Source organism: Pantoea conspicua (assembly GCF_002095315.1).
GTDB lineage: Bacteria > Pseudomonadota > Gammaproteobacteria > Enterobacterales > Enterobacteriaceae > Pantoea > Pantoea conspicua.
This window is the reverse complement of sequence record NZ_MLFN01000037.1, coordinates 1-42,027: the sequence shown is the minus strand read 5'-3', so window position 1 is coordinate 42,027 and position 42,027 is coordinate 1. Positions and strand designations below refer to the sequence as shown.

Annotated in this window: 40 protein-coding genes; 19 read left to right on the top strand and 21 right to left on the bottom strand. The window is 56.2% G+C overall.

All coding sequences use genetic code 11. The features are described 5' to 3' along the window. The first annotated feature begins 426 nt into the window (after nucleotides 1-426). Entirely contained in the window at nucleotides 427-771 is a 345-nt protein-coding gene (locus tag HA41_RS13350) for a FlxA-like family protein (protein ID WP_094121198.1), read from the top strand. Here the strand turns inward: HA41_RS13350 and HA41_RS13345 are convergent. Next, complete coding sequence (locus HA41_RS13345; protein ID WP_094121197.1) at nucleotides 768-1,688, bottom strand: LysR family transcriptional regulator; 921 nt, start codon at nucleotides 1,686-1,688, stop codon at nucleotides 768-770. The genes HA41_RS13350 and HA41_RS13345 overlap by 4 nt on opposite strands. Nucleotides 1,689-1,783: 95 nt before the next feature. Between HA41_RS13345 and HA41_RS13340 the strand changes: the two genes are divergently transcribed. Next, nucleotides 1,784-2,794 (top strand): bile acid:sodium symporter family protein, encoded by a 1,011-nt coding sequence (locus tag HA41_RS13340; protein ID WP_094121196.1) that lies wholly within the window; start codon nucleotides 1,784-1,786, stop codon nucleotides 2,792-2,794. Between the two features lie 26 nt (nucleotides 2,795-2,820). Here the strand turns inward: HA41_RS13340 and HA41_RS13335 are convergent, their stop codons facing one another. From HA41_RS13335 to zipA, 3 genes are all read right to left on the bottom strand, one after another. After that, on the bottom strand, nucleotides 2,821-3,039 hold the full coding sequence (locus HA41_RS13335) for a DUF3820 family protein (RefSeq protein ID WP_094121195.1): 219 nt from the start codon (nucleotides 3,037-3,039) through the stop codon (nucleotides 2,821-2,823). Between the two features lies 1 nt (nucleotide 3,040). Beyond that, complete coding sequence (ligA, locus tag HA41_RS13330; RefSeq protein ID WP_094121194.1) at nucleotides 3,041-5,059, bottom strand: NAD-dependent DNA ligase LigA; 2,019 nt, start codon at nucleotides 5,057-5,059, stop codon at nucleotides 3,041-3,043. Between the two features lie 75 nt (nucleotides 5,060-5,134). Further along, the gene (gene zipA, locus HA41_RS13325) at nucleotides 5,135-6,115 is read right to left on the bottom strand and encodes a cell division protein ZipA (protein ID WP_094121193.1); all 981 of its coding nucleotides are present in this window, start codon (nucleotides 6,113-6,115) and stop codon (nucleotides 5,135-5,137) included. A gap of 219 nt (nucleotides 6,116-6,334) precedes the next feature. Between zipA and cysZ the strand changes: the two genes are divergently transcribed. The 6 genes from cysZ to crr all read left to right on the top strand — a co-directional run bounded on the left by cysZ (nucleotide 6,335) and on the right by crr (nucleotide 11,289). After that, nucleotides 6,335-7,102: a sulfate transporter CysZ gene (gene cysZ / locus HA41_RS13320; protein ID WP_094121192.1), complete on the top strand. Its 768-nt coding sequence runs from the start codon at nucleotides 6,335-6,337 to the stop codon at nucleotides 7,100-7,102. A 140-nt stretch (nucleotides 7,103-7,242) separates the two neighbouring features. After that, nucleotides 7,243-8,214, top strand: a complete 972-nt coding sequence (cysK, locus tag HA41_RS13315; protein ID WP_094121191.1) for a cysteine synthase A — start codon at nucleotides 7,243-7,245, stop codon at nucleotides 8,212-8,214. 17 nt (nucleotides 8,215-8,231) lie between these two features. Beyond that, nucleotides 8,232-8,426, top strand: coding sequence for a hypothetical protein (locus HA41_RS13310; protein WP_094121190.1), 195 nt, complete (start codon nucleotides 8,232-8,234; stop codon nucleotides 8,424-8,426). Nucleotides 8,427-8,599: 173 nt separating this feature from the next. Beyond that, a complete protein-coding gene (ptsH, locus tag HA41_RS13305; protein WP_003848868.1) occupies nucleotides 8,600-8,857 on the top strand; it encodes a phosphocarrier protein Hpr in 258 nt (85 codons plus the stop codon). Between the two features lie 161 nt (nucleotides 8,858-9,018). Further along, the gene (gene ptsI, locus HA41_RS13300; RefSeq protein ID WP_094121189.1) at nucleotides 9,019-10,746 is read left to right on the top strand and encodes a phosphoenolpyruvate-protein phosphotransferase PtsI; all 1,728 of its coding nucleotides are present in this window, start codon (nucleotides 9,019-9,021) and stop codon (nucleotides 10,744-10,746) included. Between the two features lie 42 nt (nucleotides 10,747-10,788). Next, the gene (crr, locus tag HA41_RS13295) at nucleotides 10,789-11,289 is read left to right on the top strand and encodes a PTS glucose transporter subunit IIA (RefSeq protein ID WP_069728735.1); all 501 of its coding nucleotides are present in this window, start codon (nucleotides 10,789-10,791) and stop codon (nucleotides 11,287-11,289) included. 64 nt (nucleotides 11,290-11,353) lie between these two features. On the opposite strand, the gene HA41_RS13290 is transcribed toward crr, so the two are convergent. From HA41_RS13290 to HA41_RS13245, 10 genes are all read right to left on the bottom strand, one after another. Further along, nucleotides 11,354-12,703, bottom strand: coding sequence for an ATP-binding protein (locus HA41_RS13290; protein WP_094121188.1), 1,350 nt, complete (start codon nucleotides 12,701-12,703; stop codon nucleotides 11,354-11,356). Next, a complete protein-coding gene (locus tag HA41_RS13285; protein WP_094121187.1) occupies nucleotides 12,700-13,380 on the bottom strand; it encodes a response regulator transcription factor in 681 nt (226 codons plus the stop codon). The genes HA41_RS13290 and HA41_RS13285 overlap by 4 nt, the downstream gene beginning before the upstream one ends. Before the next feature lie 169 nt (nucleotides 13,381-13,549). Further along, the gene (gene cysM / locus HA41_RS13280) at nucleotides 13,550-14,431 is read right to left on the bottom strand and encodes a cysteine synthase CysM (protein WP_094121186.1); all 882 of its coding nucleotides are present in this window, start codon (nucleotides 14,429-14,431) and stop codon (nucleotides 13,550-13,552) included. An 81-nt stretch (nucleotides 14,432-14,512) separates the two neighbouring features. Then, on the bottom strand, nucleotides 14,513-15,601 hold the full coding sequence (gene cysA, locus HA41_RS13275; protein ID WP_094121185.1) for a sulfate/thiosulfate ABC transporter ATP-binding protein CysA: 1,089 nt from the start codon (nucleotides 15,599-15,601) through the stop codon (nucleotides 14,513-14,515). Further along, on the bottom strand, nucleotides 15,591-16,466 hold the full coding sequence (cysW, locus tag HA41_RS13270; protein WP_094121184.1) for a sulfate/thiosulfate ABC transporter permease CysW: 876 nt from the start codon (nucleotides 16,464-16,466) through the stop codon (nucleotides 15,591-15,593). The genes cysA and cysW overlap by 11 nt, the downstream gene beginning before the upstream one ends. Continuing rightward, complete coding sequence (gene cysT / locus HA41_RS13265) at nucleotides 16,466-17,299, bottom strand: sulfate/thiosulfate ABC transporter permease CysT (protein WP_094121183.1); 834 nt, start codon at nucleotides 17,297-17,299, stop codon at nucleotides 16,466-16,468. The genes cysW and cysT overlap by 1 nt, the downstream gene beginning before the upstream one ends. Next, nucleotides 17,299-18,288 (bottom strand): sulfate ABC transporter substrate-binding protein, encoded by a 990-nt coding sequence (locus tag HA41_RS13260; protein ID WP_425270647.1) that lies wholly within the window; start codon nucleotides 18,286-18,288, stop codon nucleotides 17,299-17,301. The genes cysT and HA41_RS13260 overlap by 1 nt, the downstream gene beginning before the upstream one ends. Before the next feature lie 276 nt (nucleotides 18,289-18,564). After that, on the bottom strand, nucleotides 18,565-19,182 hold the full coding sequence (locus tag HA41_RS13255; RefSeq protein WP_094121182.1) for an RpoE-regulated lipoprotein: 618 nt from the start codon (nucleotides 19,180-19,182) through the stop codon (nucleotides 18,565-18,567). A 65-nt stretch (nucleotides 19,183-19,247) separates the two neighbouring features. After that, a complete protein-coding gene (locus HA41_RS13250; protein WP_094121200.1) occupies nucleotides 19,248-19,715 on the bottom strand; it encodes a DUF2919 family protein in 468 nt (155 codons plus the stop codon). Continuing rightward, on the bottom strand, nucleotides 19,705-20,130 hold the full coding sequence (locus tag HA41_RS13245; protein WP_031375849.1) for a GNAT family acetyltransferase: 426 nt from the start codon (nucleotides 20,128-20,130) through the stop codon (nucleotides 19,705-19,707). The genes HA41_RS13250 and HA41_RS13245 overlap by 11 nt, the downstream gene beginning before the upstream one ends. A gap of 208 nt (nucleotides 20,131-20,338) precedes the next feature. Between HA41_RS13245 and amiA the strand changes: the two genes are divergently transcribed. The 5 genes from amiA (at nucleotide 20,339) to ampH (ending at nucleotide 26,973) form a co-directional block, all read left to right on the top strand. Then, nucleotides 20,339-21,190, top strand: coding sequence for an N-acetylmuramoyl-L-alanine amidase AmiA (gene amiA, locus HA41_RS13240; RefSeq protein ID WP_094121181.1), 852 nt, complete (start codon nucleotides 20,339-20,341; stop codon nucleotides 21,188-21,190). Nucleotides 21,191-21,290: 100 nt separating this feature from the next. Further along, nucleotides 21,291-22,202 carry an oxygen-dependent coproporphyrinogen oxidase gene (hemF, locus tag HA41_RS13235; protein ID WP_094121180.1) on the top strand — a complete coding sequence of 304 codons (912 nt, stop codon included), beginning with the start codon at nucleotides 21,291-21,293 and terminating at the stop codon, nucleotides 22,200-22,202. A 348-nt stretch (nucleotides 22,203-22,550) separates the two neighbouring features. Next, a complete protein-coding gene (tal, locus tag HA41_RS13230; RefSeq protein ID WP_094121179.1) occupies nucleotides 22,551-23,501 on the top strand; it encodes a transaldolase in 951 nt (316 codons plus the stop codon). Nucleotides 23,502-23,559: 58 nt separating this feature from the next. Next, nucleotides 23,560-25,560 (top strand): transketolase, encoded by a 2,001-nt coding sequence (gene tkt, locus HA41_RS13225; RefSeq protein ID WP_094121178.1) that lies wholly within the window; start codon nucleotides 23,560-23,562, stop codon nucleotides 25,558-25,560. 249 nt (nucleotides 25,561-25,809) lie between these two features. Continuing rightward, nucleotides 25,810-26,973, top strand: coding sequence for a D-alanyl-D-alanine-carboxypeptidase/endopeptidase AmpH (gene ampH, locus HA41_RS13220; RefSeq protein WP_094121177.1), 1,164 nt, complete (start codon nucleotides 25,810-25,812; stop codon nucleotides 26,971-26,973). Here ampH and HA41_RS13215 read toward each other — a convergent pair. From HA41_RS13215 to HA41_RS13200, 4 genes are all read right to left on the bottom strand, one after another. Continuing rightward, nucleotides 26,970-28,043, bottom strand: coding sequence for a DUF1176 domain-containing protein (locus tag HA41_RS13215; RefSeq protein ID WP_094121176.1), 1,074 nt, complete (start codon nucleotides 28,041-28,043; stop codon nucleotides 26,970-26,972). The genes ampH and HA41_RS13215 overlap by 4 nt on opposite strands. Before the next feature lie 188 nt (nucleotides 28,044-28,231). Further along, nucleotides 28,232-28,810: a GDP-mannose pyrophosphatase NudK gene (gene nudK / locus HA41_RS13210; RefSeq protein ID WP_094121175.1), complete on the bottom strand. Its 579-nt coding sequence runs from the start codon at nucleotides 28,808-28,810 to the stop codon at nucleotides 28,232-28,234. 144 nt (nucleotides 28,811-28,954) lie between these two features. Then, the gene (gene ansP / locus HA41_RS13205; protein ID WP_094121174.1) at nucleotides 28,955-30,451 is read right to left on the bottom strand and encodes an L-asparagine permease; all 1,497 of its coding nucleotides are present in this window, start codon (nucleotides 30,449-30,451) and stop codon (nucleotides 28,955-28,957) included. A 280-nt stretch (nucleotides 30,452-30,731) separates the two neighbouring features. Next, a complete protein-coding gene (locus HA41_RS13200) occupies nucleotides 30,732-31,004 on the bottom strand; it encodes a YdgH/BhsA/McbA-like domain containing protein (protein WP_094121173.1) in 273 nt (90 codons plus the stop codon). Between the two features lie 253 nt (nucleotides 31,005-31,257). On the opposite strand from HA41_RS13200, the gene narQ reads away from it, so the two are divergent. The 3 genes from narQ (at nucleotide 31,258) to acrD (ending at nucleotide 37,011) form a co-directional block, all read left to right on the top strand. Then, nucleotides 31,258-33,066 carry a nitrate/nitrite two-component system sensor histidine kinase NarQ gene (gene narQ, locus HA41_RS13195; protein WP_094121172.1) on the top strand — a complete coding sequence of 603 codons (1,809 nt, stop codon included), beginning with the start codon at nucleotides 31,258-31,260 and terminating at the stop codon, nucleotides 33,064-33,066. A gap of 24 nt (nucleotides 33,067-33,090) precedes the next feature. After that, nucleotides 33,091-33,723 carry a response regulator gene (locus HA41_RS13190; protein WP_094121171.1) on the top strand — a complete coding sequence of 211 codons (633 nt, stop codon included), beginning with the start codon at nucleotides 33,091-33,093 and terminating at the stop codon, nucleotides 33,721-33,723. Nucleotides 33,724-33,894: 171 nt separating this feature from the next. Then, nucleotides 33,895-37,011, top strand: coding sequence for a multidrug efflux RND transporter permease AcrD (gene acrD / locus HA41_RS13185; RefSeq protein WP_094121170.1), 3,117 nt, complete (start codon nucleotides 33,895-33,897; stop codon nucleotides 37,009-37,011). A 132-nt stretch (nucleotides 37,012-37,143) separates the two neighbouring features. On the opposite strand, the gene ypfM is transcribed toward acrD, so the two are convergent. Continuing rightward, the gene (gene ypfM, locus HA41_RS21705; protein WP_139015967.1) at nucleotides 37,144-37,206 is read right to left on the bottom strand and encodes a protein YpfM; all 63 of its coding nucleotides are present in this window, start codon (nucleotides 37,204-37,206) and stop codon (nucleotides 37,144-37,146) included. Nucleotides 37,207-37,618: 412 nt separating this feature from the next. Between ypfM and HA41_RS13180 the strand changes: the two genes are divergently transcribed. From HA41_RS13180 to HA41_RS13170, 3 genes are read left to right on the top strand one after another with little or no spacing between them, the layout of a single operon-like run. Next, nucleotides 37,619-37,984 (top strand): ArsC family reductase, encoded by a 366-nt coding sequence (locus tag HA41_RS13180; RefSeq protein ID WP_094121199.1) that lies wholly within the window; start codon nucleotides 37,619-37,621, stop codon nucleotides 37,982-37,984. A 1-nt stretch (nucleotide 37,985) separates the two neighbouring features. Continuing rightward, nucleotides 37,986-39,113, top strand: a complete 1,128-nt coding sequence (gene dapE / locus HA41_RS13175) for a succinyl-diaminopimelate desuccinylase (protein ID WP_094121169.1) — start codon at nucleotides 37,986-37,988, stop codon at nucleotides 39,111-39,113. Nucleotides 39,114-39,135: 22 nt separating this feature from the next. Beyond that, complete coding sequence (locus HA41_RS13170; protein WP_031375834.1) at nucleotides 39,136-39,324, top strand: YpfN family protein; 189 nt, start codon at nucleotides 39,136-39,138, stop codon at nucleotides 39,322-39,324. 31 nt (nucleotides 39,325-39,355) lie between these two features. Here the strand turns inward: HA41_RS13170 and ypfH are convergent, their stop codons facing one another. Further along, nucleotides 39,356-40,036 (bottom strand): esterase, encoded by a 681-nt coding sequence (gene ypfH, locus HA41_RS13165; protein WP_094121168.1) that lies wholly within the window; start codon nucleotides 40,034-40,036, stop codon nucleotides 39,356-39,358. A 73-nt stretch (nucleotides 40,037-40,109) separates the two neighbouring features. Next, the gene (locus HA41_RS13160) at nucleotides 40,110-42,026 is read right to left on the bottom strand and encodes a tRNA(Met) cytidine acetyltransferase TmcA (protein WP_094121167.1); all 1,917 of its coding nucleotides are present in this window, start codon (nucleotides 42,024-42,026) and stop codon (nucleotides 40,110-40,112) included. Between the last annotated feature and the right edge of the window lies 1 nt (nucleotide 42,027).

Here is a 42,027-nt window from a genome sequence, read left to right as displayed (position 1 = left end):
ATTCAGAATAAAGCGCCTTTCAGGCGCTTTTTTCGTTTCTGCTGTACGTACATTTCCAGGCTTCAGCACGACTCGCTCTCTTTCAGGGCGACGTCAGGCGTTAGCAGAGCGCAGGCTCAGAGAGCACTGGCCTGTCGCAAAGACGCAAAAGCGCCATCCATGGCCGGCTCAGCGCGGGCCATCCCTGCCCCGCGATGCTTTGCGACAGGCCTGTGCTCCCATCGCTTTGAACCTATTTGCTGTCTGTTAGCCCTTTGGGGGCCTGGTTCGTTTCTGCTGTACGGGATTAAGCGGGTCAAGAAGGAAACTGCCTTTTGCTAACGTAGCGGATAAGATCCCGCTCTTTTCCCCCACCCTAACACTTTTCTCCTCAAGCCATTTTCCTGCACGCCGATAACGTTATTGACTAATTACAGGGAGAAAATGATGTCATCAATATCCGGGATTTTAAGCAGTGCAATCAGTAGCGGTGACAGCGGCGGCGGCAGTGTAGCCTCGCAGGTGGCCGCACTGAGTAAGCAGATTCAGAACATCACCAAACAACTCAAAGAGCTATCCGGTAATGCAGATCTCACTGACGACCAGAAAGCTGAAATGCAGCAGATGTATGAATCACAAATCACCATGCTGGAGGCGCAGATTGCGCAGTTGCAACAGAAGCAAGCCGAACAGGCTGAGCAGAAAAGTGACAGCAGCAGTCAGCCAGGTGAAATCAAGGCGGACGGGGTCAATCGTCCCACTGACGCTAACCAGCTGGACGTCTATATCTAAAACGCCGGTCTGACCGCGCGTTGTTGCGCCAGCAGCGTTGCCTGCTGGCGCACCTCTTGCCAGATCGCTTCGGCGGCAGGTGTCAGCGAGCGATTTTTGCGTTTAATCAGCATCAGGCTGCGATTGATTTCCGGATACAAGCGCCTTACCGTCAGCGCCCGGCCAGCCGGCAGCGGCAACGCCAGCGCCGGTAAAATGCTGATGCCGATCCCCGCCTCAACCATCGGAAATAGCGTGGCGGGATGTCCAATATCCTGCACCACTTCAACCTGAATCTGCTGTTGCTGCATCGCCGCATCAATCAATACCCGGCTGCCTGACGCGTAATCCTGTAGCACCATAGTGCGGCCATCCAGCATCAACCACTTCGCCTGCTCAACGTGCGCCAGCGGATCGTCATCGCGGCAGAGCAGCAAAAAAGGCTCGTCGAGAATGGCGAGACAATCGAAATCGGTATCGCTGAGCGGGCCAATGATGATGCCAAAATCGACCTCGGCGTTGCGCACGCTCTGCAATACCCACTGCTGGGCGCGATCGTGGAGTATCACTTTGATATCGGGATAATGTTGCTGACTGGCCGCCAGACATTGCGGCATCAGATGGGCCGAAATGGTCTGACTGGCCGCCAGCCGCACGGTCCCGCTGCGTTGTTCGCCGTAACTGCGGATATCCAGCAACGTGGTATTGATCTCCTCCAGCAACCGCTCCATACGTGATGCCAGCTGCTGTCCGGCTTCCGTTAGCATCACTTCCCGCGTGGTGCGGTCCAGCAGGCGAACCCCGGTTTCAGCTTCCAGCTCTTTAATGCTGTGGCTGACCGCTGACTGACTCAGACCAATCGCCTGCCCTGCCTGACTAAAGCTGCCATAGTGCGCAACGGCAATAAAAGTGCGTAACTGACGCAGAGTGTAATTCATCGAAAACGCTCATAGATTGATGCAATAAATCGATTTTATTTCTAAACACGATTCACGCACAATCGCGCTATTGAAAAATTTACCGGACTTTAACAATGGGATTTTTAAAGCTCGATCCGATGATGGTGAAACTCATCATCACCGTATTGCTGGCCACGTTCCTGCCCGCGAAAGGCATCTACGTCGATATTTTCGACTATCTCGCCACGGCCGCTATTGCGCTGCTGTTCTTTATGCACGGCGCCAAACTTTCGCGGGAAAAAATCATCGCAGGCAGCAGCCACTGGCAGCTGCATCTGTGGATTATGTTCAGCACCTTTGTGCTGTTCCCGGTGCTGGGCTTGCTGCTGGTCTGGTGGCATCCGGTTAACGTCAGCACGGAAATCTACACTGGCTTTCTTTATCTCTGCATTTTGCCTGCTACCGTGCAGTCAGCAATCGCCTTTACCTCTATCGCTGGCGGTAACGTGGCGGCGGCAGTGTGCAGCGCTTCCGCCTCCAGTCTGTTAGGCGTCTTCATCTCTCCGCTGCTGGTTAATCTGGTGATGGATGTGCATAGCAGCGCCCCGACCGATGGTCTTGAGCAGATCGGGAAGATCATGCTGCAATTAATGGTACCTTTTATCCTCGGACACCTCTCCCGCCGCTGGATTGGCGGCTGGATTGAGAAACACCGCAGCCTGATTGGTAAAACTGATCAGACGTCGATTCTGCTGGTGGTCTACTCCGCCTTCAGTGAAGCGGTCGTGAATGGCATCTGGCATCGCGTGGGGATTATTACCCTGCTGTGGATTCTGGCGGGATCGGTGCTGTTGCTGGTCTCGGTGCTGCTGATCAACCTGCTGGCGTCTCGCCTGTTTCGCTTCAGGCGCGCTGATGAAATTGTGGTGCTGTTCTGTGGCTCGAAGAAGAGTCTGGCGAATGGCGTACCGATGGCCAATATCCTGTTTTCAGCCAGTACTGTGGGGATGATTGTGCTGCCACTGATGATTTTCCATCAGGTGCAGTTGATGGTCTGCTCGTTTATTGCCGGACGCTATAAGAAGAGTGGTGAAAAGCAGCAGGCTTCAGCAATTAAAGCCCCGGCAGTGGAATCACAGAAATAAAAAACAGCCCGCGGAGGCGGGCTGGTTCAATCAGCGGCCTTGAGCAGTTTGACTAACCCTTCAAGGCCTTCAATTTTAATCGCCAGCGTCAATTGCATCAGTTCACCCAACTGGCCTGCCGGAAAATCCCCACTACGGGCAAACCACAGCAGATAAGGTTCAGGCAGATCGATCAGCATCCGCCCTTTATATTTACCAAACGGCATCGCGGTATTAGCGATCGCCACCAGCTGATGTTTATCCATCTCAGGCACCCAGCAGGCGGATCATTTCCGCTTCGTCAATCACCTCAATCCCCAGCTCCTGCGCTTTTGTCAGCTTAGAACCGGCCGCTTCACCGGCAATCAGCAAATCGGTTTTCTTCGATACGCTGCCGCTCACCTTCGCACCCAGCGCCGTTAACTGCGCCTTAGCATCGTCACGGTTCATCTGCGACAGCGAACCGGTCAGCACCACAGTTTTACCGGCAAACGGACTGTCGATCTCTTCCGCTTTCACCACCACCACCTGCGGCCAGTGAATGCCAATTTCGTCGACCAGCTGGCGAATAACCTCGCGGTTACTCTCCTCTTCCATGAAGTTACGCACGTGAGACGCCACCACCTTGCCGACATCCTGCACCGCTATCAGGGCATCCAGATCGGCATCCATCACTTTTTCCAGTTCACCAAAATGGTTCGCCAGATTAGCGGCGGTGGCTTCACCCACTTCGCGAATACCCAGCGCATAGAGGAACCGTGCCAGCGTGGTCGACTTCGCTTTCTCCAGCGCATCCACCACGTTTTGTGCCGACTTCGGTCCCATCCGATCGAGCCCCGTCAGCAGACCTGCCGTCAGACGGAACAGATCGGCCGGCGTTTTCACATACTCTTTTTCCACCAGCTGGTCGATAATCTTATCGCCCATCCCGTCAACGTCCATCGCCCGGCGCGAAACGAAGTGCTTCAGCGCCTCTTTACGCTGTGCGCCGCAGATCAGCCCACCGGTGCAGCGCGTCACAGATTCGCCTTCTACCCGCTCAACATCCGAACCACAGACCGGGCAATGGGCCGGGAATACCACTTCGCGCGCATCGTCGGGACGTTCCGTTACCACCACATTGACCACCTGCGGGATGACATCGCCCGCCCGGCGAATCACCACCCGGTCGCCAATCCGTAATCCCAGTCGTTCGATTTCATCGGCGTTGTGCAGCGTGGCATTACTGACGATAACGCCAGCCACCTGAACCGGCTCCAGCCGCGCCACCGGGGTGATCGCGCCGGTGCGCCCGACCTGAAACTCAACGTCACGCACCCAGGTCATCTGCTCCTGAGCCGGAAACTTAAAGGCGATCGCCCAGCGTGGCGCGCGCGCGACAAAGCCCAGCTGCTCCTGCAGCGCCTGAGAATCGACTTTGATTACCACACCGTCGATATCAAAACCCAGCGCGGGACGCTGTTGCTCAATCTCACGGTAGAAAGCCAGTGCCTCTTCTGCGTTGTGCGCCAGACGAATCCGGTCGCTGACCGGCAGTCCCCAGGCTTTAAACTGTTGCAGCCGCGCCATGTGGCTATGCGGGATCTCGCCGCCTTCCAGCAGACCGAAACCGTAGCAAAAGAAGGTCAGCGGCCGCTTAGCGGTGATGCGGGGATCAAGCTGACGCAATGAACCTGCCGCTGCGTTGCGCGGATTGGCAAACACTTTGCCATCGGTACGACGCGCTTCTTCATTCAGTTTTTCGAAGCCGCGCTGGTTCATAAACACTTCGCCACGCACTTCCAGCCGGGCCGGAATGTTGTCGCCCTTCAGACGCAGCGGGATGGCGCGAATGGTACGCACGTTGGCAGTGATATTTTCGCCGGTCGTGCCGTCACCGCGCGTTGCTGCCCGTACCAGCAAACCGTTTTCATACAGCAGACTCACCGCCAGACCATCCAGCTTCAGTTCGCAGCAGTAAGTAATGTCATCACTGTTTTTCAGTCGATCCTGCACCCGTTTGTTGAAAGCCAGAAAGGTCGCTTCATCAAAGGCGTTATCCAGCGACAGCATCGGGACTTCGTGACGCACCTGCTCGAAGACCGTCAGCGGCGCGGCACCGACCCGCTGAGTGGGTGAGTCAGGGGTAATCAGATCAGGGTGCGCCTCTTCCATCTGGCGCAGTTCGCGCATCAGGCGATCGTATTCGGCATCCGGGATTTCCGGGGCATCCATAACGTGATAGAGATATTCATGATGGCGCAACGTGGTGCGCAGTTCGGTGATTTGATCCTGGACGGATTTCATAAAGCCCCATCAGATAAAAAACCCCCGACAGGCGGGGGTTTGTTTTAACAATTCAGATAACCGTTAGCACAGGTCTCAGACGCCGACCACATCGCGAATGCGCGCTTTGTAGGTTTCCAGCTTCTGTGGTGTCATCATGCGGCGCTCATCATCCAGCACCACACCGCCGACATCATCTGCGATACGCTGCGCCGACTGTAACATCAGCTTGAAGTTCTGGTTCGCATCACCGTACGAAGGCACCATCATAAAGATTGAGATGCCAGGCGTGCTGAAGTCGGTCATCAGGTCAGGGTTGAACGAACCCGGCTTAACCATGTTGGCCAGGCTAAACAGTACCGGGCCACTGCCTGCCGGGCTGAGATGACGATGGAAAATGTTCATTTCGCCAAACTGGAAACCCGCCTGCAGAATCCCCTGCAGCAGCGCCTCACCGTTCAGTTCGCCACCAGAGTGCGCGGCCACATGCAATACCAGCACCGCTTCTTTAGGCTTCTCTGCGGGCGCTTTGGTTTCAGGCGCTGGCGTCGCAATCACCTCAGACTGCGGTTCAGGTTCAGCCTGATATTGCGGTTCAGGCTGTACCGACTCCAGCGGATCTAAATCGAGCAGCGGGTCAGCCTGTACCGGCGGTGCGACAAAGGTGGTCGCAGGCTGCGGCTGACGAACCGGCTCAGGACGCGGCTGAGGTTCAGGCTGCGGTGCAGTATCGAACAGCGGATCGCTGTCAGCTGCAGGTCGCGGCGCAGATTGACGCACAGGCTCGGCGGGCGCGGCTTTACGCGGCGCTTGTGGCTGTGAATCACGAATTTCATCGAAACGCGGTTCCTGATGAGTCGGGCGCTCAGGGCGTACACGGACCTCACCAACGCCGTCGTCCTCGTCGTCAATCAGGTCCTGCTCATCATTTTCATCACGTTGTTTAAGACGTTTGTGCGGGCGATCGCGGAACACTGACGAGCGCTCTTTTCGGCTGGTCCACAGCCCGTGAAGAAGGAGCGCTATAATGGCGATCGCACCAACAACGATTAATATCAGACGCAAATCCTGCATCATTGTATTCTCTGTTGTTCCAATACCTTGCCACCGCGGCAAACTTTATCCTCTAACTGTATTTGCCCTGCCAGACAAGTGCAAGTCTGTACAGGATTTTTCTGACAAATAAGATAGCCTGTCGACGCTTTCCCGCTGCTTTTTTACCCAAACGGCAGATGGTCAGCAGAAAAAGCCAGGTTATAGTAGTCGCGCCTCAACATCTTCAGGAGATTTGGCTTTATGGCGCTTGAGAATTCCGTCTCAGATTTTAACGGTGTGCACTATTTCAGCCAGGGATGGAAACTGGTGCGTTTGCCTGTCATCCGGCGTTTTGTGGTGATGCCGTTGCTGATTAACATTGTAATGCTGGGTGGTGCCTTTACCTGGCTATTTTATCGCCTGGGCGACTGGATCCCACGATTGATGGCCCATATTCCCGACTGGCTACAGTGGCTGAGCTATCTGTTGTGGCCGCTGTCGGTGATTGCCATTGTGCTGGTGTTTAGCTACTTCTTCTCAACGCTGGCGAACCTGATCGCCGCGCCCTTCTGTGGCCTGCTGGCCGAGCAGCTTGAGGGACGTCTGACCGGTAAGCCGCTCCCCGATAGCGGCTGGGTCGGACTGGTTAAAGATGTGCCGCGAATTATGAAGCGTGAGCTGCAAAAGCTGGGCTACTACCTGCCGCGCGCTATCGGCCTGCTGCTACTCTACTTTATTCCCGGCTTTGGTCAGACCGTGGCGCCCGTGCTCTGGTTCCTGTTCAGCGCCTGGATGCTGTCAGTGCAATATTGCGATTACCCGTTCGATAACCATAAAGTCCCTTTCCAGCAGATGCGCAACGCCTTGCGACAGCACAAAACCGCTAACATGCAGTTTGGCGCACTGATTAGTCTGTTCACCATGATTCCGATTCTTAACCTCGCCATCATGCCGGTTGCTGTTTGCGGGGCCACGGCAATGTGGGTTGATCGCTATCGGCCACAGCTGGCTCGCACCGGGGTGCGTTAATTCTGTTAGCCAGCCTTATGCTCTTTTTGCAGGGCTTATTGCCGGCTGAAATATAGATATGCGATTTCTTTCCTTCCGCACCCAGGCAGAACAGGTATGCTCAGAGGGTTCCCAATAATTCATACAGTTAAGGGCAGGCTATGAGTAAGATCTATGAAGACAACTCTTTGACAATTGGTCATACGCCGCTGGTTCGACTGAACCGCATCGGTAACGGCCGCATCCTTGCGAAAGTTGAATCCCGTAACCCGAGCTTCAGCGTGAAATGCCGTATCGGTGCCAATATGATTTGGGACGCAGAGAAACGTGGCATTCTGAAACCGGGTGTTGAGCTGGTTGAACCGACCAGCGGTAATACCGGTATCGCGCTGGCTTATGTAGCCGCGGCGCGCGGTTACAAACTGACGCTGACCATGCCGGAAACCATGTCGGTTGAGCGTCGTAAGCTGCTGAAAGCGCTGGGCGCTCAGCTGGTGCTGACCGAAGGTGCCAAAGGCATGAAAGGCGCTATCGGCAAAGCCGAAGAGATTGTCGCCAGTAATCCGGATAAATATGTGCTGCTGCAGCAGTTCAGCAATCCGGCGAACCCGGAAATCCATGAAAAAACCACCGGCCCCGAAATCTGGGAAGACACCGATGGCGAAGTCGATGTGTTTATTGCTGGCGTCGGCACCGGCGGTACGCTGACCGGCGTGAGCCGCTACATCAAGAATACCAAAGGCAAAAAGGATTTGATTTCAGTGGCGGTTGAACCCACCGACTCCCCTGTGATTGCCCAGGCGCTGGCCGGTGAGGAGATCAAACCCGGTCCGCATAAAATTCAGGGCATCGGTGCCGGTTTCATTCCGGGTAACCTTGACCTGAACCTGATTGATCGGGTGATTGCTATCAGCAACGAAGAGGCTATCAGTACTGCCCGCCAGCTTATGGAAGAAGAAGGTATCCTGGCCGGTATCTCATCCGGTGCTGCGGTGGCTGCGGCGCTGAAACTGCAGGAAGACGAAGCCTTCGCCAATAAGAACATCGTGGTGATTCTCCCCTCTTCCGGAGAACGCTACCTGAGCACCGCTCTGTTTGCCGATCTCTTCACCGAAAAAGAGCTGCAGCAGTAACGGTCGGAAGTCTGAAAATGACCAAAAAAGCACCCGAATGGGTGCTTTTTTGTGGTGCAGATCTCACTTTCACCACCAGGCAGATTGATTTCAGTGACGTGGCTCTGGTATTTAGACTGCCAATTATTTCGATGCCTGAAATTAATCCCTCTTTGAAGTGGATCAAGCTGAATCGATTTACAGATTTGGCGAAACGGCGATTAACGGCATAATTACCCGGTGACGTGTAGAATCGTTTTTGACACGCAACGGAATTGAAAAATTCATTCATGCGCGTCGTTGGTCAGCATGACGCTATACCCGCGCACCTACACAGGCTAAAGTGACGGCTCCAGGCTAGACTTTAGATCCAAAACACTCATCCTGATAACGTTGGGGAAATAGAATGTTCCAGCAAGAAGTTACCATTACCGCACCAAACGGTCTGCATACTCGCCCAGCTGCGCAATTCGTAAAAGAAGCCAAAGCTTTCCAGTCAGAAATTACCGTGACCTCTAACGGTAAATCAGCGAGCGCAAAAAGCCTGTTTAAACTGCAGACGCTGGGTTTAACTCAGGGGACTGTCGTGACCCTTTCCGCGGAAGGTGAAGACGAGCAAAAAGCAGTTGAGCATCTGGTCAAACTGATGGCTGAACTGGAATAATTTCCGCTCAGCTTTCCAGCAAATCGACTCCTCTGCGCCATTGAGTGCAAACATCTTGATCGCGGACAATCTGTCCGCGTAATTGCTTCCGTAGAGTACGTGTCCCGCGACAATGGCACCGCAAAGAGTCCAATCAGCCATCGTGATTAAAAGGTAAGGTTATGATTTCAGGCATTTTAGCATCACCAGGTATCGCTTTCGGCAAAGCACTGCTGCTGAAAGAAGACGAGATCGTCATCAACCGCAAGAAGATTTCTGATGACCAGGTTGAGCAGGAAGTTCAGCGCTTCCTCGATGGCCGCAGCAAGGCGGCAGTACAACTGGAAGCGATTCGCGTCAAAGCGGGTGAAACCCTCGGTGAAGAGAAAGCCGCCATCTTCGAAGGCCACATCATGTTGCTGGAAGATGAAGAGCTGGAGCAGGAAATCATCGACCTGATCAAAAAAGATCACGCCTCTGCTGACGCCGCTGCCTACTCTGTGATTGATGGCCAGGCGAAAGCGCTGGAAGAGTTAGACGATGAATACCTGAAAGAGCGTGCGGCTGACGTCCGTGACATCGGTAAACGTCTGCTGCAGAACATCCTGGGTCTGCATATCGTTGACCTGAGCGCCATTCAGGACGAATCCATTCTGGTGGCCAAAGATTTAACGCCGTCAGAAACCGCACAGCTGAACCTGAAAAAGGTGCTGGGCTTTATTACTGATTTAGGTGGCCGCACCTCGCACACCTCGATCATGGCGCGTTCGCTGGAGATTCCGGCCATTGTGGGTACCGGTAACGTCACCGCCAACATCAAAAACGGCGACTTCCTGATTCTGGATGGCGTTAACAATGCCATTCACGTCAATCCTTCTGAAGCCCTTCAGGAAGAGCTGAAAGCAGTACAGACGCAGTATCTGACTGAAAAACATGAGTTAGCCAAACTGAAAGATCTGCCCGCGGTCACGCTGGACGGTCATCAGGTAGAAGTGTGCGCTAACATCGGTACCGTCCGCGATATCGCCGGTGCTGAGCGTAACGGTGCCGAAGGTGTGGGCCTCTACCGCACCGAGTTCCTGTTCATGGACCGTGACTCGCTGCCAGGCGAAGAAGAGCAGTTCCAGGCATACAAAGCCGTGGCTGAAGCAATGGGCTCGCAGGCAGTGATCGTGCGTACCATGGACATCGGCGGCGACAAAGATCTGCCGTACATGAACCTGCCAAAAGAAGAGAACCCGTTCCTCGGCTGGCGCGCGATTCGTATCGCCATGGACCGCAAAGAGATTCTGCATGCTCAGCTGCGTGCAATCCTGCGTGCCTCGTCATTCGGCAAACTGCGCATCATGTTCCCGATGATTATTTCGGTTGAAGAAGTGCGCAGCCTGAAAGCGGAACTGGAGTTGCTGAAAGCCCAGCTGCGTGAAGAAGGCAAAGCGTTTGATGAGAGCATTGAGGTCGGCATCATGGTGGAAACACCGGCTTCTGCCGTGATTGCTCACCATCTGGCGAAAGAAGTCGACTTCTTCAGTATCGGGACCAACGACCTGACCCAGTATACTCTGGCGGTCGATCGTGGTAATGATTTGATCTCGCACCTGTACAATCCAATGACGCCGTCAGTGCTTAACTTAATCAAGCAAGTCATTGATGCATCTCACGCTGAAGGCAAATGGACTGGCATGTGTGGTGAGCTGGCAGGTGATGAACGTGCTACACTACTGTTACTGGGAATGGGGCTGGACGAGTTCAGCATGAGTGCCATTTCTATCCCTGGCATCAAGAAAATCATTCGTAATACTAATTTCGAAGATGCGAAGGCATTGGCGGAGCAGGCACTGGCTCAACCGACAGCGGATGATTTGATGAACCTGGTTAACAAGTTCATCAAAGAAAAAACGCTCTGCTAATCTGCGAGATGCTGGCCCCAAATTACTGCTTAGGAGAAGATCATGGGTTTGTTTTCTAAACTTTTTGGCGAAAAAACAGATAGCGCTGGGACAATTGATATCGTAGCGCCTCTGTCAGGCGAAATCGTGAATATTGAAGACGTACCAGATGTGGTGTTTGCAGAAAAAATCGTGGGCGACGGTATTGCGATCAAACCGAGCGGCAACAAGATGGTCGCGCCTGTTGATGGTACTATCGGCAAGATTTTTGAAACTAATCACGCTTTTTCGATCGAGTCAGACAACGGCATTGAGCTGTTTGTCCACTTCGGTATCGATACGGTTGAACTGAAAGGTGAAGGCTTCAAACGTATCGCTGAAGAAGGCCAGAAGGTCAAAAAAGGCGATGTGGTTATCGAGTTCGATTTACCGCTGCTGGAAGAGAAAGCAAAATCAACCCTGACACCGGTTGTCATCTCCAACATGGATGAAATCAAGGAATTGATTAAGCTGTCTGGCCAGGTCACCGTCGGCGAAACCCCGGTTATCCGCATCAAAAAGTAAGCGTCAATGATTAACCATAACGGCACCTCAGGGTGCCGTTATGGTTTCTGGTAAACGGAAACGCTCAGGGCTGCCAGCGTGGCAGACGCAGCGTCAGTTCCAGACCACCTTCAGGTCGGTTAACCGCTTTCACTTCACCATGATGTGCCAGCACGACTTTGCGCACGATAGCCAGCCCCAGACCATAGCCTTTGCCCATCAGTGGGGAGTTGACCCGGACAAACGGGTCGAAGATGCTGGATAACTTCTCTTCATCCACGCCCGGTCCCTGATCCCGTACCCGAATCGCCAGCCACTGCTGTTCCGCGCTCAATTGAACCTCAATTTGCTGGCCAGGCAGTGAAAAGCGCAGCGCATTTCGCAGCACATTTTCAACACCGCGCCGTATCAACTCCGCGTTACCACGAACGGTGTAATCGGCGGCCTTATCCACCAGAAACTCAACCCTGACCCCAGGAATTTGTGCTTCATAGCGGACATCGGTCACTACCGCATCGAGTAAACCGGTCAGGTCAAAGTATTGCTCATCCGGGATGCTTTCATGTTCAGCGCGCGACAGGGTTAACAACTCGCCGATCATCTTATCCAGCCGACGCGCCTCCTCATCAATCCGATCGAGCGAACTGCCGACGCTTTCCGGCGTCTGACGCGCCAGTCCGGTGGCCAGCTGCAGCCGCGCCAGCGGTGAGCGTAGCTCATGGGAGATATCGTGCAGCAGTTCTTCGCGCGCCCGCACCAGCGTCTCCAGCCGTTCCACCATCGCATCGAAGGCTTCTGCCACGTTGGAAATCTCGTCGTGCCGTTTACGCATCATGGGAAACAGCCGCACGCTTAAATCGCCCTCTGCAACCCGGGAAAAACCTTCACACAGTTGACGCATCGGCCGCGTCAGGTTCCAGGCCAGCAGCAGGCTGAACAGCAGTCCGACCGAACCGGCAAAGACAAACATCGGCTCGGGGATATTAAGGAACTTGCGCGGCATCATATTCAGGTTGCTGTCTTCGCGCATGCCCTTGATGTTGTAACGCAACTCATACTCTTTGCCGTCCGCACCCTGTACCCAGCGTACGACCTGATCAGGTATCGGTCCTTCGAACGGTAAATTCAGCCGCTCGGGCAGGTTTGACTGAAGTCCGGTTCGGGAATGCTGGGTAACGGTAAAAAACTGGCGATCGTTAGGCTCCCAGCCCGCCATCATATCTTCCAGTGCGTCAGGCCCGCCGCGCTCCAGCACCGAAACCGCCGAGGCCATTTGCAGATCGACGGTGCGACGAATAGCGACAATCTCAGGCGGCTCATGCCGTTTACCGGAGAGGGAAAAGCCCAGCCAGATTAGCTGGCTCATGATAACGAACACCACCCAGAAGCCGATCAGGATCTTCCAGAACATCCGTCCACGGTAGCTTTGCTTCATCGAATACGGTAACCAATACTGCGTACGGTCTCGATATTGATGCTGTCAGCGGTTAAGGCGCTTAACTTCTGGCGGATGTTGCTGATGTGAACATCGACGCTGCGGTCATAGGCTTCACGCGGACGGCCCAGGCCCTTTTCTGATAGTTCATCTTTCGATACCACCCGATCCGGCGCACGTAGCAGCAGATCCAGCAGGTTAAATTCTGACGCTGTCAGATCAAACGCTTTGCCCTGCCATTCGGTGATGCGGGTGGCGGGATTCAGCGTCAGTTCGCGCCAGCGCAGCGGCTCTTTGGTGTCAGGCTGCGGCGCCTGCTCTTCGAAACGACGCAGCACCGCACGCAGACGGGCCACCAGTTCACGCGGATAGCAGGGTTTCGGCATGTAATCATCCGCGCCCATCTCCAGCCCAATCACCCGATCGATGTTATCGCCTTTGGCGGTCAGCATAATCACCGGCAAACGGCTGTTCTGCCGCACCTGACGCAGCACATCGATACCGCTCATGTCCGGCAGCATAATATCCAGAATCATCGCGGTATATTCTCCGGACAGCGCGCCCTGCACTCCGGCGCTGCCGGTTAATACCAGCTGCGCATCGAACCCTTCAGCGATCAGGTACTGGCTTAACATAGTGCCTAATTCAACGTCATCATCTACAAGCAGGATTTTCATTTTTATCTCTCGTACAAAATTGCCGCTATTTTGTCCTGTGCCGGGAAAAGGCGCAGCCTGATTTACGCGATCCTTACAGATTTAGCACTGCAGCAGGGAGTGGACCATGTAAAAAAAAGCCTGCGGGCAGCGATGACGCGCGCGCAGGCCAGTTCAGGCGGAGAGTGCGTTACTGATAGAGACCGGTCGAGAGGTAACGATCGCCACGATCGCAGGCGATCGCCACCACTACGCTGCCGGGATGCGCAGCGGCAATACGCAGTGCGCCTGCTACCGCGCCGCCGGAACTGACGCCGCAGAAAATGCCTTCCCGCCTTGCCAGCGCACGCATCGTCTCTTCTGCTTCCTGTTGCGACATGTCAATCACGTCATCCACCAGGTCAGGTCGGTAAATGCCCGGCAGATAGGCCAGCGGCCAGCGGCGAATACCCGGAATGCTGCTGCCCTCGCTGGGCTGCAAACCGATCACCTGCACGCCGGTATTGTGCTCTTTCAGATAACGCCCGACGCCGGTAATGGTGCCGGTGGTACCCATGCTGGAAACAAAATGGGTCATCCGCTGATTCGACTGTTGCCACAGCTCGGGGCCGGTAGTCTGATAATGGCCCAGTGAATTATCGGGGTTATTGAACTGGTCGAGCACCCGGCCTTCGCCGCGCGCGGCCATGGCCTGCGCCAGGTCGCGTGCGCCCTCCATTCCCTGTTCACGCGACACCAGCACCAGTTCGGCACCGTAAGCACGCATCGCATCCTGCCGTTCCTGGCTCATGTTGTCAGGCATCAGCAGACGCATACGGTAGCCTTTCATCGCGGCGATCATCGCCAGCGCAATGCCGGTGTTGCCGCTGGTGGCTTCAATCAATTGATCGCCCGGCGTGATTTCACCGCGCAGCTCTGCCTGATGGATCATTGACCAGGCCGCGCGATCCTTGACCGATCCCGCCGGATTATTGCCCTCCAGCTTGAGCCACACCTCACTGCCATTGGCAGGCGTCAGGCGCTGCAACTTAATCAGCGGCGTATTACCGATAGTATCTTCAAGAGTCGTCACGGTGTCGTTCCTGGCGTATTACAAAAAAAATGGCAAAAAAAAGCAGGAGTCACACTCCCGCCCGGTGTTGATCAGAAAATATCAGGCGCTTTGGGCAAAGGCAACTGCACTCAGTGGTGTGTCGCCCTGATAGAGGCGCGCCTGCTGCAGGCCAACGAACAGGCGTTCGCCACGAATCGGCGCGGTCTGCTCGCCTTCAAATACCAGCGAGAACGGCTCGCTCTGCCAGCCTGCAGGCTGCACCACCAGCTGCCAGAAGTGTCCACGCGGGCTTACTTCCAGCACCTGTACCGGTAACGGCGTTTCCAGGCTGCTACGGCGTGATACGTCGATTTCCCACGGCCGCAGGAACAGCTCAACCGCGCCCTGATGGGCTGAGGTATAACCCATCGGCCAGTGATGCGCGCCGACATGGAACTGCGATCCCTGAATCTCGCCATCAAAGCGATTCACTTCACCCAGGAACTCCAGCACAAAGCGGGTCGCCGGATCGCGCCAGACATCATCTGGCGTGCCAACCTGTTCAATGTTGCCCTGGCTCATTACCACCACGCGATCCGCAACTTCCATCGCCTCTTCCTGGTCGTGGGTCACAAACACGCTGGTAAATTTAATCTCTTCATGCAGCTGTCTCAGCCAGCGGCGCAGCTCTTTACGCACCTGCGCATCCAGCGCGCCAAACGGCTCATCCAGCAGCAGGATTTGCGGCTCGACCGCCAGCGCACGCGCCAGCGCTACACGCTGCTTCTGTCCGCCCGACAGCTGCGCCGGGAAGCGATTTGCCAGGTGCGCCAGTTGTACCATTTCCAGCAAGCGGGTGACGCGCTGCTTAATCTCCGCAGAGGAAGGACGCTCACGGCGCGGCAGCACTGTCAGGCCAAAGGCGATGTTGTCGAACACCGTCATATGACGAAACAGCGCATAGTGCTGAAAGACAAAACCGACCTGACGATCCCGTGCATGCAGGCGGCTGACATCGTTACCGTGAAAACGGATCTGACCGCTGTTCTGATGTTCCAGCCCGGCAATAATACGTAGCAGCGTAGTTTTACCCGAGCCTGATGGCCCAAGCAGCGCCACCATTTCACCTGAGGCAATATCAAGAGAGATATCGTTCAGCACCGACGTGCGACCAAAGGATTTGTTGATCTTGTTAATCTCAATGCTCATGATTTCCCTCCTGTTGCAGGCGTTTGTGCTGTTGTTCTAAACGCCACTGCACAATGCTTTTCAGAAACAGCGTCACAATTGCCATCAGGGTTAACAGGGCTGCCGCGGTAAACGCGCCAACGGTGTTGTAATCCTGATGCAATAATTCAACCTGAAGCGGCAAGGTATAGGTCTCACCGCGAATCGATCCCGATACCACCGAAACCGCACCAAATTCTCCAATCGCACGGGCGTTAGTCAGCACGATGCCATACAGCAGCGCCCAGCGAATGTTTGGCAGCGTCACACGACGGAACATCTGCCAGCCAGAGGCGCCTAACAGCACCGCCGCCTCATCTTCGTGACTGCCCTGGCTCAGCATTACCGGGACCAGTTCGCGGACCACAAACGGACAGGTCACAAACACCGTTGCCAGCACCATGCCGGGCCATGAAAACATAATCTGAATGTTATGGGCATCCAGCCAGCCACCGGCCGGACCGTTAACCCCCCAGAACAGCAGATACATCAGACCGGCGACCACCGGTGAGACGGCAAACGGGATATCAAACAGGGTCAGCAGCAGTTGACGCCCCGGAAAGGTAAAGCGCGTTACCAGCCAGGCGAGCAGCGTACCGAACACCAGGTTAACCGGTACGGTAATCAGCGCGACCATTACAGTCAGCCAGATGGCGTGCAGCATGTCCGGATCGGCCAGATTGCTGAGGGCGACAATCAGCCCCTGATTCAGCGCTTCCCAGAAAATGGAGGCCATCGGCACCACCAGCAGCAGTACCGAGAACAGCGCGCCGATACCGATCAGCAGCCATTTGCCCCAGTTCACTGACTGGCGGGCGGCATGATTAAGTTGCGAAACCTCTGCCATTAGTGGCCTCCCAGACGACGGCCAAAGCGGCTCTGTAATGTGTTAATTGCGAACAACAGAATCAGCGAGGCAGCCAGAATCACCGAGGCGATGGCGCTGGCTGCCGGGTAATCGAACTCCTGCAGCCGGACAAAAATCATCAGTGAGGTCACTTCGGTTTTCCAGGCGATGTTGCCAGCAATGAAAATCACCGCGCCAAACTCACCCAGGCTGCGGGTAAACGACAAGGCGGTGCCGGCCAGCAACGCGGGCGCGACTTCCGGCAACACCACACGGCGAAAGCTCTGCCACGGTGTTGCGCCGAGCGTTTCCGCGGCCTCTTCATATTCCGGACCTAACTCCTCCAGCACCGGCTGCACGGTACGTACCACAAACGGGATACTGGTGAACGCCATCGCAATCGCAATGCCGATCCAGGTGTAGGAAATTTTGATATCAAAATGCGCGAACCACTGTCCATACCAGCCGTTAACCGAAAAGAGTCCGGCCAGCGTCAGGCCCGCCACGGCGGTCGGCAGCGCGAACGGCAGATCCATCAGGCCATCCAGCAGCGACCGGCCAGGAAAACGATAACGGGTAAGGATCCACGCCATCAGCATGCCGAACACGGCGTTGAACAGTGACGCGACACCTGCAGAGAGCAGCGTCACTTTATAGGCGGCAATCAGCTGCGGATTGGTGATCACATCCCAGTACTGTTGCAGCGTCATCTGCGACAACTGCATGATCACTGCGCTGATTGGCAGCAACAGAATTAAACAGGTAAACAGCAGACTGCTGCCGAGGCTGATACCAAAGCCGGGTAATACGCGTTTCTGGCTGGCTGCAAACATTATCCGCGCCCCGCCGCTAACAATTTGTCGAGCTCACCGCCGCTGACAAAATGGGTCTGCATCACCTTATCCCAGCCGCCAAAGGCCTCTTCAACCCGGAACAGGTCGGTTTGCGGGAAGCGATCTTTCTGCTCCGCCATCAGTTGCGGATTGTTCACCCGGTAGTAATAGCGGGTAATGATCGCCTGCGCCGCTGGCGTGTAGAGATAATTCAGGTAAGCGCTGGCCGCATCGGCCGTCTTGTTCTGGTCGACATTTTTATCCACCCACGTCACCGGGAACTCCGCCAGGATGTCGGTTTTCGGCACCACCACCTCGTACTGATCTTTACCGTACTGATTACGGATATTGTTCACTTCCGACTCAAAACTGATCAGCACATCGCCCAGCCCGCGCTCGGCAAAGGTAGTAGTTGCACCGCGACCACCGGTATCGAACACTTCAACATTTTTCAGAAACTGGGTCATAAAGGCGCGGGTTTTGGCCTGATCGCCGCCATCGGCCTTGTCCGCTGCGCCCCAGGCCGCCAGATAGGTATAGCGACCGTTGCCAGACGTTTTTGGATTAGGGAAAATCAGCTTCACGTCGCTGCGGGCCAAATCAGCCCAGTCATGGATCTGCTTAGGATTGCCCTTGCGCACCAGGAACGCCATGGTGGAGTAGAACGGCGAGCTGTTGTTAGGCAGGCGGTTTTTCCAGTCCGCCGCAATCAGGTTGCCTTTATCATGCAGCACCTGCACATCAGTGACCTGATTGTAAGTCACGACATCCGCGCGCAGTCCCTGCAGAATCGCCAGTGCCTGTTTCGAGGAACCGGCATGTGACATCTTGATGGTCAGCGGGTCAGCAGGATGGCTGGTATCCCACTGCTTGATGAAGGGCGCATTCAGGGCAACAAACAGCTCCCGCGATACATCATAGGAGCTATTCAGTAATTCAGTGGCATGCGCTGCACCGGCGAGGCTCAGCGACAACGCGAGACCGCTCACGATTTTTTCATCGCTTGTAATGTCATTTGGCACCCTGAAAAAGTTAGATGCGGATCTCACCCGCTGAGGCACCAGTTTATTTATAACTCCGTGAAAACCAGTAACGGTTTTATATATCGTTTGATGATTTCAAAGTCGAAAAAAGCATAAGACGGCGGCGAAGTTTATGCCGTTTTCAGCAAAAGAGGAGGCGGACGTCAGGTCGCGCCCGCAGAGAGATTGAGGAGAACATGCGGGGCAGCCGCGGGCTTACCGGGCAGCCCGCCGCTGACGCGCTTAACGCTGCCAGACGATCTTGCTGATTTTCCAGTTTTTCAGGGTGTCGTCCGACGGCATCAATCCTTCGGGCCCATGCCAGTCGCCGTGGTAAACATAGGTCAGATGCTGGCTGCCGGGCGCCCGACAGGCAACATCACGCGTCTCTGTCCCGCTGGCCAGTGTGCAGTTGTCGAAAGCTTTGCTGAATTTATTGCTGAACAGATCGCCGATTTTGCTGCCGTCAGCGCTGGCAATCGTGCTGTCCATCACCTCAATCCGTTCTGGCTGTGTCTGACCGTAGACCACCAGTTTAACCTCGCCCTCTTTCAGCGCCTGCCAGAACGAGACCACTTCGCCATTGTGGCTGCGCATGCCCTGACGCAGGGTGTAATCCCCGTTCAGCCCGTCGTTGATGGCGCTTTCATTCATGGCGGTCGAACCCGTTAAGCCACCCACGCCCTGCTCGGTCACGGTCAGTGAGGATCCAAACCAGTTCCACGGCAGCGCCGAAGACCAGTGATAACTCAGCGGATTCCACCAGCTTACCTGCTGGCTGCTGTCAGCGCCGGAACCCGAACTGGCACAGCCGCTCAACACAACGGCGGCCATCAGTAGCGTGGTACGAACAGCTTTCATGAAAACTCCTGTTAATGCGATGCCGGAAAGGCGGAACTGATTGGAGTCGCAAAGCGGCAAAAAGTTTATTTAAGATGGTGTTCAGGTAAAAAGCAGTCGCGCAGGCGCCGGTTGCTTTGCAGCCAGATCAACGCCAGCAGATCAAACAGCATCAGCAGCAGCGGCAGCGGTGAACTGAGCAAATCACCCTGGGCAAACTGCATACCCTGCCAGAGTAAATTCACCAGCAGCGACAGCGCCAGCACGCTTCGCCAGTGCAGCCACAGCCGCGGCCAGCGCGTCCGGTAACCGGTCAGCAGCAGACCGGCCAGCGCCGGTAAACCCAGTGCAAGACCGGTCCAGAACGCCTGCGAGTCTGGATAGAACAGTGCCAGCAGATCATTGCCCTGCTGACGGGAGGCGCCCGCCATCACCAGCAGTAGCCAGGTGCGCGCCTGCAGCAACAGGATCAGCCAAAAAAGAAACGGCAGCCGCAGCTGCCCTTTGCCGTCATATTCATCCGGCAGATAGTCGGGTGACGGATTAATATTCACGATCTTCAATCAGACGCTTGCCATACAGCAGCGCATCAACCGGCTCGTAATCGAGCTTCTCGTAAAACGCCACCACCTGATCGTTCTCTTCACGGATCATCAGATGCAGTTTCGGACAGCCGCGGGCGATCAGTTTCTTCTCCAGCCGGTTCATCAGCGCGTTGGCAAAACCTCGGCCCTGATAATCGGGATGGACTGCCAGATAGTAAGCCGCGCCGCGATGACCATCGTAACCGCCCATCAGCGTACCGACGACCACGCCGCCCACTTCAGCGACCAGGAAAAGATCGGGGTCGTGATGCATTTTACGTTCGATATCCAGCTCCGGATCGTTCCATGGCCGTAACAAATCGCAACGTTCCCATAGGGTGATCACTTCTTCAAAATCTTCCTGCCGGAAGGCGCGGATTTCCATCTTCTTTACCTGCAACTAACCACAATTTGCTGATTATCACGCATTCTTCGGCGCACGCAACCCTCGCCACGCTGGCAACAAATAAAAAAACGCAATTTTTCTGTTCGCGGACTGAAATACAAAGTAATGCCCTGAAATGGTTCAGAGATCGCGGCTGGCATAACGTTACGCTATAACATCGGCAGGATTTTTCTTAGCGGACCTGGATATGCAATTGCTTAAACGTTTGATTCACCGTCGTCAGTTACTGCTTTCCGGGCTGGCGCTGGCCATTTTATCGCCGCGTGCCGTTCAGGCCAAAGAGGAGTCTGCCACGCTGCAGAGCAGCACGCGTCACCCGCGCCCTGCTCCGCCAGCAAAAGGGGGCAAACGCATTGTGATGCTCGACCCCGGCCACGGCGGGATCGACTCCGGCGCAGTGGGCGAAGAGGGATCGGAAGAGAAACATATCGTGCTGGAAATTGCCGGCAATGTGCAGCGTGAGTTACAGAGTCATCCGCGCATTGAAGTCCGGCTGACGCGCGACAGCGACCATTTTATTCCGCTCTACCAGCGGGTTGAGATTGCTCATCAGCACGGTGCCCATCTGTTTATGTCGATCCATGCTGATGGTTTCACCCGTCCGGACGCCAATGGCGCCTCGGTCTTTGCCCTCTCTAATCGCGGCGCCAGCAGTTCGATGGCACGTTATCTGTCGCAGCGCGAAAATGATGCAGACAAGCTGGGCGGCGTAAAGGTCCAGCAGCAGGATCACTATCTGCAGCAGATCCTGTTCGATCTGGTTCAGACCGACACCATCAAAAACAGCCTGACGCTCGGCAAGCATGTGCTGGATCAGATCCGGCCAGTGCATCATCTGCACAGTCAGCACACTGAACAGGCGGCGTTTGCGGTCCTGAAGTCGCCGTCAATTCCTTCGGTGCTGGTCGAAACCTCCTTTATTACCAATCCGCGTGAAGAACAGTTGCTCGGTACCCATGCGTTTCGTCAGAAAATTGCCGCCGCCATCGCGGGTGGCATCGTCAATTACTTCGACGAATTTGACCGCCGCAATGCCTGATTCTGACCAACGGTTCAACACCCGGTGCGTGCCACAGCCATGCAAGCCGCCAGATTTTGCGTATAATCGCGGCAGACTTTGATCAACGATAAGCGAAGAGATGGCTGATATTTCCCGCGTAAAAGCGTTCCTGCTGGCGTTGCAGGATGAGATTTGTACCCGACTGGCGGCTGAAGATGGCGGCGCAGCTTTTGCTGAAGATAGCTGGCAGCGTCCTGGCGGCGGCGGCGGACAAAGCCGCGTGCTGCGCAACGGCGCGGTGTTTGAACAGGCGGGCGTCAACTTTTCGCACGTGCATGGCGACCAGATGCCGGCCTCAGCCACCGCGCATCGGCCAGAGCTGGCCGGGCGCAGTTTTGAAGCGATGGGCGTCTCGCTGGTGATCCATCCGCATAATCCCTACGTGCCCACCAGCCATGCCAATGTGCGTTTCTTTATTGCGGAGAAACCGGGCGCCGATCCGGTGTGGTGGTTTGGCGGTGGCTTTGACCTGACACCGTTCTACGGCTTCGAAGAGGATGCGCTGCACTGGCACCAGACCGCCTTCGATATTTGCCAGCCGTTCGGCGAAGATATCTATCCACGCTATAAAAAGTGGTGCGACGACTACTTTTACCTGAAGCATCGTGATGAGCAGCGCGGCATTGGTGGCCTGTTTTTTGACGACCTGAATACGCCCGACTTTGAACAGTGCTTCCGCTTTATGCAGGCGGTGGGCCGCGGCTTTATCGATGCCTATCAGCCGATTGTGGCACGGCGTAAAGATCATCCCTGGGGCGATCGGGAACGGCAGTTCCAGCTCTACCGTCGCGGCCGCTACGTGGAGTTCAATCTGGTGTGGGATCGCGGCACACTGTTTGGTTTGCAGACCGGCGGCCGGACCGAGTCGATCCTGATGTCGATGCCGCCGCTGGTGCGCTGGGAATATGCTTATCAGCCAGCGGAGGATTCCCCTGAAGCGGCGCTCTACCGCGATTTCCTGCCGGTGAAGAACTGGCTGAACCTGCCCTGATAATCACTCGATCCGCCGCGCGGCTCTGCGCCCGCGCGCCGGTTTTACCCCACTCCTCCGCCTTTACCCCTTCAGATACGGCACGGATTGCTACAGTGTTGCCTGCGTCATTCATCCTGGCTGCTATGCTTAAGGGTGGAATATGGCGCACCCCACGGTTAACACCGCATGACGGCTCCTTCGCACCGCCTCGCAGCGCAACAATCAGAGAAACCGCATTTTCATCCGAAAGTGCCTGTTGCAATGTTATGGGTTCGCGTTCCCGGCAGCAAAGCACACCACAGATTGGCTCCGAGGCCTGAGGTGCTCCCTTTTCGCTTTCATGTTTTCTTTTCAAGGAGTGTAGAAATGAACCAGCTAGAAGCCCTGAAACAGTTCACCACCGTGGTGGCGGACAGTGGTGATATTGAATCAATTCGTAATTACCACCCGGAAGACGCTACCACCAACCCGTCGCTGATCCTCAAAGCCTCCAGTCTCGAGGGCTACAAACACCTGATTGATGATGCGATTGAGTACGCCAAAAAACAGGGCGGCAGCAAAGAGACGCAGATCATCAACGCCAGTGACAAAGTGGCGATTAACCTCGGTATGGAGATTCTGAAAAGCGTACCGGGCCGTGTTTCGACCGAAGTGGATGCGCGCCTCTCTTTCGATCGTGGCATGTGTGTGACCAAAGCAGAGAAACTGGTTCGCCTGTATGAAGAGCACGGTATCGATCGCTCACGTATTCTGATCAAACTGGCCTCCACCTGGGAAGGTATCCGCGCGGCGGAAGAGCTGGAGAAAAACGGCATCAACTGTAACCTGACGCTGCTGTTCTCTTTTGCCCAGGCGCGGGCCTGTGCCGAGGCGGGCGTGTTCCTGATTTCGCCGTTTGTTGGCCGCATTTACGACTGGTACAACAGCCGCAAACCTATGGACCCCTATGTGGTTGATGAAGATCCGGGCGTGAAATCCGTTCGTCGCATTTACGACTACTACAAAAAGCATCGCTACAGCACCATCATCATGGGTGCCAGCTTCCGTAAAGTAGAGCAGATTGTGGCGCTGGCTGGCTGCGACCGCCTGACCATTTCGCCTAACCTGCTGGAAGAGCTGCAGAACAGCGATGCGCCGCTGGAACGTAAACTGGAGCCGTCAACCGAAGGCTTCCATCAGCCGTCGCCGCTCTCAGAAGCTGAGTTCCGTTGGGAGCATAACCAGGATCCAATGGCGGTGGAAAAACTCTCTGACGGTATCCGTCAGTTCGCGGTTGACCAGCAGAAGCTGGAAGATGTGCTCGCCGCACGCCTGTAGTGTTCATTTTTAGTCGGGCGGGGATTTCCCGCCCTGATTCTTAACAAGGGAGAACTTTATGTCCTCACGCAGAGAGTTGGCAAACGCGATTCGTGCACTGAGTATGGATGCGGTACAGAAAGCAAACTCAGGTCACCCGGGTGCGCCAATGGGCATGGCAGATATCGCAGAAGTGCTCTGGCGCGACTTCCTCAGACACAATCCGACCAACCCCGCCTGGCTTGACCGTGACCGCTTTATCCTCTCCAACGGCCACGGTTCGATGCTGCTTTACAGCCTGCTGCACCTGACCGGTTATGACCTGCCGATTGAAGAGCTCAAAAACTTTCGTCAGCTGCATTCGAAAACGCCGGGTCACCCGGAAATCGGCTACACCCCTGGCGTTGAAACCACCACTGGCCCGCTGGGTCAGGGACTGGCAAACGCGGTAGGCTTAGCGATTGCTGAACGCACGCTGGCGGCGCAGTTTAACCGTCCGGATCACGACATCGTTGACCACTTCACCTATGTCTTCATGGGCGATGGTTGTCTGATGGAAGGGATCTCACACGAAGTCTGTTCGCTGGCCGGTACTCTTGGCCTCGGCAAACTGATCGGCTTTTACGACCACAATGGCATTTCCATTGATGGCGAGACCGAAGGCTGGTTTACCGATGACACCCACAAACGCTTTGAATCCTACAACTGGCATGTGATTGGCGACATCGACGGACACGATCCGGAAGCGGTCAGCCAGGCGATCAAAGAGGCGCAGAGCGTCACAGATAAGCCGTCACTGATTATCTGCCGCACCATTATCGGTTTCGGTTCGCCGAACAAAGCCGGTAAAGAGGAGTCGCATGGCGCGGCGCTGGGTGAGGAAGAAGTGGCGCTGACGCGTAAACAGCTCGGCTGGAACTACCCGCCGTTTGAAATCCCGGCGGATATCTATCAGCAGTGGGACGCAAAAGCGGCCGGTGCGGAGCACGAAAAAGCCTGGGATGCGAAATTTGCCGCTTATAAGCAGGCCCATCCTGAGCTGGCGCTGGAATATGAGCGCCGGATGAATGGCGAAATGCCGTCGACCTGGGAAGCGGAAGCCACCAAATTCATCAATGACCTGCAGGCCAATCCACAAAAAATTGCCAGCCGTAAAGCGTCGCAAAACTCGCTGGAAGTCTACGGCAAGTTACTGCCTGAGTTCCTGGGCGGTTCCGCTGACCTGGCCCCAAGTAACCTGACCATCTGGTCCGGCTCGAAGTCGATTAAAGACGATCCGGCCGGTAACTACATTCACTACGGCGTGCGTGAGTTCGGGATGACGGCGATTGGTAACGGTATCGCGCACCACGGCGGTTTTGTGCCTTACACCGCGACCTTCCTGATGTTTGTTGAGTATGCACGTAACGCGGCGCGTATGGCGGCACTGATGAAGGCGCGGCAGATTCTGGTCTACACCCATGACTCGATTGGTCTGGGCGAAGATGGTCCGACGCACCAGCCGGTCGAACAGATTGCCAGCCTGCGTCTGACGCCAAATATGAGCGTCTGGCGTCCGTGCGATCAGGTCGAGACGGCCGTGGCATGGAAAGCGGCGGTAGAACGCCATCACGGCCCGACGGCGCTGATCCTGTCACGTCAGAACCTGCTGCAACCGGAACGTACGCCGCAGCAGATTGAGAACATCAAGCGCGGCGGTTACGTACTGAAAGATTGTGACGGTACGCCAGAAGTGATTCTGATCGCCACCGGTTCGGAGATTGAGATTACCCTGGGCGCCGCAGAGAAGCTGACCACTGGCGGACATAAAGTGCGGGTTGTTTCACTGCCGTCTACCGATCTGTTCGATGCGCAGGATGCCGCTTACCGTGAATCGGTACTGCCGAGCGGCGTGAAAGCGCGCGTGGCCGTTGAAGCGGGTATCGCCGATTACTGGTTCAAGTATGTCGGTCTGGATGGTGCAATTGTCGGGATGACCACCTTTGGTGAATCTGCACCGGCCGGTAAGTTGTTCCCTGAGTTTGGCTTCACGATTGAAAACATCGTCAGCCATGCTGAAGCATTACTCAAGCCGGTTTAATGCTTTTGCCCTTCCCGCTCATGCGGGAAGGGCCATTTCTGCTCATAGCCTGAAACAGAAAAAAATCTCTTTTCCCCTCTTCACGCCTCGCGCAAACTGATTACTATAGACCCGTCATATTTTACGCTGCCTGTACGCTGGTCGCCCGCCTCTCTCTGTACGGGATGATGTGGTTCGCTGTCCGCGAAAGGTTGTTCATTAAGGCAGCCATTTTTCTCAGATTTTATAGCGAAGCCCTCTCCGTTGAACATGCGCACATCTTATTTACTGGCCTTAATGGTTTCTCTGCTTCCATTAAAAAGCATGGCGCAGGTCGCGCCCGATCCGTTGCTGGCGTCACAAATTGTCGATCGCTATGCGGAACATATCTTCTACGGCAGCGGCGCGACCGGCATGGCGCTGGTAGCGATTGATGGCAATCAGCGCGTTTTCGCCAGCTTTGGTGAAACCCGGCCAGGCAACAATGTGCGACCGCAGAAGGATTCGCTGATTCGTATTGCTTCGCTGAGTAAACTGATGACCAGCGAAGTGATGGTGAAACTGGCGGAACGCGGGCAGATCCGCCTCGACGATCCACTGAGTAAATATGCGCCACCGGGCGCGCGGGTGCCGAACTTCAATGGACAACCGATTCGGCTGATTAACCTGTCGACTCACACCAGCGGTCTGCCACGCGAGCAGCCGGGCGGTAAACCGCATCGCCCGGTGTTTGTCTGGCCAACACGCGGCGAGCGCTGGGATTGGCTCTCGCGCGCCCAGCTGAAAGCCGCGCCAGGCAGCAATGCCGCCTATTCCAACCTGGGTTACGATCTGCTGGGTGATGCGTTATCGCGGGCAGCGGGCACGCCTTATCCGGCGCTGTTCCAGCAGCTGATTACCCGGCCGCTCGGCATGAAAGACACGACCTTTACCCCGTCACCCGAGCAGTGCGGGCGCCTGATGGTAGCCGAGAAAGGCGCCAGCCCCTGCAACAATACCCTGGCGGCAATTGGCAGCGGTGGCGTCTACTCCACGCCAGATGACATGGGCCGCTGGATGCAGCAATTCCTTAACTCATCCGTGAACCATCGCACGCCTCAGATCGATCGTCTGCAGACACTGATTTATCGTCGTGACCAGTTACACAAAGTCGAAGGCATGGATGTGCCAGGCAAAGCTGACGCGCTGGGGATGGGCTGGGTCTATATGGGGCCAAAAGAGGGGCGTCCCGGCATCATTCAGAAAACCGGCGGCGGCGGCGGCTTCATTACCTATATGGCGATGGTGCCGCAGCATAACGTCGGGGTTTTTGTCGTCGTTACCCGCTCACCGCTCACCCGCTTCACGCCGATGAGCGATGGCGTTAACAATATGCTGGCCGAACTGGTGGGGAACCAGCTCGGATCACCGATGATGGTGCAGGCAATTCATTAACGTTGTTGTACCGCACCGGCAGACTGGCTTACCCACAGGGTGGGCCAGTCATCGCTGCTGTGCCAGGCATCACAGGTCGATTCTTCAGCATACTCCGCCAGTACAAATCGCGTCCCGTCGAACTGCCAGCGTGTCGCTCTGCCGCAATCTCCCAATCCGCGCCCTTTGCCGAAGGTATAGAGCTGGCCGGTGGCCGCATCATAGTCGGCATTAATCAAATCAAGCTGCCGTTCGCTGAGGCCTGGTGGGGTAAACGGCAGGGTCAGCGTCACGCCGCGCGCCACATACGGCTGGCTGCGCGTGACCTCAAACGCCAGATCGATCACGTTATACGCGCCCATCTCACAACTCACCAGCAACAGCGCTTTCTGATCGGTCAATGGCGCGACGCTCACTTCGCGCCGCATCGGGTCCAGCGAGCAGGAGTCGGTATTAATCCGCCAGGTGCCGTAATCGATCAGGCCGCTGGTCTCTTCGCGGGTCAGTGCTGCAGGCTGTGGCGGCGCTGGCGGTAACTGTGGCAAGGATGGGGTCGGTGGGACATCCCAGCTGGCACGATCGCCGCGCTTAACCCAGGCACTCATGCCGTTTACCCTGCCCTGCACGTCATCCATCAGCAGCAGGGCCGCTTTCATGCCACGAAGGGAGATCAGCGCATTGGGATCGTAAGTGAGCTGCACGGTTTTGGCATCCAGCACCAGATCAAGAAACTCATCGATGGCGATGGCGTTGCTGGTCGCGAGATGATGGGGTTCCACCGTCCAGTGTTTCAAATCGGGTTTCAGCCGTCGCTGATCGAGTAACAGATTATCCTGCAGCGGGCCGCCCGGCAGAGCGCCGCTATAGGCGCTGCCATAGTCGATACGCAACAGCGGACGGTCGTTGACCCCCGCATGGCGCGAAATCGTCATTACCAGTCCTTTGTCACCCGGAATATTGCGTGCCACGCAGAATGCCGCGTTGTTGCAGGTCATTTGCCAGTCGTTAAATGACTTCTGCAACGGATCGGCCTGCACAGAGGCAACCAATAGCGAAGACGACAGCCACAGCGATTTCATCCAATACGACATTAAGAAAATCGATCCCCTGAATACTCAGAGTGGAGATGATAGCGCATCAACGGGCCCGACGAGGGCCGCATTCTGTGAACCCGTCCAGAAAGCGCGGTTAACTGCTTAAAAAGCGTGCATGATTGAAGCGAAAGTCACGCATCCGCTATCGGCACTCAGAATAAAACGGGATCGATGTCCAGCGCGCGTCAGGGCGTTAACCAGCCTGCTAACTGCGCATGCTGTAACAGCATCACGGTTTTGCCATCGCAGATACGTCCCTCTCTGACCATCGCCAGCGCCTCTGGAAAGCTTATCTCCAGCACCTCTATTGACTCATCTTCAACGCCGCCGCCCACATTGTCACGCAGCGATTCATTATATTCCGCGGCGAAAAAGTGGATCAGTTCGGTGACGCCACCCGGCGACATATAGCAGGCGTAAAGCTTTTCTACCTCGCCAACTGCGTAACCGGTCTCTTCAATCGCCTCTTTGCGAATGCAATCTTCCGGGGAGTCGTCGTCGAGCAACCCGGCACAGGCTTCGATGAGCATGCCGCTTTGGTTACCGTTAACATAGGTCGCGATACGGAACTGACGCGTCAGCACCACGCTGTTTTTTTCACGATTATACAGCAGGATTGTCGCCCCGTTCCCGCGATCGTAGACTTCGCGTTTATGGCGAATCACCCGCTCACGCGGGTCGGTGATGTCATAGGTGACGTTGCGTAGCACAAACCAGTTTTCAGACAGCAACTTATCTTTGATGATATTGATCTTAAACGACATGCTTGCTCCGCTACGGCATAAAGGGAGTCTGCCATCATAGGATGAAGCTGGCGGGAAAACTATCTGAATTCGCCCGTCGGGGTGGCTGGCCAACGGCAATAAAAAAGCCAGCACGCAGGCTGGCTTCTTCACCTCAGGCAGAGATTAACGCGGGTTTTCGCCAGCCAGCCGGACGGGCTTCGTCTCTTCTTCATGATGATCGTGTTCGGTTTCGGCGATAGCGCTGACGCGCTTACGGACGCCAAACCAGCCCAGCACCAGAATCACCGCGATCAGCGGAATTGAAGCGATGGTGTAGGTGCCGTTCGGGTAATCAAACGCCATCAGCACCAGCACGCTGAACAGGAACAGCAGCGTCAGCCAGGAGGTAAACGGCGCGCCTGGTAGCTTAAAGCTGACGTCATCCGCTTTACCTTCCTTGATCGCCTTACGCAGGCGCAGCTGGCAAACCACGATAAAGGCCCAGGAGGAGATAATGCCCAGTGATGCGACGTTCAGCACAATCTCAAACACCTGAGACGGCACATAGTAGTTCAGCACCACGCCAATGACATAGACGCCGATGGTGACCAGAATACCGGCATAAGGCACCTGCTGACCGTTCATCTTAGACATGAATTTTGGCGCCGAGCCGCCCATCGACATCGAACGCAGAATACGTCCGGTCGAGTAAAGACCCGAGTTAAGGCTGGAGAGCGCCGCGCTCAGCACCACGATATTCATGATGCTGCCAATATAAGGCACGCCCAGTTTTGAAAAGAAAGTGACAAACGGACTCTGCCCGGCCTGATACGCATTCCACGGCAGCAGCATCACCAGCAGCACCACCGAGCCGACATAGAACAGGCCGATACGCCAGATCACACTGTTGATCGCTTTTGGCAGCATGGTTTGCGGGTCTTTACACTCCCCTGCCGCCGTACCGACTAATTCAATCGAGGCGAAGGCGAAGACTACCCCCTGAATCAGTACCAGCGCTGGCAGCAAGCCATGCGGGAACAGACCGCCGTTATCACTGATCAGATGGAAACCGGTGCTGTTGCCATCCAGCGGTTTACCGGTGCCAAGAAACACCACGCCCACCACCAGAAACAGCACAATCGCCAGCACTTTGACCAGCGCGAACCAGAACTCCATTTCGGCGAACCATTTCACGCCGATCATGTTCATAGTGCCTACAATAGCCAGCGCGCCCAGCGCAAAAACCCACTGAGGGACATCGCCAAACGCGCCCCAGTAGTGCATGTAGAGCGCAACGGCGGTGATATCGACGATACCGGTCATCGCCCAGTTGACGAAATACATCCAGCCTGCGACGTATGACGCTTTTTCACCGAGGAACTCACGGGCATAAGAGACGAAGCTGCCGCTGCTGGGGCGATGTAATACCAGTTCGCCCAGTGCGCGAAGGATAAAGAAGGAGAAGATGCCACACACCAGGTAGATAATGGCCAGTGCCGGGCCGGCAGCCTGCAGGCGGCCACCCGCACCGAGAAACAGGCCGGTGCCAATGGCGCCGCCGATAGCGATCATCTGTACATGGCGATTGCCCATCGCCTTCTGGTAGCCGCTGTCGTGCGAATTCAGCCAGCGTCTTTTTGCAGCACGCATCTCAGCCGCAGATTTTTTATTCGTTTTCATAGCTTTCCTGTTTGTCCTGACCATCATTCGCAGTACATCCAAACGATTGCGTTATGCCATGCGAAATGGGTATTTTCCTCTGTGCGTCTGCCTGTGAGTTAGCGAAAGCAGCGCGGGAATTAACGGCGATGAATCCTACCCGTTCTGCAAGAACGAAGCAAAATATAGTGGGTTACTGCACAGGATGATTTGTAAGAATCGGTACTGATGCACAAAAACAAAAAAACCGGCCTCAGGCGGGCCGGTAAAAGCTACAGGGATGGAAACAGGGAGGGTGGGATTAGCGGTAGATCTCTGCGGTGCCGGTCCACAGGCTGGAGTCGCCTGGGTTATCAACACCAATTACGCGATAGTGGCTGGCGCCCATCTCTTCAGCCTTTTGCGACAGCTGTCGACTGGCATCATCCAGCGAGCCACGCACATTCGATACCGAAACGCTACCGATGCTCTGCATACTTTGCGCCTGTTCACGGTCAACTGGCTGCGCGGCGAAGGTCGAAAATGAGGCGGTGACTAACAGGGCACCAGCCAGAACTGCATTCAGTTTTTTCATCGGATGCTCCATAAATGTGATCAGCAACGTAGTTAATGACTGGATGAATTATTAACGCTGCAATGAAAGGCAACATGGGATCAATGTAAAGCTGGCTATTTTTTAACCACACTTATGCGCATCATCCTGGGAACGGTCAACTGCGGTCATTTTATGTACTCTCTGTAACGGGCTGTGAAATAAACAGCGTATTGGGACTTTGCGTAGCGTCGCGGCTCTCTTATAATCCCGCACTCCTTACAGGGCTATTTATGTGATTGTTAAACGTTCCGTTACCCACAGCATTGCACAGGCGCTAAGCGCCATCGTCCTGCTGTCACTGCTCACCACCGGTCTGGCGCTGATCACGCTTTTCAGCAGTCAGCGCGATGCCGAGGCGATCAATCTGGCTGGCTCGTTGCGGATGCAGAGTTACCGTATGGCCTGGGACGCCAGTAGTCAGCCGCAGCAACTGGCTCAGCATCTGGTGCTGTTCCAGCAAACGCTTGACGCGCCGGTACTGCAGAAGCTGGATCGCCCGTGGGTACCGCGAGAGGTGAAACTTCTCTATCAGCGGCTGCGTGCGGTCTGGCCGTCACTGCAGCAGCGTCTTGAACAGGGTGATGCTCTGGCTTATCAGCAACAGGTGCCGCTGTATGTCGGCGAGATTGACCGCTTCGTACTGGGGTTACAGCGCTATACCGAATTGAAAATGCATCTGGTGGCGGCGAGTAGCCTGGCGGGCGTGATTGCGATTGTCGCCCTGGCGCTGATGACGATTCGTTTCACCCGACACCAGGTGGTGCGCCCGCTTAACGCGCTGGTCACTGCCAGTCGCTATGTTGAGAGCGGCAATTTTAATTTTCCGCCGCTGCAGGTGGCGCAGCAGAACGAACTGAAGGTGCTGTCGCACACGTTCAGCGACATGGCGACACGTCTGCATTCGCACTATCAGTTACTGGAAAGTACGGTGCGCGCCAAAACCGAAGATCTGACCCAGGCGAACCGTACCCTGTCGCTACTGTATGACAGCTCGCAAATGCTGACCGCCAGCCCGCTGCATCCGGCGCTGTTTGAAGCGGTGCTGGACAACGTTCTGACCCGCGAGAAACTCACGGCGATTCGGCTCGACAGCGACCGGTTTCAGTTTCGCGCCGGTGAAGAGGATGCGGCAGCGGCCTGGCGACGGTTACCGCTGCAACAGGACGATCAGCAAACAGGTGAATTGCGCTGGCAGACGCACTCCCCTTCGCCGCCGGAGGAGTTGATGCGCAGCCTGGCCGCGATGCTGGGACGTGCTATCTGGATCTGGCAGGCGCAGAAGCAGTATCAGCAGATGCTGCTGATTGAGGAGCGCACGACCATTGCTCGCGAACTGCACGATTCGCTGGCGCAGTCGCTCTCATTTTTGCGCATACAGCTCACGCTGCTGCGGCGCACCGTCGATAAATCTGACCAGGCCGCACACGGCATCATCGCTGACTTTGACCAGGCGCTGGCAGATGCCTATCGCCAGTTACGTGAACTGCTGACCACCTTCCGCCTGACCATTGAACAGGCGGATCTGGTGGCGGCGATGCAGGCGATGATCGCTTCGCTGCAGGAACAGGTCGGTGCGAAGATTGATTTTAATTATCAGCCCGGGCTGGAAAGCCTGGAAGCACAGCAGCAGGTGCATGTGCTACAGATAGCGCGTGAAGCGTTGCTGAATGCGATTCGTCACGCCAGCGCACAACGTATTGCCATCGATTACCAGCGCACCGAACAAGGTGAGCACTTACTGACGATTACTGATGACGGCGTCGGCATCAGCAGCACCGACGAGCCGCCAGGCCACTATGGGCTGACCATCATGACAGAACGCGCGCAGCGATTAAGCGGCAATCTGAGCATCAGCGTCCAGCCCCGCGGTACGCAGGTGGCGCTGCGTTTCCACCACGTCCGACGCGTCAGTTCGAATAACGTTCTGAAACGCATAAACGCTCTAGACGTGCTATTGCCAGACACCTTCTGGCAACTGGCGTACGGCAAAGCCACTACGGTGCAGCATCCCGCGTCAGCCGCAGCACGCATAACCGCCTGATACGATCGGGAAAAGGATAAGAACATGCAACAGCCCGTATTAACGTTGATGATTGTTGATGACCATCCGCTGATGCGCCAGGGTATCCGACAGCTGCTGGCGCTGGATCCCCGACTGGTGGTGATCGCAGAAGCTAACAACGGTACTGAAGCGCTGGCAGAAGCGCGCCGGCAGGAGCCGGACGTGATTCTGCTCGACCTGAATATGAAAGGCATGTCGGGACTGGATACGCTTAAAGCACTGCGTCATGAAGGTATCGGGTCGCGCATTCTGGTGCTGACCGTCTCCGACGCCCAGAGCGATATTTTCACCATGGTGGATGCCGGTGCCGATGGCTATCTGCTGAAAGACAGCGAGCCGGAGATCCTGCTGGCGCAGATCCTGCAGGCCTCGCAGGGCGAGAAAGTCTTCAGCGAAAACGTTGCTTGTTATCTGGCTAATCGTCAGCACAGCGCCGATCCGTTACGCCAGCTGACTGAACGTGAGCGTGACGTGCTACAGGAGGTTGCGCGCGGTCTGTCGAACAAAGAGATTGCCGCCATTTTGCATATTTCTGAAGAGACGGTAAAAGTGCATATCCGCAATCTGTTGCGTAAACTGGATGTGCGCTCACGCGTTGCCGCCACGGTACTCTGGCTTGAAAGCCGCCATCGTTAAATAATCGGGGAATTTACACTTTCTCCACAATTTCTCCACGTTTTCCTGATTGACCGCACGTAGAGTAAGTGACGGCGGGAAATCGTGGCGAAGATCATCCGGTTGCTCTGCCGGTGCACCCTTTCCTGGGCTCTCATTCCTGATAAAAAAGCACTGAGGAGTGTCGATTTAATGTCGAATTTCTTTATCGACCGACCCATCTTTGCCTGGGTTCTGGCGATTTTGTTGTGTCTTTGCGGCACCCTTTCCATCATTTCGCTGCCTATTGAACAGTATCCCGATCTGGCTCCGCCAAACGTTCGCATTACGGCTAACTATCCTGGCGCCTCGGCGGAGACGCTGGAGAACACCGTAACCCAGGTGATCGAGCAGAACATGACCGGCATCGATAACCTGATGTACATGTCATCCAACAGCAGTAACACCGGCCAGGCGCAGATCACGCTTACCTTTACCGCCGGTACCGATCCGGATGAGGCGCGCCAGCAGGTTCAAAACCAGTTGCAGTCCGCGCTGCGCAAATTACCGCAGGCGGTGCAGTCGCAGGGTGTGACGGTCAATAAAACCGGGGACAGCAATATCCTGATGGTGGCGTTTGTTTCCACCGACGGCAGCATGGATAAGCAGGATATTGCAGACTATGTCGCCAGTAACATTCAGGACCCACTAAGCCGCATCGATGGTGTCGGACAGGTTGACGCTTACGGCTCGCAGTATGCGATGCGTATCTGGCTCGATCCCAACAAACTTATCGCCTACGCCCTGACCACCGATGATGTGGTCAGCGCAATCGAGTCGCAGAATGCCCAGGTCGCCGTCGGTCAGGTGGGCGGCCTGCCGTCGGTCGCGAAACAGGCGCTTAACGCCACGGTGAATGCTCAGTCGATGCTGCAGACGCCGGAACAGTTCCGGGCGATTACCCTGAAAAACAATCCGGATGGTTCAGTAGTGACGCTGGGCGACGTCGCCAGCGTGGCACTGGGTGCAGAAAAATATGATTACCTCAGCCGCTACAACGGCCAGCCCGCTTCCGGACTGGGGGTGAAGCTGGCCTCTGGCGCCAATGAGATGAATACCGACAAACTGGTGCGGGCGCGTATTGAAGAGCTATCGCACTATTTTCCGCACGGGCTGGAAGCGAAAATCGCCTATGAAACCTCGCCGTTCGTCAAAGCCTCCATCACCGATGTGGTGAAGACGCTGCTGGAGGCGATTGTGCTGGTGTTTGGCGTGATGTATCTGTTTATGCAGAACTTCCGCGCCACCCTGATCCCGACTATCGCGGTGCCGGTGGTGCTGATGGGCACCTTCAGCGTGCTCTACGCCTGCGGTTTCAGTATCAATACCCTGACGATGTTCGCCATGGTGCTGGCGATCGGGTTACTGGTGGATGATGCCATCGTGGTGGTGGAAAACGTTGAACGCCTGATGAGCGAAGAGGGATTGTCGCCGCGCGCCGCAACACGTAAGTCGATGGGCCAGATTCAGGGCGCACTGGTCGGTATTGCGCTGGTGCTCTCCGCGGTATTTGTGCCGATGGCCTTTTTTGGCGGCACGGTTGGGGCCATTTATCGTCAGTTCTCGATCACCATTGTCTCGGCGATGGTGTTGTCGGTGCTGGTGGCAATGATTCTAACGCCCGCACTGTGTGCCACGCTGCTCAAGCCGATGAAGCCCGGCGAGTCACAGGGTCGTCGCGGCTTTTTCGGCTGGTTTAATCGTCACTTCAATAAAAATGCTGACCGTTACCAGCACGGCGTAGCGGGCATTCTGCGTAAGGGCGGCCGCTGGCTGCTGCTTTATCTGGCGCTTATCGGCCTGATGGCCTTCCTGTTTCTGCGTCTGCCGACCTCGTTCCTGCCGCTGGAAGATCGCGGCGTGTTCCTGACCCAGGTCCAGTTGCCAGCAGGCGCTACCCTGGAGCAAACCGCCGCCGTGGTGGCAAAAGTGGAGCAGTACTATCTGACCGAAGAAAAAGCCAATGTACTGTCGGTATTCTCGACCATCGGCGCAGGTCCTGGCGGTAACGGCCAGAACGTGGCGCGCCTGTTTGTACGCCTGAAAAACTGGGAAGATCGCCCCGGCACCGATCGCACTTCATTCGCGATTATCGATCGCGCCACAAAAGCCTTTCAGAAGATCAAAGAGGGCCGGGTGATCGCCAGCAGTCCGCCGGCAATCACCGGTATGGGAAGCTCTTCCGGCTTTGACCTGCAGCTGCAGGATCACGCCGGGATCGGGCATACGCAGCTCATGGCGATGCGCGATAAGCTGCTGGAGATGGCCGCCAGTGATACGTCGCTGTCACGCGTGCGGCACAACGGACTCGATGACAGCCCGCAGCTGCAGATTGATGTTGATGATCGCAAAGCGCAGGCGCTGGGCGTCTCACTCGATACCATCAACGACACCCTGACCACCGCCTGGGGCTCAAGCTATGTGAATGATTTCCTCGATCGCGGTCGGGTGAAAAAGGTCTACGTCCAGGCGGCGGCCGAATTCCGTATGCTGCCGGACGACATTAATAAGTGGTACGTGCGCAACAGCAGCGGCGGCATGGTGCCCTTCTCCGCTTTCGCCACCAGCCACTGGGAGACCGGTTCTCCGCGGCTTGAACGCTATAACGGTTATTCATCGCTGGAGATTGTGGGTGAAGCCGCTAATGGCGTCAGCAGCGGCACCGCGATGGATGAGATGGAAAAACTGGTCAACGCCCTGCCGCTGGGCGTCGGGTTCCAGTGGAGCGGCGCCTCTTATCAGGAGCGACTGTCCGGCTCGCAGGCCCCGGCGCTGTATGCGATTTCGCTGCTGGTGGTCTTCCTTTGTCTTGCCGCACTCTATGAGAGCTGGTCGATCCCGTTCTCCGTGATGCTGGTGGTGCCGCTGGGCGTGGTCGGGGCGCTGATCGCCACCTGGCTGCGCGGGCTGGAGAACGATGTCTACTTCCAGGTTGGGTTGCTGACGGTGGTGGGACTCTCCGCTAAGAACGCCATACTGATCGTCGAGTTTGCCAATGAGATCAACAGCAAAGGTGGGGAACTGGTGGCCGCGACGCTGGAGGCCTCACGCCAGCGCCTGCGACCCATTCTGATGACCTCGCTGGCGTTTATTTTTGGCGTTCTGCCGATGGCGATCAGCAGCGGAGCCGGTTCCGGCAGCCAGCATGCCGTGGGTACCGGCGTGATGGGCGGCATGATCTCCGCCACACTGCTGGCGATCTTCTTTGTGCCGCTGTTCTTTGTGCTGGTCCGCCGTCGCTTTCCGCTGAAAGAGAAGCCACACGATTAAGCCGTTCGGCCCGCAACCGGGTGAGCAAGGCCAGAAATAAAAAGCGGCCACTGATGTCAGTGACCGCCTTATTTCTGTGTGTGGTAAGAATTGCAGCAAGAGGGGGAATCGCCCTGCTTGTCTCTTAACGTGTTACTTGTTGCGTAACATCGCTTCGATAAATTCTTTCCAGTTCCCCATTTCAGTGTCAATCATAAAACCCTCTCTTATTGTGCTGGCAATATTACGCGCTTTTTTTCATCAGGTGAATACGTTTACACCTGTTATCACTATCGGCAGCGGTAAATAAAACCTGAGTTTTATCTGATTTGGTAGCTGACGCACATTTCAGCAACTGCTTAACCCGACTGGAAATATTTTTAAATAAACCCAACGGTAGACTATTTTTAAAACATGGCGAAATTCTTAATTCCCCAATGATAAGCCAGGGAATGATTACCGCTGAAATTGATAACGGTTACCCGGGGGCAAACGAACCGCAACTGAAAGCGTTAATCGGCAGGTCAGGCCTGGCTGGTGAGATGCCGCAACGGATCGCACTATGCTAAACTCGCGCTTTGGCTGCTATTTTCAGCTTCCACTTTCACAGGATAATAAGGATCAGGCGATGAGCGCGCAGTGGGTGATGTTCGGGATTAAAAATTGCGACACGATAAAAAAAGCCCGTGGCTTTTTAACGGCGGCTGGCATCGACTATCGGTTTCATGACTACCGTGCTGATGGCCTGAGTGACGCGATGCTGCAGGAATTTATTGATGCGCTGGGTTATACCACGCTGCTCAATACCCGCGGCACCACCTGGCGCAAACTGCCCGAGGCGGAGCGCGAAGCCGTCACCGATGCCGACAGCGCCAAAGCCCTGATGCTGGCCCAGCCTGCCATGATTAAACGCCCGCTGTTACGCACTCCGGATGGCACTTTGCTTGCCGGCTTTAGTGAGACGAGTTATCAGAATGCTATCCAGGAGAAGTAATATGTTTTGCCCGGTCATTGAGCTGACGCAACAGCTTATTCGTCGCCCCTCTCTCAGTCCCGATGATGCCGGCTGTCAGGCGCTGCTGATTGCCCGCCTGCAGGCAATTGGTTTTCACATCGAGACCATGAACATTGGGGACACCCTTAATTTCTGGGCGACCCGGGGTGAAGGCGAAACGCTGGCCTTTGCCGGTCACACTGATGTCGTCCCGTCGGGCGATGTCAGCCGCTGGATCAATCCGCCTTTTGAGCCCACCATCCGTGACGGTATGCTGTTTGGCCGTGGCGCGGCCGATATGAAGGGCTCGCTGGCGGCGATGGTGGTGGCGGCGGAACGTTTTGTCGCCGTCCATCCGCACCATAAAGGGCGGCTGGCGTTTATGATTACCTCAGACGAAGAGGCCAGCGGTGCCAACGGGACCGTGAAGGTGGTTGAACGCCTGATGGCACGCCAGGAGCGGCTTGATTACTGCCTGGTGGGCGAACCCTCAAGTACCGAAGTGGTCGGTGACGTGGTGAAGAATGGCCGACGCGGCTCGATCACCGCCAATCTGACCATTCACGGCGTGCAGGGTCACGTCGCCTATCCGCATCTGGCGGATAACCCGGTGCATCGGGCGATGCCAGCGCTGAATGAACTGGTGGCGGTTGAATGGGATCAGGGCAATGCGTTCTTTCCTGCGACCAGTATGCAGATAGCCAACATACAGGCGGGAACCGGCAGCAATAATGTCATCCCCGGCGAGCTATTCGTGCAATTTAACTTCCGCTTCAGCACTGAGCTGACCGACGCGATGATCCGTCAGCGGGTCGCAGATCTGCTGGATCGTCATCAGTTGCGCTACACCATTGAGTGGAAACTCTCGGGTCAGCCGTTCCTGACCGAACGCGGTAAGCTGGTGGATGCCGTCGTAAGAGCGGTGGCGCACTATAATGAAATTAAGCCGCAGCTGCTGACAACCGGCGGCACCTCTGATGGCCGTTTTATCGCCCGCATGGGTGCGCAGGTGGTGGAACTGGGTCCGGTGAACGCCACCATTCATAAAATCAATGAGTGTGTGAAAGCCTCCGACCTGCAGATGCTGAGCCGTATGTATCAACGCATCATGGAACAACTGATCGCCTGAGTGCGATGTTAAGGAGCGGGAAATGGAGTTTATTAAAGATTACTGGTGGATCCTGGTGATCCTGCTGATGGTTGGCGTGCTGATGAATGTGTATAAAGATCTGAAACGCATCGATCACAAAAAATTTATGGATAACAAACCTGACCTGCCGCCGCATCGTGATTTTAACGATAAATGGGACGATGACGACGACTGGCCGAAGAAGAAGTAATGCCGGATGCCCTCGCTGAGCGAGGGCATTTTTACATCATCACGATGACATCGTCATCACCAGGCTTCGCCCCGCTTAACGCCTCGTCAAAGTAACGTTTCGGCACCGTATAACGCAGATGATTCAGCGCCAGCGCCATGCTGCGGTGGTCAATGGCATGGGCCAGATCGTCGACGATATCCAGCGTTACATCACCACCTAACGCCGTCAGACGCTGTTCCGCCAGCTGCGCATGATGCAGCGGGATCTGCTCATCATAATCCCCGTGAATCAGATGCACCGTGGTGCGGGTGCTGGCTTTCTCGGGCAGCGTAACGAAACGGCCATTAAACACTACCGCACGTCCCGCCAAATCGGCATGCGCTTTTACCCCTTCCAGCACCATGCTGCCGCCCTGAGAAAAGCCGATCAGCGCTGTGGCTTCTGCCCGGACACCGCTCTGCTGCTGCCAGTGACGGACTGACTCAACAAACTGCGGCATCGCGGCGTCAACCCGCTGCTGAACCGTCTGGTCATGTAAATCCGCTTCGGTAAACCACTGGCGGCCTGCAGCGGGCGACCCGACCGATACCACCAGCGCCTCCGGAAAGGTGCGGGCAAACCAGCTGCCGATCTCGCCCATTGAATCCGGATTGTCGCCCACGCCGTGATAAAGCAGAAACAGCTGGGCCGCCGTGGCGGGCTGTTGAACGATTACATATTTCAGTGTCATGTTGACCTCCTGTTTTCACTCTACGCCGCCGGGCGCGAAATGATATGAGGAATATTTGAACCCGCCGGTCGAATTATTTCAACGACTGACGCAGAACATCTGCATCAATGCCCGGCAGGGTTTCAAGCGCGGTGGCGGTCTGCTGACGCAGCGCAGTAATCAACGCTTTACGTCCACTCAGTCCCGCCTGTCGGGCCAGCGTGCTGAGCGAATCCGGCGCGGCAATCGCAGCTTCCAGCAGCGGTAACGGCTGCAGCGTGATACCAGTCAGCCGCTGCAACACCGGCAAACTGGCCTCCAGCGGCCGTTGTGCCCAGGCAAAACCGGCGGCCAGCCAGGTATCCTGATCGCTAAAACCCGCGTCACGACACTCCACAAGGCCTGCCGGAAGCGCGACAGGCTGATGTAAAAGCGGCCAGTCGCGTGCCAGTTGTTGTGCCGCGCGTTGCTGCAACGCCTCTCCGGCAGCTGAACAGGCCAGCATCGCCATCGCGGCGTAACACCCGCTGCTCGCCTCGCGCTGACTGCCGATTCGCACCAGGATAAAACCACAGGCGCGCCAGAAGGCCCAAAGAGACTCAGTGTAGCCGAAGCTGACGGAAAGATAGTCGTAATCAGCGGCAGCGTGACGGGCTGCGTCCACCAGCTGCTGGCCGATTCCATAGCGACGGCTTTCCGCCGCCACGGCAACACGGCTGATGCGCAGTGAGCGTAACGTTGCGGCCTCTGTCAATCCTGCATGTGCCGCCAGCGACTGAGCGACCAGGTTACCGCGTGGCCGACGTGTGCCAGCCCACACCGCCTGCGCCAGCGTCGGATCCAGCCCCCCCTCTTCCACCAGCCACAACGCGCCCTGCAACGCCGCTGTCTCGCCAGCCAGCCACAGCTGCATACCCGGCGCATCCAGCAGCCGACGTAAATCCAGCGGTGAGGTACGGTAATGCGCGCTGGTCAGCAGGCGATAAGCCGCCTGCAACGCCGGAAAATCGTCGCGGGAAACAGGATGCGGGATCGCTGGGGAGGTGGGCGTGACGACGGGGGCATCATCAAACAACAGTGTCTGGTTGAGCCAGCGCTCCAGCGGATCGTGGCGCGACCAGCGCAGTGGCTCATCGAGAGTAAAATAGCGCACCTGCGGCAGTGCGGCGCAAAACTTGAGGATAAAGCCGCGCCCGCTACCTTCGTAACCTTGTACGGTGGTGGTGAGTAACACCCGGGGAAAACGGCTGACCAGCGCCTGTAATAGCGGCGCGGGAATCGCCGCCGCTTCATCAATAATCAGCCACTCTGCGGCAGGCGGCGGCTCCAGAGCCAGCAGCGCGTCCGGTGCCATAAAATGAAATTGATCGCCAGCAAACGTCGCCAGTACCGCCGTTGAAGCTCTGGCCGGTGCGGTCACCAGCGCGTGACCATTGTGACGTGCCAGCATCCCCGCCAGCGCCGACTTTCCGCGGCCACGAGCGGCGGTCAGGACTGCCACGCCAGACGGCATTGCCAGCCACTGTTCCAGTACTGCCTGCTGCTGCTGCGGTGCCTGGCACTGCCAGCGTGGCCTGTCAGACAGCGCCGGCAAACGACACGGCTGATGCTGCCGCTCCAGCAGCACTTCGGCATCGGTCAGAATCTGCTGTTGCAGGTGGTAAACAAAGCGTGGCGTGGCGATGGGCTCGGCGACATCCGCCCAGCGCAGGCTATCGCCATCCGGCTGGTGCGGCCAGCGGTCCCACGGCGGGACCAGCAGCAGCAGCCAGCTACCGGCGGTTAAGGTGCCAGCCAGTGCGGCGAAGGCATCGGCGTGAAAGCCTTCGCGGGCATCAAAAATAGCATGATGAAATTCGCGTCCCAGCAGAGTACGCACTGCACCCGGCGCGCAGTGCGCACCGGGAAACAGCGCGCTGTGGGCTAGCGTCAGCCAGTCACCCGCCAGCGCATCACGCCACACGGCCGCCCGTGCCAGGCACCAGGCCGGATCGCCGCTGATGACCGCCAGC

What these genes read in the sequence shown, in the direction of transcription:
- HA41_RS13350 (WP_094121198.1), top strand. Translation starts at nt 427, where the DNA reads ATGTCATCAATATCCGGGATTTTAAGCAGTGCAATCAGTAGCGGTGAC.
- HA41_RS13345 (WP_094121197.1), bottom strand. Translation starts at nt 1,688, where the DNA reads ATGAATTACACTCTGCGTCAGTTACGCACTTTTATTGCCGTTGCGCAC.
- HA41_RS13340 (WP_094121196.1), top strand. Translation starts at nt 1,784, where the DNA reads ATGGGATTTTTAAAGCTCGATCCGATGATGGTGAAACTCATCATCACC.
- HA41_RS13335 (WP_094121195.1), bottom strand. Translation starts at nt 3,039, where the DNA reads ATGGATAAACATCAGCTGGTGGCGATCGCTAATACCGCGATGCCGTTT.
- ligA (WP_094121194.1), bottom strand. Translation starts at nt 5,059, where the DNA reads ATGAAATCCGTCCAGGATCAAATCACCGAACTGCGCACCACGTTGCGC.
- zipA (WP_094121193.1), bottom strand. Translation starts at nt 6,115, where the DNA reads ATGATGCAGGATTTGCGTCTGATATTAATCGTTGTTGGTGCGATCGCC.
- cysZ (WP_094121192.1), top strand. Translation starts at nt 6,335, where the DNA reads ATGGCGCTTGAGAATTCCGTCTCAGATTTTAACGGTGTGCACTATTTC.
- cysK (WP_094121191.1), top strand. Translation starts at nt 7,243, where the DNA reads ATGAGTAAGATCTATGAAGACAACTCTTTGACAATTGGTCATACGCCG.
- HA41_RS13310 (WP_094121190.1), top strand. Translation starts at nt 8,232, where the DNA reads ATGACCAAAAAAGCACCCGAATGGGTGCTTTTTTGTGGTGCAGATCTC.
- ptsH (WP_003848868.1), top strand. Translation starts at nt 8,600, where the DNA reads ATGTTCCAGCAAGAAGTTACCATTACCGCACCAAACGGTCTGCATACT.
- ptsI (WP_094121189.1), top strand. Translation starts at nt 9,019, where the DNA reads ATGATTTCAGGCATTTTAGCATCACCAGGTATCGCTTTCGGCAAAGCA.
- crr (WP_069728735.1), top strand. Translation starts at nt 10,789, where the DNA reads ATGGGTTTGTTTTCTAAACTTTTTGGCGAAAAAACAGATAGCGCTGGG.
- HA41_RS13290 (WP_094121188.1), bottom strand. Translation starts at nt 12,703, where the DNA reads ATGAAGCAAAGCTACCGTGGACGGATGTTCTGGAAGATCCTGATCGGC.
- HA41_RS13285 (WP_094121187.1), bottom strand. Translation starts at nt 13,380, where the DNA reads ATGAAAATCCTGCTTGTAGATGATGACGTTGAATTAGGCACTATGTTA.
- cysA (WP_094121185.1), bottom strand. Translation starts at nt 15,601, where the DNA reads ATGAGCATTGAGATTAACAAGATCAACAAATCCTTTGGTCGCACGTCG.
- cysW (WP_094121184.1), bottom strand. Translation starts at nt 16,466, where the DNA reads ATGGCAGAGGTTTCGCAACTTAATCATGCCGCCCGCCAGTCAGTGAAC.
- cysT (WP_094121183.1), bottom strand. Translation starts at nt 17,299, where the DNA reads ATGTTTGCAGCCAGCCAGAAACGCGTATTACCCGGCTTTGGTATCAGC.
- HA41_RS13255 (WP_094121182.1), bottom strand. Translation starts at nt 19,182, where the DNA reads ATGAAAGCTGTTCGTACCACGCTACTGATGGCCGCCGTTGTGTTGAGC.
- HA41_RS13245 (WP_031375849.1), bottom strand. Translation starts at nt 20,130, where the DNA reads ATGGAAATCCGCGCCTTCCGGCAGGAAGATTTTGAAGAAGTGATCACC.
- amiA (WP_094121181.1), top strand. Translation starts at nt 20,339, where the DNA reads ATGCAATTGCTTAAACGTTTGATTCACCGTCGTCAGTTACTGCTTTCC.
- hemF (WP_094121180.1), top strand. Translation starts at nt 21,291, where the DNA reads ATGGCTGATATTTCCCGCGTAAAAGCGTTCCTGCTGGCGTTGCAGGAT.
- tal (WP_094121179.1), top strand. Translation starts at nt 22,551, where the DNA reads ATGAACCAGCTAGAAGCCCTGAAACAGTTCACCACCGTGGTGGCGGAC.
- tkt (WP_094121178.1), top strand. Translation starts at nt 23,560, where the DNA reads ATGTCCTCACGCAGAGAGTTGGCAAACGCGATTCGTGCACTGAGTATG.
- ampH (WP_094121177.1), top strand. Translation starts at nt 25,810, where the DNA reads ATGCGCACATCTTATTTACTGGCCTTAATGGTTTCTCTGCTTCCATTA.
- HA41_RS13215 (WP_094121176.1), bottom strand. Translation starts at nt 28,043, where the DNA reads ATGTCGTATTGGATGAAATCGCTGTGGCTGTCGTCTTCGCTATTGGTT.
- nudK (WP_094121175.1), bottom strand. Translation starts at nt 28,810, where the DNA reads ATGTCGTTTAAGATCAATATCATCAAAGATAAGTTGCTGTCTGAAAAC.
- ansP (WP_094121174.1), bottom strand. Translation starts at nt 30,451, where the DNA reads ATGAAAACGAATAAAAAATCTGCGGCTGAGATGCGTGCTGCAAAAAGA.
- HA41_RS13200 (WP_094121173.1), bottom strand. Translation starts at nt 31,004, where the DNA reads ATGAAAAAACTGAATGCAGTTCTGGCTGGTGCCCTGTTAGTCACCGCC.
- HA41_RS13190 (WP_094121171.1), top strand. Translation starts at nt 33,091, where the DNA reads ATGCAACAGCCCGTATTAACGTTGATGATTGTTGATGACCATCCGCTG.
- acrD (WP_094121170.1), top strand. Translation starts at nt 33,895, where the DNA reads ATGTCGAATTTCTTTATCGACCGACCCATCTTTGCCTGGGTTCTGGCG.
- HA41_RS13180 (WP_094121199.1), top strand. Translation starts at nt 37,619, where the DNA reads ATGAGCGCGCAGTGGGTGATGTTCGGGATTAAAAATTGCGACACGATA.
- dapE (WP_094121169.1), top strand. Translation starts at nt 37,986, where the DNA reads ATGTTTTGCCCGGTCATTGAGCTGACGCAACAGCTTATTCGTCGCCCC.
- HA41_RS13170 (WP_031375834.1), top strand. Translation starts at nt 39,136, where the DNA reads ATGGAGTTTATTAAAGATTACTGGTGGATCCTGGTGATCCTGCTGATG.
- ypfH (WP_094121168.1), bottom strand. Translation starts at nt 40,036, where the DNA reads ATGACACTGAAATATGTAATCGTTCAACAGCCCGCCACGGCGGCCCAG.